The following is a 55,936-nucleotide window of genomic DNA, read 5'->3' on the forward strand; positions in this document are numbered from 1 at the left end:
GGACGGTGCGCGCCGCGTCATCTACAACGACCCGCGTCGTTTCGGCTTCATGGATATGGTCGGACGCGCCGATCTCGCCGCCCATCCCTTCTTCCGCGATCTCGGCCCGGAGCCGACGGGAAACGAACTCGGCGCCACTTATCTGGCCGAACGTCTTCGCGACAAGGCACAGCCGCTGAAGAGCGCGCTGCTCGACCAGAAGAACATTGCCGGTCTCGGCAATATATATGTATGCGAGGCGCTATGGCGCGCGCATTTGTCGCCGCTGCGTGCTGCCGGCACGCTGGTGACACCGGCCGGCCGGCCGAAGCAGCAGCTCGACCTGCTGGTCGCCTCGATCCGCGACGTCATCGCCGATGCGATCGCCGCCGGCGGATCGTCGCTGCGAGACCATATCCAGGCCGACGGATCGCTCGGCTATTTCCAGCATTCCTTCTCCGTCTATGATCGCGAAGGTGAGACTTGCGGCACGCCCGGCTGCGGCGGTACGGTCGCCCGTGTCGTGCAGGCGGGCCGCTCCACCTTCTATTGCGCCGCCTGTCAGAAGTAACAGTGAGAAACCGGGAGAACAGCATGGCTTACGAGACCTTGATCGTCGAACCCCGAGGCACTGTCGGCCTCGTCACGCTGAACCGCCCGCAGGCGCTGAACGCGCTGAATTCTACCGTGCTGAGGGAGCTGAAGCAGGCCTATGCCGCTTTCCATGAAGACGATGCCGTCGGCGCGATCGTGCTCACCGGTTCCGAACGCGCCTTTGCCGCCGGCGCCGACATCAAGGAGATGCAGTCGCTTCAGTTCGCCGATATCTATAAGAGTGATTTCATCAGCGGCTGGGATGATGTCGCCAAGGTGCGCAAGCCGGTGATCGCTGCCGTCAGCGGTTTTGCCCTCGGTGGTGGCTGCGAGCTCGCCATGATGTGCGATTTCATCATCGCTTCGGAGACCGCGAAGTTCGGCCAGCCGGAGATCACCCTTGGCGTCATTCCCGGCATGGGCGGCTCTCAGCGGCTGACACGCGCCGTCGGCAAGGCGAAGGCCATGGATCTGATCCTGACCGGCCGAATGATGGATGCAGCCGAGGCGGAACGGTCGGGACTCGTTTCGCGTGTGGTGGCGCCCGAGCGTCTCATCGATGAGGCTTTGGCCGCCGCCGAAAAGATCGCCTCGCTGTCGCAGCCCTCGGTCATGATGGCCAAGGAGGCGGTCAACCGCGCCTTCGAGACGACGCTGGAGGAAGGGTTGCGGTTCGAACGCCGCCTGTTTCATAGTCTCTTTGCCACGGACGATCAGAAGGAAGGCATGACCGCCTTCATCGAGAAGCGCAAACCTGCCTTCAAGCACCGTTGAATGCTTTTCGGCGCTTGCCACCGGAAAGCTTGAAAATCCGCGTTGACGTGGGCCGGCTTTAGGGTTATATGCCCGCCCACGGTTCGGAAAGCCGCTCTGGTTTTCCGCGATTGCTCCCGCATTGCTGGATTTGGTGGCCGCAGGGCCCGCGGTAATGGCGGAGTTTGTTCGAATTCTTGAGAGAGGCATCCATGGCCAATACAACTTCGGCGAAAAAAGCGACCCGCAAGATCGCCCGCCGTACCGACGTCAATAAGGCTCGTCGCTCGCGCGTTCGTACTTTCGTTCGCCAGGTCGAAGAGGCCATCGCATCCGGTGACGCCGACAAGGCGAAGGCAGCTTTCCTGGCCGCTCAGCCGGAACTCGCCCGCGCCGCCAGCAAGGGCGTGCTGCACTCCAACACAGCGTCGCGCAAGGTCTCTCGCCTGGCCGCTCGTGTGAAGGCTCTGTCGGTCTCCACGACCGCGTAATAATCCATTAACGACCTCCTCGTTATGATTAGCCCGGTAATTTTACCGGGCTTTTTCGATTCTGCCGAACGGCTTCTGCATGGTGAATCTCACGACTGTTTCGTGTCAGTGCCATGACAGGAAAAAGTGTTCAAAAACAATGACTTGCGCAAGGATGCTTTCTCACTGCGCGACTCTGGCCGAACCTTTGCGGATCAGGGGCGAGTCAAGCAGATTTTTATTTTTTTTCTTTCTTTGCGTGTCAAAATAGCCCGAACGGGGAATCTCGTTGATTCAACTGCGATTCTTTTTTGACGCTGGTGTGACGCCCGAAAAGGGTCGCTGGAGTCAATGGCCGCATCTTAATTTTGCGTAAAATTCATCGTTGATCTTGCCATTTGATCCTGCCTAAATGGCGTCCAACAGAGGGCGCGGACATCACCTGTAGAGTTCGGTCTTAACTGCCACGTCGGCAGGGCGATGAATTTGTGCCATCTGTTACGGAGCCTTGCGCTTCCGTTTTTTCAAGCACTTGACGGATTTGGGCCGTAACGTGGCTGTTACGGGGCAGGGACGTTTTGTGCCTATGGCAATCACACGTTTAGCGTGAGGCTGCCGGATAGGGGATAGTAATATTGCGTTCGGGCTGGTCGGCCGAAAACGAGGATTGACCGACAGCTTGGCATGGAAAGCCGATGAAGGCGCCGCATGAACGCGGTACCTGCAACGGGCTTCTGTGCCGTGTTTGAGTGAACCGGCAGGCGGGTGGCTTCATGAGGATGCCGCCAGCCCGTCAAAGCGGGGAATGATCGGGCGGCTGTTTTAGCGGAGGCCGCCCGGTGGAATTGAAAGGCGGCATTATGCAGATAAATACGATGATGGCGGGCGGGCTCGACAACGGGGATGCGGCACCGCAGGCGTTCGGCTCCATTCGCCAGGAAGTGGGGGAAGCAAAGGCGGAAATGAAGCAGAGCATTTTGTTTGAGCGTGTCAGCGCGCGCTTGAAGGCCCAGGTCGGTCCTGACGTCTATGCCAGCTGGTTCGCCAGGCTGAAGCTGCATTCGGTATCAAAGAGCGTTGTTCGCCTTTCGGTTCCCACGACCTTCCTGAAGTCGTGGATCAACAATCGTTATCTCGATCTCATTACCGGTCTGTTTCAGGCCGAAGACCCGGAAATCCTGAAGATCGAAATCCTGGTGCGCACGGCAACCCGCAGCGGCATGAAGGCCGTCGACGAGGTGGTCCAGCCCGAGCCGGCTGCTCCCGCGCAGATGCGCCGTCCGCCAAGCGCCCAGCCGGCCGGTCAGGCCGTCCAGCAGGCGGTTTCGGCCGTTGCCGCCGCAAGGCCCGCAAGCCTCGGTACGCCGCTGTTCGGTTCGCCGCTCGACAGCCGTTTCACCTTCGATACCTTCGTGGAAGGCAGCTCGAACCGCGTCGCGCTTGCGGCTGCCAAGACGATCGCGGAAGTTGGCTCCGGCGCCGTACGTTTCAATCCGCTCTTCGTCCATTCGACGGTCGGGCTCGGCAAGACCCATCTGCTGCAGGCGATCGCCAATGCGGCGGTGCAGAACCCGCGAGCCCTGCGCGTCGTCTATCTGACGGCCGAATATTTCATGTGGCGCTTCGCCACGGCGATCCGCGACAACGACGCGCTGACGCTGAAGGATTCATTGCGCAACATCGATCTCCTGATCATCGACGACATGCAGTTCCTGCAGGGCAAGATGATCCAGCATGAATTCTGCCACCTCCTGAATATGCTGCTCGACAGCGCCAAGCAGGTCGTCGTCGCCGCCGACCGCGCGCCATGGGAGCTGGAGTCTCTCGATCCGCGCGTCCGCTCACGCCTGCAGGGCGGCGTTGCCATCGAACTCGACGCGCCGGATTACGAAATGCGCCTCGAAATCCTCAAGCGGCGTCTGGCCGCGGCCCGTCTCGAGGATCCGTCGCTCGAAATTCCGGCAGATCTGCTTCAGCACGTCGCCCGCAACATCACGGCCAGCGGCCGCGAACTCGAAGGCGCCTTCAACCAACTGATCTTCCGCCGCTCCTTCGAACCGAACCTGTCGATCGAGCGCGTCGACGAATTGCTCGCCCATCTCGTCGGTTCGGGCGAACCGCGCCGCGTGCGGATCGAGGATATTCAGCGCATCGTCGCCAGGCACTACAACGTCTCGCGCCAGGAACTGGTCTCCAATCGCCGCACCCGCGTCATCGTCAAGCCGCGCCAGATTGCCATGTATCTGTCGAAGACGCTGACGCCGCGCTCCTTTCCGGAAATCGGCCGCCGCTTCGGCGGGCGCGATCACACGACCGTGCTGCACGCCGTGCGCAAGATCGAGGAGCTGATATCCGGTGACACCAAGCTTTCGCACGAAATCGAGCTGCTGAAGCGGCTGATCAACGAATAACCGGCGGACCTGTCGGGAAATTTGACGGCTGGAAGCGATTCCAGCCGTTTTCCTTTATAGGTTTTTTATTCTATACCTCCCGCATTCGAGAACGAGCGCCGAAAGGGCGCATGGGAGGGAATGAATGAGTTTCGAAAAGATCGCCGTTCTCGGCCTGGGCAAGGTCGGGCGGCTGGCGGCAACGCTTTTGCATGAAGGCGGCTTCGAGGTTATCGGTGTCGATGCGCAGCTGCCCCCGGGCGAGGTGCCCTTCAGATGCCGCGCAGGCGACGTATCCGATCCGCAGCTGATCGGCGAACTGCTCTCGAATGTCGAGGCGGTGCTGTCCTGCCTGCCCTATCATCTGAACATTGAGCTGGCCCGTGCCGCCCATTTTGCCGGCGTCCATTACTTCGATCTGACCGAAGACGTCCCGACCACCAATTTCATCATCGAGCTGTCGAAGACCGCCCGCGGACTGATGGCGCCGCAATGCGGCCTGGCGCCCGGTTTCGTCGGCGTCGTCGGGGCAAGCCTCGCCGATGGCTTCGATCGCTGCCGATCGATCCGCATGCGCGTCGGCGCCCTGCCGCAGCATCCGACGGGTCTCCTCGGCTATGCCTTCAACTGGTCGCCGGAAGGCGTCGTCAACGAATATCTGAACGACTGTGAGGTCATCGAAGGCGGCGTGCGCAAGCTCGTCTCGCCGATGGAGTGGCACGAGACCATCTATGTCGGCGGCGTCAAGCTCGAAGCCTTCACGACATCGGGCGGCCTCGGCACCATGTGCGACACCATGCTCGATAAGGTCGACAATCTCGACTACAAGACCATGCGTTATCCCGGGCACATGGAGCTGATGAACTTCTTCTTCCATGAGCTCTTGATGCGCGACAAGCGCAGGCTCGCCGGCGAAATCCTGACCAATGCCAAGCCGCCTGTTGAAGACGATGTCGTCTATGTCCATGTCGCCGCGGAAGGCACGGAGAACGGCAACCTGCGCCGCAAGGAATTCGTGCGCGCCTATTACCCGATCGAAATTGCCGGCGCCCGCCGCACGGCGATTGCCTGGACGACGTCGGCCTCTGTCGTCGCCGTCATAGAAATGGTCCGCGACGGCCTGCTGCCGGCGACCGGCTTCCTGCACCAGGAACACATTCCGCTCGAGATGTTCCTGAAGACGCCGACCGGCAGCCTGTTCAAGGCGGGCGCGACCACCCACGGCTGAGACTTGTTTTCCGGCGCGGACGGCGATGTCGCTGCCGCGCCCGGATCAACCTCGTTGGATGTCAGCAGGCGAGATCAGCGACGACGGAATCGAGGATCAGCATGCCCGATGGAGTGCAGCGCAGGCGCGAATTGCCGATCCGCTCGACGAATTTATGTTCGAGCAGGAATTCCTCTCGTTTCGGGTCGAGCTCGCGGCCCGAAAGCTGCTGCCAGCGGGCGAGATCGACGCCTTCCCGGAGCCGCAGTCCCATCAGCAGCAACTCGTCCGACTGTTCCTCGAAACCGAGCCGTTCCTGGTCGAGAATGCCGTGGCCGTCGCGCTCGACCATCTCGAGCCAGGCTTCCGGCTTGCGCTCGGTCGCCGTCGCAAGCTTCTCATGCCCACGCGTCAGCCGGCCGTGTGCGCCCGGACCGATGCCGGCATAGTCGCCGTAACGCCAGTAGGTCAGGTTATGGCGGCTTTCGGCGCCCGGCCGGGCATGATTGGAGACCTCGTAGGCGGGCATGCCTTCACGCGCCGTGATCTCCTGCGTCGCCTCGTAGAGCAGGGCCGATTGCTCGCCGTCCGGCACGATCAGCTTGCCCGATTTGTGCAGGCCAAAGAAGGGTGTGCCTTCCTCGATGGTCAGCTGATAGAGCGACAGATGGTCGACTGCATAGGAGATCGCTTCCTTCAGTTCCTTCTCCCATTCCTCGACCGTCTGCTCCGGCCGGGCATAGATGAGGTCGAAGGACATGCGCGGGAAGATCTCGCGCGCCAGCCGGATCGCCTTCAGCGCGTCGGCGACGTCATGCAGCCGGCCGAGGAATTTCAGATCCCGGTCGTTCAGCGCCTGCACGCCGAGCGAGACACGATTGACGCCGGCAGCCCGGTAGCCGCGAAACCGCTCGGCCTCGACGCTCGACGGATTGGCCTCCATGGTGATTTCGATGCCGGCGGGCACATGCCAGTGCCGTGCGATGCCGTCAAGAATGGCATTGACCGTCTCCGGCTTCATCAGCGACGGTGTGCCGCCGCCGAGAAAGATGCTCGTCACCGTCTTCGGACCGCTCATTGCCCGGACCGCCGCCATCTCCTTCAAAAAGGCTGATGCAAAGCGCTCCTGGTCCACCGGCTGATGGCGTACATGGCTGTTGAAGTCGCAATAGGGACACTTCGCCGCGCAGAAGGGCCAATGCACATAGACGCCGAAGCCGGGCTCGCCGGTATCGGGCAGCAGCGCGGCGTCGCGCGAGAGGCTTGGCGTATCGAAATTGCCCACGAACAGACCTTATGCCTCCAGGCAGGTTTCGACGAAAAGTTTGAAGGCACGGGCCCGGTGCGACAGCGCCTGTGGCTTGCCGACGTTCCAGCCGTGTTTCTCCTCGCCGCTCATTTCGCCGAAGGTAACGTCGTAACCCTCGGGTTGGAAAACCGGATCATAGCCGAAGCCCTGGGTGCCCCGCGGCGGCCAGACGACGTTGCCTTCGACCTCGCCGCGGAAAAGCTCCGTGTGCCCGTCCGGCCAAGCCAGGCAAAGTACGCTGACGAAACGCGCCCCGCGCTGTTCCGGCGTCGTGGCGCCCGCATCCTGCAGCGCCTTTTCCACCTTGGCCATCGCCATGTCGAAGTCGCGCGTGCCGTCTGCCGTCTCCGCCCAGTTGGCGGTGTAGACGCCGGGATCGCCGCCGAGCGCGTCGACCACCAGGCCGGAATCATCCGAAAGCGCCGGCATGCCCGCGGCATTGGCTGAAGCGACCGCCTTGATCGTCGCATTCTCCTCGAAGCTCGTGCCGGTCTCGTCAGGTTCGACGAAATTCAGTTCGGCCGCAGACTTGGCGGTGAAGCCGAGCGGTCCGATCAGTTCCTGGATCTCGCGGATCTTGCCGGCATTGTGGCTGGCGACGACGATGGTTTTGGTTTCGAGCTTGCGCATTCAGATATCCTGTTCGATGCCCCAGATTTTTGCCTCCGCGCATTCCAGGCTGTTGCCGGCAGGGTCGCGGAAATAGATCGAGCGGCCGCCGTTTGGCCAGTACACCTCGGATTCGATCGCGACGTCAGCCGCCATCAGCTGTTCGGCCATCGCATCGATATTGCGACCGGACACCCGGAAACAGGCATGGCCTTGCCCGGTCGTGCCGTGCGGCGGCACCTGCAGTGCGTCGGGTGCCGGTGGCTTTATCGTTTCCTCGGGGTTGAAGATCAGGAGAACGCCAGGCCCACAGCGGAAGAAGACATGCCGATTGCCGGCGCGGGTGATCTTTTCAAGCCCGAGAACGTCTTCGTAGAACGTCTCGGCCTGATCGAGATCGCGCGCATAGAGCGCCGTTTCCAACATGCCTTCCAGCATGGGGTTCATCCCGCAATCGCCTCTTTCTGCAGGGCGACGAGTTCGCCGATGCCGTTCTTGGCAAGCCGCATCAGCGAACTGAATTCCTCTTCGCTGAACGGCGTGCCTTCGGCCGTGCCCTGGATTTCGACGATGCCGCCGGCGCCGGTCATGACGAAATTTGCGTCGGTCTCGGCCGAGGAATCCTCGAGATAATCGAGGTCGATGACCGGTTGGCTGGCGAAAACGCCGCAGGAGATGGCGGCGACGTGGTCCTTCAGGACCCGGTCGACCTTGATCATGTTGCGGCTTTCCATCCATTTCAGGCAGTCGTAGAGCGCGATCCAGCCGCCGGTGATCGAGGCCGTCCGTGTGCCGCCGTCGGCCTGGATGACGTCGCAATCGAGCGTGATCTGCTTTTCGCCGAGCGCCTGCAGATCGACGACGGCGCGCAGCGACCGGCCGATCAGCCGTTGGATTTCCTGCGTGCGGCCGCCCTGCTTGCCGGCGGCGGCCTCGCGCTTCATGCGCTCGCCGGTTGCCCGCGGCAGCATGCCGTATTCGGCCGTGACCCAGCCCTTGCCGGTGTTGCGCAGCCATGGCGGCGTCTTTTCCTCGAGGCTCGCGGTGCAAAGCACGTGCGTATCGCCGAATTTCACCAGGCACGAGCCTTCCGCATGCTTGGAAAAATTGCGCTCGAACGAGACCTTGCGCATCTGGTCGGTTTTTCTGCCTGAAGGCCGCATTCTCATCTCCTGGAGTTGTTGACCGCTTCTACGATTGGCGGCGCCCATTTGCAAATTCCCTTTTGCCACGGGTGCGAGTTTGACTATATTTTCGGGAGCATCATCAGCGTGGGTTTGAAAAGGTTCATGGGCATCAGGTCGACGTCGGTTTCGGATGCCGTTGCTGCACTGGACGAACGCTCCAGGGAAATTTTCCGCCGCATCGTCGAAGGGTATCTTGAAAGCGGCGAGCCGCTCGGCTCGCGCAATCTGTCGCGCCTGCTGCCGATGTCGCTGTCGCCGGCCTCGGTGCGCAACGTCATGAGCGATCTCGAAGAGCTCGGTCTCATCTATTCCCCGCATGTCAGCGCCGGCCGGCTGCCGACCCAGATCGGGCTGCGCTTCTTCGTCGATGCCTTCATGCAGATCGGCGATCTCTCCGCCGAGGAGCGTGCCAGCATCGATCGCCAGGTGCGGGCCGAAAGCGGCGGCAATCCGGTAGAATCGATGATGAACGAGGCGAGTCGCATGCTTTCCGGCATCTCGCGCGGGGCCGGCCTCGTCATCACCTCGAAAAGCGATCCGGTGTTGAAACATGTCGAGTTCATCCGGCTTGAGCCGACAAAGGCGCTCGCCGTACTCGTCGGCGATCACGATCAGGTGGAAAACCGCATCATCGAACTGCCGGCAGGCATCACCTCGTCGCAATTGACGGAGGCGGCGAATTTCCTCAACGCCCACATGTCCGGCCAGACGCTGCCGGAGCTGCGCAAACAATTAAGCCGTCTGAAGGATGATGTCCGTCACGAACTCGATGCGCTCTCGCGCGATCTTGTCGAGCGCGGCATCGCCGTCTGGGCCGGCAGCCCGGACGAGGGAAAGCCCGCCCAGCTGATCATCCGTGGCCGCGCCAATCTGCTCGAAGGCCTCGCCGGCGCCGAAGATCTCGACCGGCTGCGCATGCTGTTCGATGATCTCGAAAAGAAGGATAGCCTGATCGAGCTTCTTAACCTGGCCGAAAGTGGTTCGGGCGTTCGGATCTTCATCGGTTCGGAAAACAAGCTCTTCTCGCTGTCCGGCTCGTCGCTCATCGTCGCGCCCTATCGCGACGAGGACGACCGGATTGTCGGCGCCGTCGGTGTCATCGGCCCGACGCGGCTCAATTATTCCCGTATCGTGCCGATGGTGGATTATACCGCCCAGCTCGTCTCCCGCCTGTCGCGCAATCCGCTTTGATGTCATCACTGGCGAAGCCGCGGAATTTTCGCTTCTTCGTCACGCAGACTTGATTTTTTCCGGTCAAACCTCGATATCGGGCGCATCTGAAAATACCAACCGGAGACCGTCATGACCGATGAAACGACGAAAAACGGACCTGACGCAACTGCGGCCAACGCCGCAGCCGACGCTGCCGTCAACGTCGAAACAGCCACTGCCGGGCAGGAGGAGGCAAACCAGCCGGATCCGCTCGACCTCCTGAAGGCCGAGAATGCCGAGCTGCGTGACCGCTATCTGCGCCTTGCCGCCGAGATGGATAATCTGCGCCGCCGCACCGAGCGCGAGGTCAAGGATGCAAAATCCTATTCCGTCGCCGGTTTCGCCCGGGACATGCTCGCCGTCTCGGACAATTTGCGCCGGGCGCTGGACGCCATCTCTCCGGAGACCAAGGCCACGGCCGATGCCGGCCTCACCACGCTGATCGAAGGTGTGGAGATGACCGAGCGCGCGATGCTCGCGGCGCTGGAGCGCCACGGCGTTCGCAAGCTGGAGCCGGTTGGCCAGAAATTCGATCCGAATTTCCATCAGGCGATGTTCGAAGTGCCGAACTCCGAAGTGCCGAACAATACCGTCGTCCAGGTCGTGCAGGCCGGCTTCACCATCGGCGAACGCGTCCTGCGCCCGGCCATGGTCGGCGTCGCCAAGGGTGGCCCGAAGCCGGTCGAGGCCGAGATCAATTCCGTCTTCGACGAGAAGGACGCCTGAGCTCGGTTTCCCTCTCCGGCTCGGAGAAGGAGATAAAAATCAGATGCGGGCGAAGCGTTCGATCAGCAGATCGAAGAAGCCGTCCGCATCGACATGGCGCATGACCTTGGCATTGCGCTTGCGGTCGGTCACATGCCACCAGTCGACGACGGTCATCCCGACGGTGAGTTCGGACTGGACCTCGATTTCGACATTGCAGTCCCGGCCCTGGAAAAGCTCTGGTTTCAGCAGATAGGCGACAACCGTCGGGTCGTGCAGCGGCCCGCCGTCGGAACCGTATTTCTCGATATCGAAGCGTTCGAAGAATTCCAGCATTTCGACCATGGCCTTTGCCGGCGCCGTGCCGATCTCGGCCATGCGCTTGACCCGGTCCTTGCGGGTCAGCAGCTGGTGCGTCACGTCGAGCGGCATCATCACGATCGGGACGCCGGAACGGAAAACGATGTCGGCGGCTTCGGGATCGACATAAATGTTGAATTCGGCGGCCGGTGTGATGTTGCCGCCCTCGAAAAAGCCACCGCCCATCATCACCAGCTCGCGAACGCGGGCAACGATGTCGGGCGCCCTCTGGAAGGCCATGCCGATATTGGTGAGCGGCCCGAGCGTGCAGAGCGTCACTGTGCCCTCCGGCTCGCGGCGCAGCGTCTCGATGATGAAATCGACGGAGTGGCCGGGCTGCAGCGCCATCGTCGGTTCGGGCAGATCAGGGCCGTCGAGCCCGGTCTTGCCATGCACATGCTCTGCCGTCACCAGCTTGCGGGCGATCGGCCTATCAGCTCCGGCGAAAACCTTTACATCCGTGCGGCTGCAGAGCTCGCAGACGATGCGCGCGTTGCGGCTGGTGAATGACAGCGGCACGTTGCCAGCGACCGTCGTGATCCCCAGCACCTCGAGCTCATCGCGGCTGCCGAAAGCCAGCATGATGGCGGCCGCGTCATCCTGGCCGGGATCCGTGTCGATGATGATCTTTCTCGCGCTTGCCATTCCACTCGTCCCGTTTCCGCCATGCCGGTTGTCCCGGCAGACACCATCTCTTCATTTCCCGTCGCAAATCGGCACATTACGCGCGGGCATGTTTTGATGCGAGGCAGCAGGTCCTTTGTCAAGCAAGGAGGCGGCCGCGGCCATTCGAAAATTGACAGATGTTTAAATTGGGGAGGGTCGTGCGCGCCTTGCAGCGCCGTAATCATGCCCCCATATTAGCGGCATCCGGATGCTGCGCTTGAGGTCCGGGATGGTCGCTTGCATCAAGGACTTGAAAAGAGATGAGCCGCATTACGCCTTTCGCCAGCCCTTTGCTTCTGGGCTTCGACGCCATGGAAAAGACGCTGGAGCGCATTTCCAAGGCGAGCGACGGATACCCGCCTTACAATATCGAACGCATCGCCGCCGACAGCGGCGCCCCCGAACGTCTGCGCATCACCCTTGCGGTTGCCGGTTTCAGCGAGGAGGAGCTTGATGTCTCCACCGAGGAGAACCAGCTTGTGATCCGCGGCCGCCAGCTGGAGCAGGGCGAGCGGGACTATCTCTATCGCGGCATCGCCGCCCGCCAGTTTCAGCGCACCTTCGTGCTGGCCGACGGCATGCAGGTGCTTGGCGCCGGCCTCAAGAACGGTCTGCTCTCCGTCGATCTAATTCGTCCCGAACCCGCCCGCATGGTCAAGAAAATTAACATTTCGGTTTCACAGTAGCACAACGGTTTGTCGAACCGTTGGTCCCTTCTCCCGGAGGAACAGGAATGTTGATGAAAGAAGCCACGTCTCGCTTGACCAAATCCGAGCTTGCCCACATCGGCAACGGCGAGGTCGCCTATATCAGAAAGATGCGCACTGAAGAGGTCGCCAAGTGCTTCCCAGAGGCGCCGGATATCGATCCGAACGTCGATCTCTGGGCACTCTTCGGCGCCGACGGCACGCCCATCCTTCTGACGGACAACCGCTCCAGCACCTTCTTCAAGGCGGCCGAAGACGAATTGAAGACGGTCAGTCTGCACTGACCGTCAAACGCCATCAGTGCCTATGAAAAACCAAATGCCATCATGCATTTGAAAGCCATACTGCTTCGGAACTAATCGTCGTTGGTGCCGCACGGCACTACATGGCCTTCAATTGCTTCCAGCGCAGTGTTCGCTGAAGTCAGATCTTCCTGAATGTCAGATAGGCCGAGGAACGGCCCTCGCGGCGCGCTTTCGTCTCGTAGCGCGTGCTCGGCCAGCCCTCATAGGGGGTCAGCCAATCCGCCGCGTTTTCCGCCATCCAGTCGAAGCCGCCATGGTCGCGGCATTTGATCAGCGTCCAGTTCACATAGGTGTCGATGTCGGAGGCGAAGCAGAAAAGGCCGCCGGGCTTCAGCACGCGATGAAAGCGGTCGAGATTGGTCTTCGAGACGAAGCGGCGCTTCCAGTGCTTCCGCTTCGGCCATGGGTCGGGATAGAGCAGATCAATCTTGTCGAGCGTGCCATCCGGCAGCCAGTCGAGCAGTTGCGTTGCATCGTCATTATAGACGCGGATATTGGAGGCACCGGTTTCGCCGATGCGCGACAAAAGCTTCTGCATCGAATTGACGAAGGGTTCGACGCCGATGAAACCGGTCGAAGGTCTTTCGAGCGCCCGATGAATCAGATGTTCGCCGCCGCCGAAACCGATTTCCAGCCGCAATGTCGTGACCGGGATCGGGAAGAGGGATGTCAGCGGCTCCGGGGGAGCCGCCGAGAGATCGATGAGGAATGCCGGGAGCAGGCTGTTCAGCGTTTCCGCCTGCTGTTCGCGCAGGGCCTTTCCCTTGCGGCGACCGAAAAAGGCTTCGGTCGCCCGTCCCCGGCGCTCCATATCCGTCATGCAGCAGCCTTGGTCTTGACGGCTTCCTTGAGCGCCTTGACGAGGTCGGTGCGCTCCCAGGAGAACGAGCCGTCACGGCCGGCCTTGCGGCCGAAATGGCCGTAGGCCGAGGTCTTGGCGTAGATTGGCTTGTTGAGGTCGAGGTGACGGCGGATGCCCGATGGCGAGAGGTCCATATTCTGACGGATCGCCGCTTCGACCTGGTCTTCCGACACACCCTTGCCGGTGCCGTGCAGGTCGACATAGATCGACAGCGGCTGCGCGACGCCGATGGCGTAGGAGAGTTGGATCGTGCAGCGGTCGGCAAGGCCGGCGGCGACGACGTTCTTGGCGAGGTAGCGGGCGGCATAGGCAGCCGAACGGTCGACCTTGGTCGTGTCCTTGCCGGAGAATGCGCCGCCGCCATGCGGAGCCGCACCGCCATAGGTGTCAACGATGATCTTGCGGCCGGTGAGGCCTGCATCGCCGTCCGGTCCGCCGATGACGAACTTGCCGGTCGGGTTGATGTACCACTTGCAATCCTCGGCGATCTTCAGTTCGCCGAGTGCTTCGCGGATATAGGGTTCGACGACCGCGCGAACCTTCTTGGAATCCCAGCTCTCGTCGAGATGCTGGGTCGAAAGCACGATCGAGGTCACTTCCGACGGCTTGCCGTCGACGTAACGCACGGTCACCTGGCTCTTGGCGTCGGGGCCGAGCTTGGCGACTTCGCCGTCACCCTTCTTGCGGGCGGCTGCAAGCAGCTGCAGAATCCTGTGGGAATAATAGATCGGGGCCGGCATCAGGTCCGGCGTTTCCTTGCAGGCGTAACCGAACATGATGCCCTGGTCGCCGGCGCCCTCGTCGCCCTGCTGGTCGGCGGCGCTGTCGACGCCCTGGGCGATGTCGGCCGACTGAGAGTGCAGCAGCACGTCGATCTTTGCCTTCTTCCAGTGGAAGCCGTCCTGCTCGTAGCCGATATCCTTGATGGCGCGGCGGGCGGCGGCCTTGAACTTCGAGGGATTGATGACGTCCTTGCCGTCCTTGTCCTTCTTCATCAGGCTCGGTGGCAGGCGGACCTCGCCGGCAATAACGACGCGATTGGTTGTTGCCAGCGTTTCGCAGGCAATGCGCACGCCCCACGGATTGACGCCGGTCTTGGCCGCTTCGCGGTAGACCAGGTCGACGATCTCGTCGGAGATGCGGTCACACACTTTGTCCGGATGACCTTCGGCAACAGATTCGCTGGTAAAGAGATAATTCGCGCGCATTCCGGGATTCCCCTCAAAGAATAAAAGCCAGCTAGTAGGTACTCAGTTCGAGCGCCGATGACAAGCGCACAAGGACATAAATATATCTTTATATCCGCGGCGAAGTGACAAATTTTGCCCCAAAAACATAAAAAAAGCGGCCTTTCGACCGCCTTTCCATTTTGCAATGAGAGCTGGATCAGTCAGCGTCAGCTTCGGCAGCGAGCGCCTTGACCAGTTCCACGACCTTCCGGCGAACCTTGGGATCGGAAATCTTGACGAAGGCGCGGTTGAGCTGCAGGCCCTCCGAGGAGGAGAGGAAGTCTACGACGTAATTCGAGCTGGAGGCTTCGGCCATGCCGCCAACGGCGCCGGCATGTTCGCCGGGCGCATCTTCGAAGAAGAAGGAGACCGGAACATTGAGGATGCTCGAGATGTTCTGCAGACGGCTTGCGCCGACACGGTTGGTGCCCTTTTCATATTTCTGGATCTGCTGGAAGGTGATGCCGAGGCTTTCGCCAAGCTTTTCCTGGCTCATGCCCAACATCGTTCGGCGAAGGCGAATGCGGCTGCCAACATGGATGTCGATCGGATTCGGCTTCTTCTTATTTTCAATCATGGTCGTGCCCTAGCTACGAATTTCTGTTTCCAACCGGCATGCCCCTGATCCATCCCAAAACGCCACGTTGTAAGCGGCGGGAACCCGCCGACAAACATACGTTAAGAACGCCGATTGACACCACTATGCAATTTTAGGGGTTTTTGGTCAATTCAACCCTAAAATAAAACTTCCGCGTGAAATTAGCGCAATCAACATCAACAGTGCTTCGGTCAACCAGAAGTATGTCTCACGGGGGTATGTGGTTCCGAACCCATTGCCGAGCCCATCAACAGTTGCATCAATGAAGCCAGTCTCACCAAGATCGAGGCCCGCGATGATTTCCCCATGCGCGTTCACGATTGCCGAAATGCCGTTGTTGGCGTCGCGAATCAGCGGCAGGCCTGACTCGATTGCTCGAACACGCGCCTGCTGGAAATGCTGGTAGGGCCCGGGCGTGATGCCGAACCAGGCATCGTTGGTGAGGTTGAGGAGCGCGTTGGCATCCACGATGTCGCCGGTCATTTCGCCCGGAAAGATGATCTCGTAGCAGATCAGCGGGTAGAGATTGAGACCGCCGGGCAACGCCAGCAGGTGCCGGCTTGCGGCGGCCGAAAAGCCGCCCGGTATCTCGACGACGTTCTGGATGCCGAGTTCGGTGAGGATGTCCTCGAAGGGCAGATATTCGCCGAAAGGCACGAGATGCACCTTGTCGGAGGCGGCGATGATCTGGCCGCGGCCGTCGATCACATAGATGGAATTGTAGTAGCGCACCGGTGTGCCAGGCCCCATCTCCTCGGCGCGCACCGCGCCGGCGATCAGAACCTGGTCGTCGTCGAGCGTATCGGCGATCCGCGTCAGCGCATCCTGGTTGTCGGTGAGGATGAAGGGGATCGAGGTTTCCGGCCAGACGATAATGTTGGGTTTGCGGCCGCCATTCCTGGGCGCTTCGGCGGAAAGCTTCAGATGGGTCTCGAAGATCGCATTGCGGTCGGCGTCGTTGTCCATCTTCGCCGCCTGGTCGATGGCCGGCTGCACCAGCCGCACCACCGGACGCTTGTCCTCGGGCAAGGGCTGCGGCCGCGGCGCCAGATGGACGGCATAGGCGCCGTAACCGAGGTGGGCGGCAAACAGCAGGGCGGCGAGCGCAATTCCCGACTTCGCGCCCTGTCGCGTTCCGATCAGCGCCGGGGCGGAAAAGACGAAGACGGCAAGTGCAGTCACCCCCATCGCACCGATCACATGCGCCGACTGCATCATCAGCGGAACGGGCATCAGGCCGTAGCCGATGGCATTCCAGGGAAAGCCGGTGAGGATCATGCTTCGAAGCCATTCCATCAGGCCGAAGCCGGCCGCCAGCGCGGCGATCCGTCCCATGCCGTCGGACCAGACGATCCGGGCAAGTGCAGTCGCCAGCCCGTAGAAGACCGCAAGGCCGGCCGGCAGTCCGAGGACTGCCAGGGGCAGTGCCCAGGCAAATTCCGCCGAATCGACCAGCAAGGCATGGCCGATCCACCAAAGGCCGGCGACGAAATAGCCGAAGCCGAACAGCCAGCCGACGGCAAAGGCCGGCCATAGCCTGCCGATCAGGCCGCTTTCAGGAGAAGCCGCCGCCCCGTCGAGCAGCCAGACGAGCAGCGTGAAGGAGAGAAACATCGCCGCGAAAAAACCGAAAGGCGGCAGCGCCAGAGCGGCGAATGCTCCAGCGGCGACGGCCAGCAACGACCGTTTTAACCCCCAGACGAGGATAACCCTGTCCGCAAGCCGCTCCATGCGCACTCCCATCAAACCGCGAATCAACCCATTCGCAGTCTTTCAAAAAAGCGGCTCTTTGTCCTGTTTCCGCGTCGGCCCGAAAGGCGATTCCGACTTTCGCACCGATGCCTAGTTGGTGGTCGATTCGGCCGGCCGGTCGTCGCCGGTCTCGGATCCCGGCGTGATGTCGCCAGCCTCCTTGGCGCGGCGGCGGATCGCGTGGCGCTTGCGGGTGATGCGCAGCCGCTTGATGCGGCGCGGATCGGCGTCGAGAATATGGAATTCGAAGTTCGGCAGAGCCTGGACCACTTCGCCGCGAACGGGGATGCGGCCGAGCGCGGAGAAGATCAGCCCGCCCAGCGTGTCGACTTCGTCGACCTGTTCGCTGATGTCGAAATCCGGTCCGATCGCTTCGGCGATCTCTTCCAGTTCGACACGGGCGTCGGCGACGAAAACGTCTTCGGCAACGCGCTTAAACATCACCTCTTCGTCGTCATGTTCGTCGTCGATGTCGCCGACCACCATTTCGACGATGTCCTCATGGGAGGCGAGCCCGTCGGTGCCGCCATACTCGTCGATGACGAGCGCCATTTGCGTACGGTTCACCTGCATCCGGCGCAGCAGGTCGGAGGCCAGCATCGACGGCGGCACGAACAGGATCTTGCGGATGATGCCGGCCTCGGCCAGCGTCTTCTGCAGGTCGACCCGGGCAAGATCGAAATTCGGCTTGGTCGAGCGCGGCGGCTTCTGGATGTTCTCCGGCGCGACGTCGATCGCCGGCGCTGCAGCGGCCGGCTTTGCCGGGCCGCGGCGCTTGTTGCGCGCCTGCTTGGCGACATAGGAGAGCAGGTCGCGGATATGCACCATGCCGCGCGGGTCGTCGAGCGTATCGGCATAAACAGGCATGCGCGAGCGGCCGGATTCCTCGAAAAGGATCATCAGTTCGCCGATGGTGATATTTTGGTCCACCGCCTCGATATCGGCGCGCGGCACCATCACGTCGGCGACGCGCACCTCGCGAAAGCGCAGGATATTGTGCAGCATCGCCCGTTCGTCGGGCGAAAAAGCGTCGTCGCCGGCCGCATCGGTCATCAGCGCGTCGGCAAGATCCTCGCGCAGTCGCGAGCCCTGCTGCGGGCGGAGAATGCGGGCGGCGCGCGACCAGAAGGATTGGGATCGGCCGGATGGCCGACTACTACTGCCTACCTCATCCGAAGAAGATGATGATTCGGAGTCCTTGGCGTCTGTCGCCGGCTTCGTCGTAAAGTCGCTCATGGTTCCATTTTAAGGTCTTGACCCTCGTAGGGATCAGATAGGCCGAGCTGCGCCAAAATGCGAGTCTCCAGCCCCTCCATAATTTCGGCTTCGGCATTATTCATATGGTCGTAGCCGAGAAGATGCAAGAAACCGTGCACCAGAAGATGGGTCAGGTGGTCGTCGAAGCTCTTGTCGAGTTCCTGGGCTTCCCGCTCCACCGTCTCCCGGGCGATGATGATGTCGCCGAGCATCGGCCCGGGCATATTGCCGCGCTCAACCGGAAAGGCCGGGAAGGAGAGGACATTGGTCGGCTTGTCCTTGCCGCGCCATTCGGCATTGATGTCCTGGATCGAGGCATCGTCGGTAAAGACCAGCGAAACTTCCGGCGGCATCTTCGGAAAGGGCTGCTTCTCATTGTCGCTGAGATAGACCGCGGCGGCCCCGAGCACGCGCTCGCAAAAAACCAGCAGCGTTTCCTCGCCGGGCCAGCCGATGTCCTCGATGCTGATCTGGATATCGAGTTCGGCCATCAGTCCTGCCGACCGACGTCTTCGGCTTCGACAAGATAGGTGGCGTCATAGGCTCTGACGATGCGGCCGACCAGCGGATGGCGCACGACGTCGGTGTCCTTGAAGCGCACGATCGAGATGCCCTCGACGCCGTTCAGCAGCTCCAGGGCCTCGACGAGGCCGGATTTGACGCCCCGCGGCAGGTCGATCTGGCTCGGGTCGCCGGTGACGATCATGCGGGCATTTTCGCCGAGACGCGTCAGGAACATCTTCATCTGCATCGATGTCGTATTCTGCGCTTCGTCGAGGATGATGGCGGCGTTGGCGAGCGTGCGGCCGCGCATGAAGGCGAGCGGGGCGATTTCAATGACGCCGGCGGTGATCGCCCGATCGACCTTGTCGGCCGGGATCATGTCGTAGAGCGCATCATAGAGCGGGCGAAGATAGGGATCGACCTTTTCCTTCATGTCGCCTGGCAGGAAGCCGAGGCGCTCCCCGGCCTCGACGGCCGGGCGCGACAGGATGATCTTTTCGACCGCGCCGCGCTCGAGCATCTGGGCGGCATGGGCAACGGCGAGATATGTCTTGCCGGTGCCGGCCGGGCCGACGCCGAAGACGAGTTCGGCGCGCTCCAGCGCCCTGATATAGGCGTCCTGCGTCGGCGTGCGGGCGATGATCGTCTTCTTGCGCGTCGAAATCTGCGCCATTGTCAGCTTGGCCTTGCGCTCCATGGTGGGAAGGCTGAGCTGATCGTCGGCGGCGACCGCCATGCGGATTGCGCCCTCGACGTCGGATCGTTCCACGCTGCCGCCTTTCTGAAGCTTTTCATAGAGATAATCGAGCGTGCGCCGTGCCTGATTGGTGGTCACGACATCGCCCGATATGACGACGGAATTGCCGCGCGCCCGCGCATCGATGTTCAGCCGCTCCTCGAGCAGCTTGAGGTTCTGGTCGAACTGGCCGAAGAGTTCGCTGGCGAACCGATTGTTCTCGAACGTCAGGACGAAGTGATTGGTGTCGCTCGGCGTGCGGGGGTGGCGCGGTGAAGAAGAAACCAATTCTTGTCCGTTCAAGCGGTCGGGCTCCTTGGGTTAGACCGCAGCCTCTGCGCGTTCGGCAAACAGGCTGTTCGTTCCGGTTCCGGTGATTCGCACTTTGATAATGTCACCGATTTGCGATGCTTTTGCATCAACATTCACGGATTGAAGCCAGGGAGAACGTCCGATCAGCTGGCCCGGCATGCGGCCGGGTTTTTCGAGCAGCAGATCGATCTCCTTGCCGATGCAGGATTCGGCAAACTCCTGCTGCTGCTTCAAAAGAAGCGCTTGCAGGCGTTCCAGCCGTTCTGCCTTGATCTCTTCCGGCACCTGGTCCTTCAGTTCCGCGCCGGGTGTGCCCGGCCGAGTCGAGTATTTGAACGAGAAGGCCTGCGCATAGCGCACCTCCTCCACAAGTCTGAGTGTATCCGCAAAATCCGTGTCTGTCTCCCCCGGAAAACCGGTGATGAAATCGCCCGACAGCGCGATGTCCGGGCGCACGGCGCGGATGCGCTCTATCAGACTGAGATATTCGGCCGCCGTATGACGCCGGTTCATCGCCTTCAGGACACGGTCGGAGCCCGATTGCACCGGCAGGTGCAGGTAGGGCATCAGCGCCCTGAGGTCGCGATGCGCCTCGATCAGCCGGTCGTCCATGTCGCGCGGATGGCTTGTGGTGTAACGCAGCCGCGCCAGGCCGGGGATCTCGGCAAGGCGGTAGAGGAGGTCGCCGAGGCTCCACGCCTCGCCGCGCGGTCCGGCGCCATGCCAGGCGTTGACGTTCTGGCCGAGCAGGGTGATTTCGCGCACTCCGGCTTCGACGAGCTTTTCAGCCTCCTCGACGATCTGCGAAACCGGCCGCGACACTTCCGAGCCGCGCGTATAGGGCACGACGCAGAAGGTGCAGAACTTGTCGCAGCCCTCCTGCACCGTCAGGAAGGCGGTGACGCCGCGGGCGCGGATCTTGCGGCTCTCGGCGAGCGGCAGGTGCTCGAACTTGTCCTCGATCGCATATTCCGTATCGACGACACGCTGGCCCTCTTTGGCCCGGCGCAGCGCCTCCGGCAGGCGGTGATAGGTCTGCGGCCCGATGACGACATCGACGGCGGGCGCGCGGCGCAGAATCTCTTCGCCTTCGGCCTGGGCGACGCAGCCGGCAACGCCGATCATCATCTCCCGGCCGTCGGCGGCCTTTTTCTTTTTCATCTCGCGCAGCCGCCCGAGCGCCGAATAGACCTTCTCCGCCGCCTTCTCTCTTATATGACAGGTGTTGAGCAGAACGAGATCCGCCTGTTCCATGTCTTCGGTCGGTTCGTAGCCGTCGCGGGCAAGCGCATCGCTCATGCGCGTGGAATCATAGACGTTCATCTGGCAGCCATAGGTCTTGATGAAGACCTTGCGGCTGTTGCTGCCGTCGCGGAGAGAAACCTCCGGGGCCTGAAGAAGGGCGTTATCCTGTGTCATGGCGCGCTATTTAGTGTTTTTTGCCGCCCGAGAAAAGAGACCTCTCGGCTTAGCCGATATCGCGACCGCGCAGGCTTGTGATGAGAAGGCTGCGGATGCGCGAGGCGATCGTCGCGCTTACCTCCTTGCGATTGCTGTCGGCGCGGTATTCCACCGCCTCGCCGAAGGAAATTTCCGCGTCGATGGCGCCGCATCTGAGAATGTCGATCAGATGCGGCAGGAGCTCGATATCCCCCGGCCAGGCGGCAAGCGGCCGGTGGTAGCGTCCCATCGGAAGGCCGTGCACTCTGGTATAAGCAACGGCCACCGGCTGCACCACGACGGTTCCCGTCGGCGAATAAGGCACCGCCATCGCGGCAGCGCCGAACAGCGACGACTTGACCTCCAGCAACCGGTTGCCGTCCGAGGTCGTGCCCTCGGGGAAGAGCACGACAATCTCGCCGTCGGCCATGCGCCCGGCGATTTCATTTGCCTGATGGCCGGTCTTGCGCCTCTCCTCGCGCACGACGAACACGCTCTTCTGCAGCTTGGCGAGGGTGCCGAAGATCGGCCAATCGGCGACTTCGATCTTGGCGATGAAGGCGACGTCGGCGACGGCCGACATCACCATGATGTCGAGCCAGGACGAATGGTTGGAGCAGAGCATCAGCGGTCGGCGGTCTTCCAGCCTGCCTGTCACCCGGACGCGGAGGCCGAGACAATAACAGATGATACGGTGCCAGACGCGCGGAAGACTACGGCGCAGCCGCCAATCGAAACGCAGGGCCAAGACCTGCAGCGGCATGAGCACGATGCTGACGGCAAGGATGACGACCGCAGCGAAGGCAATGCGCAGCCAGGCAATCAAATGCGGCACTCCCGGGCTGCCATCGCTTCAGAGATCTTCCTTCTTCAACGGAATGCCGTAGAGCTCCAGGCGGTGGTCGACCAGCTGGAAGCCGTGCTCGCGGGCGATGCGCTCCTGCAGCGCCTCGATCTCAGGCGAACGGAATTCGATGACCGTGCCGGTCTTCAGGTCGATCAGGTGGTCATGATGCTCTTCCGGCACCGTTTCGTAGCGCGAGCGCCCGTCGCGGAAGTCGTGGCGGGCGATGATGCCGGCATCCTCGAACAATTTGACGGTGCGATAGACCGTGGAGATCGAGATCTTCGCATCGACCTTCACGGAACGGCGGTAAAGCTCTTCGACGTCAGGATGGTCTTCCGACTCTTCGAGGATGCGCGCGATCACGCGGCGCTGCTCGGTCATGCGCATGCCACGTTCGGCGCAAAGCTCCTCGAGGGTCTTGGCTACGTCGGTCATGGCCCGCCTTCAAAAATAATCGCGTTTTCACAATGCCTGCACGGCGTTTGCGCCGGTCCGCATGTCATGCTCTGCAGGGAACTATCGAAGAACGCGCTTCATGACAAGCGCCGTGGAACGGGCGCCGTTTTCCTGCTTGTAGTAGCCCTGGCGCTCGCCGACCTTTTCAAAGCCGAGCTTGCGGTATAGGCCGAGCGCCGCCGTATTGCCGCTGTCGACCTCGAGAAACATGCTCTCGCCGCCACGCGCCCGCGCCTCGCGCATCGCCGCCTGCATCAGCCGCCAGCCCAGCCCGGCACGGGCGACCTTCGCCTGCACGGCAATCGTCAGGATCTCGGCCTCGCCGGCGACTTGGCGGGCAAGGATAAAGCCGGGAAGCGGCTTTTTCAGGATGGCATTGGTCTGGCGCGCGACGAAGCCGAAAACAGTCTCCTGCGACAGCAGGCTGTGGAATTCGCCGTCGCCCCAGGGCCGGGCGAAACGCTCGCCATGCAGGACGGCGACGTCGCGGCAATCCTCGCGCTCCATGGCGATGATTTCAAATTCCGGCTTCAGCGTCAGATAGGCTTCCAGCATGGTCACACTCGTCGCGCAATCGCATATCCGGCCTGCGGCTTGGCATCCGGTCCGCGCAGATAAAGGGGCTTGGGCTTTCCGGCATCGACAGGGGCGGCAGCCCCCAGACGCGCGACAATCGAAATCGGAAAGACGTTGGGGTGATCGCCACCGGCGCTGGCCTTCAGGAGCGGCGTTGCCGAACCGGTGATTTCACCGTCGAAGCCGGCCGCTAAAGCCTGGGCCTCGGCGACGCTTGCCGCCCGCGGCTGATCGAGCGGGGAACCATCGGCTGCGAAGGACTGGAGATAGATTTCGTCCCGCTTGGCGTCCATCGCCGCCAGCACGGCGCGGCCGGGCGTCTTCTCACGCTGGGCGGCGGCCATCACCTCGAGCGTGGTGACGCCGACGACGGGCACATTGAGGGAAAGCGCAAAACCGCGGGCTGCGGCAACGCCGACGCGGATACCGGTAAAGGAGCCGGGGCCGATCGTGACGGCAACGCGGTTGATCTGAGAAAGTGTCACTCCCGCCTGATCCAGCACGCGATCGACGATACCGATCAGATGTTCAGCATGCCCCTTGCCGATCATGTCCGATGCCTCCCCCAGCACCGTATTCCTGCCGCTGTCATAAATGGCGGCAGCGCAATCCACACCTGCCGTGTCGAGCGCCAGAACGATCATGCCATCAATTTCCGAATAAACTGTTTGTCGCCTAACCATAAACCGTCCGGCCGAACCTGAGATGAACGGCCGGAGCGAATTCGAAATTCTTAAGCGGCAATCACTTCCTGCACTTCGGGAACGAAATGGCGCAGCAGGTTCTGGACGCCGTGCTTCAGCGTCGCCGTCGAAGACGGGCAGCCGGAGCAGGAGCCTTTCATGTTCAGATAGACCTTGCCGTCCTTGAAGCCGCGGAAGGTGATGTCGCCGCCGTCCTGGGCGACGGCCGGGCGCACGCGGGTCTCCAGAAGCTCCTTGATGGTCAGCACGATCGATTCATCGGCTTCATCAAAGAACTCGTCGCCGGCATCGGCATCCTCGGAAAGGATGGAAGCATCCCCCATGACCGGCTTGCCGGACATGAAATGCTCCATGATCGAGCCAAGGATAGCCGGCTTAAGATGCTGCCATTCGGCGTTGTCCTTGGAGACGGAAATGAAATCATAGCCGAAATAGACACCGGTCACACCGGGAATATCGAACAGTCGGGCGGCGAGCGGCGAGGCTTCAGCCTCTTCGGCGCTGCGGAATTCGGCGGTGCCGTTTTCCATGACGACCTTGCCTGGCAGGAACTTCTGTGTGGCGGGGTTCGGCGTGGCTTCGGTCTGAATGAACATCTGGCTCTCCATGTGACAGGCTCGAGACCTCGGCCGTCTTTAGAATTCTTCAAAAGAAGATAAGCCCATTGCCTGATCTAATCAAGAGACTTGCACTCAAGAAATAGGCTCAGCAGAGGGCGTCGATTTCCTCGTTGGTCAGCGTATCCGGCAGGACGGTAACGGGGATCGGAAACGCCGCCGCGCGTCCGGCGACCGACGAAACAAGCGGTCCCGGACCTTCTTTTGCCGAGCCGGCGGCAAGAACGAGGATCGCCACATCGCGGTCTTCCTCGATCACGGCGTTGATCTGCTCGGCGGCACTGCCTTCACGGATGACGACCTCAGGCTCGATGCCGATCGTCTCGCGCACGATCTGCGCGATCTTGGCAACGGTTGCCTCGGCTTCCTCGCGCGCCTCGGCCCGCATGATCTCCTCGACGCCGAGCCATTGCTGGAAATCGCCGTTGGGGATCACATAGAGCAGCACCAGGCCGCCATTGGAATTCTTCGCGCGCCGGCCGGCATAATGAACGGCGCGCTGGCATTCGGGTGTCCCGTCGATCACCGCCATGAATTTGCGGCGGTGGCCTTCGAGCCGTGAGAGTCGCTTCGATACCATGGGGCGGACTCTGACACCCGAAGCGGAAAAATTGCAAGCGCAGTTTTCTGGCGCCTCTCGCTCTGACGGAGATCCTCTTCTCCCCCAAGAAGGCAGAAGAAGAGATCTGCCTCAGTAGAGGAAGCCGATGACGTCGCGTACTTGGCTCATCGTTACTTCGGCGCGGGCTCTCGCCCGTTCGCCGCCCTTGCGCAGGATCGCGTCGATATGGCTGGTATCGTCCATCAGCCGGCGCATCTCGCCGGTGATCGGCGCCAGCACATGGATGGCGAGATCGACCAGTGCCGGCTTGAAGACGGAGAACTGCTGGCCGCCAAAGTCGGCCAGTACCTCCGCCTTCGATTTGTCGGCGAGCGCGGCATAGATCGCCACCAGATTGTCGGCTTCCGGACGGCCCTGCAACCCGTCAACCTCGCTCGGCAAACCGTCCGGATCGGTCTTGGCCTTGCGGATCTTCTTCGAGATCGCGTCCTCGTCGTCCATCAGATTGATGCGCGAAAGGTCGGAGGGATCGGATTTCGACATTTTTTTGGTGCCGTCGCGCAGCGACATGACGCGCGGCGCCGGTCCGCCGATCAGCGGTTCGACCATCGGGAAATAGGCATGCACCGGCTCGTCGCCGACGGTGATGTCGATGCCGTAGCCGCTCTTGCGAATATGCTCGGCATAATCGAGGTTGAACTTCATCGCGATGTCGCGGGCAAGCTCCAGATGCTGCTTCTGGTCCTCGCCAACCGGCACATGAGTGGCGCGATAGACGAGAATGTCGGCGGCCATCAGGCTCGGATAGGCGTAAAGGCCGAGCGAGGCCTGCTCGCGGTCCTTGCCAGCCTTGTCCTTGAACTGCGTCATGCGGTTCATCCAGCCGATGCGGGCGACACAGTTGAAGATCCAGGCGAGTTCCGCGTGCTGCGGCACAGCCGACTGGTTGAAAACGATATGTTTTTCCGGATCGATGCCGGCGGCGATGAAGGCGGCGGCGATCGAGCGCGTCTGGCTCGGCATGTCCTCGTGCACCAGCTGGGCGGTGAGCGCATGCATGTCGACGACGCAGTAGATGCAGTCGTTGCCTTCCTGCAGCGCCACGAACCGGCGGATCGCACCGAGATAATTGCCGAGATGCAGATTGCCGGTCGGCTGTACGCCGGAGAATACGAGTTTCTTGAATTCGCTCATGTCGTCCTCAATAGGCTGGTGGAGGGCCCCAAGGCTTCTCGCCTATGTTGCTAACGCCGCGGCTTATGCACGGGCGGCCGATCGCAATCAAGAGGTTCGGGCTGCGGCATGCTGGATCAGGTCGAAGGTGTTGCCGTAAGGATCCGCAAAGACCGCGACCGTACCGTAAACCTCATGTCTGGGCTGCTCGAGAAAACGCACGCCGGCGCCGAGCATGGCGGCATGATCGCGAGCGAAATCGTCGGTCTTCAGGAAGAAGCCGACGCGGCCACCCGTCTGGTTGCCGATCGCCGCGCGCTGCGCCTCGTTGGCCGCCTGCGCCAGCAGAAAGGCGGCGCCATCCCCGCCTTTCGGCTTCACCACCACCCAGCGTTTGCCCCCCGGCTGGGGCTCGTCCTGAAGGCAATCGAAACCGAGGGTGCCGCAATAAAAGCCCTTGGCGCGGTCGTAATCGTCGACGACGAGCGTGACGAGAAAAAGAGACTGAAGCGTCATGTGATCTCCCATGTTTGGATGTTTATTCCACCTAGGACGCGAATGAAGCTCACTTTTAAGCCGAATTGATCAGCGCCATTAGTTAAAATTGAGTATAAAATTTCACAGAAAAGCTTTTATTGAACTGAGAATCCTCGGCCGCGCTGGCCAGTCCAACGATCGCCAGCTAACCGCCCGGAGGGACCATGCAGAACGTCAGTTTGCTCGCCATGGCAGGCCTTTTCGCCCTACAATCCGCAACCGGCGCCGTCGGTCAAGACAGCAAGAGACCGGCCATTCATCTTCCCACGCATGAGGCGCGTCTCGCCTATGCGGTCCAGACCGTCAGCGTGCGCGCCGGCTGTTTTCCAGAGCGTCTGCGAGCGATCCTCTCGCATATCGCCGCAAAGACCGGACGCCGCCCGATCGTCACCTCCGGCCTCCGGCCGCATCCCCGCCGTCATGGCTCCCTGCATGGAAAATGCCTGGCGGCCGATATCCGGGTGCCCGGCCTCTCGGAACGAACAATCATTGCTGCCGCCAGGACAGCTCCAGGCATCGGCGGCATCGGCAGCTATTGCAACGGCATCATTCATGTCGATGTCGGCCCGCAACGACGATGGGTCGATTGTTAAAGCAATTTGAGAAACGTGCGGCTCGGCCTTGTGCAAGAGCTGTCCGGTTCGGACCCGCCCAAAGCCGTCGGTGGCGGCAGCCGGGTGAGGGGCAGGTTTCGCCAATTTCCCTCGTTTCACACGTCCTTCGCCGGCACCGGCTTGCGGTTGAGGTTGCGCCTTATCATGCCAAGATCCGCCCCGCCGATCAGGAAGGCGGCGGCGAAATAGATGAGCATGGCGATTGCGATCAGCAGCCCCAGCGTACCGACCTTGCTCAGAAGCGGCGCGCCGGAGGCGAGCCATGGCGCCCAATAGTGCTTGAGGAAGACGATTGCCGCGCCCATGACGGCCGAGGCGACGATCAGCAGGGCGGCGCGTTTTGCCAACGCCCATTCCCATGTCAGATGGCCGCGGCGCAGAAGCGTGGTGAACAGCAGCAGCGTGCTGATCCAGCCGGCTGTGGCTTCGGCGACGGCGATGCCGGGCGCGCCCATAAAGGGAAAAAGGGTCAGCGCCGTCGCGCAGTTGGTTCCCACCGCGATGGCCGAGAAGCGCATCGGCGTCTTGGTGTCCTCGCGGGCATAAAAGCCCGGCTGCAGCGCCTTGATCAGCACGAAGGCGGGCAGGCCGATGCCGTAGATCGCCAGGATCGAGCCGACCACCGCGGTGTTCTCCTGATGGAAGGCGCCGCGCTCGTAGAGCACGCGGATGATCTCGTCGGAGAGGATCCAGAGCGCGAAAGCGGCGGGGATGGTCAGGAACAGCACGAATTCGATCGAGCGGTTCTGCAGGTTTGCCGCTTCGCGTAGCGCCCCGCCCTTCAGTGCCCGGGCGAGCTCCGGCAGCAGCACGACGCCGACAGCGACGCCGACGACGCCGAGCGGCAGCTGATAGATGCGGTCGGCATATTGCAAGGCGGCAATCGCGCCGTCGCGGGAGGAGGCGATCGCCTGGCCGATCAGCTGGTTGATCTGGGTAATGCCGCCGGTGACGGCGGCCGGCACGGCGAGGATCAGCAGCCGCTTGACATTCGCAGTCATTTTCGGGAAGCGCAGGCTGATGCTCATGCCGGCCGCCAGCACGCCGACATAGACGACGGCGAGCTGCAGCACCCCGGCGGCAAGAACGCCCCAGGAGAGATACCAGGCCGTCGCGAGCGGATCGGCGCCGGTATAGAGCGAATAAAACAGCGCCCCGATCATCACCACGTTGAGGAAGACGGGGGCGATGGCGGCGGCGAAGAAATGATGCAGCGAATTCAGCATGCCGCTCATCATCGCCGTCAGCGACATGCACATCAGATAGGGAAACATCACCGCCGCCATGCGGATCGTGATCGAGAATTTCTCGGCATCGTCGGCAAAACCCGGCGCGATGATGAAGCGCACCAAGAGCGGCATGGCAAGCTCCATCACAATGGTGATGAGGAGCAGCACCGAAAACAAGACGCCGAAGACTTCTTCCGAAAAGCGCTTGGCGCCGTCCGTGCCGTTCGCCTCGATTTCCTTGGCAAAGAGCGGCACGAAGGCGGCATTGAAGGCGCCTTCGGCAAACAACCGCCGGAAGAGGTTCGGAAAACGGAAAGCAGCGTAGAAGACGTCGGCCATCGGTCCGGTGCCGAGCGCCGCCGCCATCAGCGTTTCACGGGCGAACCCGAAGATCCGGCTGCCGAGAGTGGCGCCGCCGACGGTCGCGAATTTCTTGACGAGGCTCATGCTTTGGGGCTCATGCGGGGGAATCGGCTTTCTTTTCGGCGGCGGGCGATGTTCGGGTGGCGGCGGGCGCGATGATGCCGGAGGGCATGCGCTCGCGCAGCTCGTCCTGCTCCTCTGCCATCACGGCCTTCATGCGGGCGGTGATATTGGCGCGCTTGCTGTCGCCCGATATTTTCTGACCCACGAGATCGGTGACGTAGAAGGTGTCGATCACCTTCTCGCCGAAGGTGGTGATGCGCGCCGACTGGATGTCGAGCGACAGATCGGAGAGCACGGCGGTGATCTCCGACAGCAGGCCCGGCCGGTCGAGGCATTCGACCTCGATGACCGTGAACTTGTTCGACAGGCTGTTGGTGATGTTGACCGAGGGCGGAATGTCGAAAGCCTTGCTTTTCTTGCGGTTGCGCGTGCGCGTGGCGATGACCTCGGGCAGGCGCTTGCGGCCGGCCAGTACATCCTCGATCATCCGCCCGATCGTGCCGGCGCGGCGAAGCTCGTCGGCGTCGTCGGAAAATTCACGGCTGACATGGATCGTATCGAGCGCCCGTCCATCCGAGGTCGTGAAGATCTGTGCGTCGACGATGTTGGCGCCGGCCGCAGCACAGGCGCCGGCAATGACGGCGAGCAGTCTGGGATGGTCGGGCGACAGCACTGTGATTTCAGTGATGGCGTGGAAACTGTCGGTGCGCACCATGGTGGCGAGCGCCTGGCCCGCCTTGTCAGCCTGGCGGATGAAGTCGGCGTGGCGGAGCTGGTCTTCCAACGGCACGGACAGCAGGTAGGGCTGGTAATGCAGCTTCGTATAGGTGTTGCGGTCCTTCTGGCTCCAGGCGGAAAGGGCGCCGCGCAGCGCCTCGGCGGCGGCATTGGCCCGCTCCTTGCGGGAGACCTCCGAAAAGCCGCCGGCCAGCAGCAACTCGGTTTCGTAATAGAGCGTGCGCAGCAACTGGCCCTTCCAGCCGTTCCAGACGCCGGGCCCGACGGCGCGAATATCGCAGATCGTCAGGATCAGAAGCATCTTCAGCCGGTCGAGTGACTGTACGCGGTCGGCAAAGTCGATAATGGTCTTGCGATCGGTGAGGTCGCGGGTCTGCGCCACCATCGACATCGTCAGATGTTCCTCGATCAGCCAGACGACGAGTTCCGTCTGCTTCTGCGACAGTCCGAAGCGGGCGCAGAGCTTGCGGGCGACGCGGGCGCCGGCGATCGAGTGATCCTCCTGGCGGCCCTTGGCGATGTCGTGGAGCAGAACGGCGACGTAGAGCGCCTCGCGATCCTCGATGTTCGAGATCAGCTTGTTGGCAAGCGGATGCAGATCCTCGGCGCGTCCCTTGTCGATCTCGGAGAGAACGTCGACGGTGCGGATCAGATGCTCGTCGACGGTGTAGTGGTGATACATGTTGAACTGCATCATCGCGACGATCTTGCCGAAATCGGGGATGAAGCGGCCGAGCACGCCGGCCTCGTTCATCCGGCGCAAAATCAGCGCCGGGTCGCGCTTCGACGTCAGGATCGACATGAAGAGGCGGTTCGCTTCGTCGTTTTCCCGTAAGCTGTTGTCGATCAGCGCGAGCGAACGGGTGACGCGTTTCAGCGCATCCGGATGGAATTCCAGCCCGTTGATGTCGGCGACGTGAAAGAGCCGGAGGATGCTGACCGGATCGCGCTTGAAGACATCGGCGTCGGCGAGAGCGATGCGGCCGCGGTCTTCGACGAATTCGACGCTGCCGGCGATTTTGCGGGTGCGATGGGTAAAGCGGCTGATGACGCCGGTGAGGCCCGGGATCGACTTCGCCTGCTGGTCTTCGAGCGCGGCGCACAGGATGCGTGTGAGATCGCCGACGTCCTTGGCCACGAGGAAATAGTGCTTCATGAAACGCTCGACCGCCGAAAGGCCCGGGCGGGTGTGATACCCGAAGGCTTCGGCGATCTCGCGCTGGATGTCGAAGGACAGGCGCTCCTCGGCCTTGCCTGTCAGGAAGTGCATATGGCAGCGCACCGCCCAGAGAAAATCGTCGGCTTTCTCAAGCAGGCGATATTCGTGTTTTGACAAGACGCCGAGCTTGATCAGCTCCGCCTGGTCGCGCACGTGGTAGTAATATTTCGAGATCCAGAACAGCGTGTGCAGGTCTCGAAGCCCGCCCTTGCCTTCCTTGACGTTCGGCTCGACGAGGTAACGCGTGTCGCCCGCCTTGCGGTGGCGCTCGTCGCGCTCGGCCAGTTTGGCGGCGATGAATTCGGGGCCGGTTCCGGTGACGATCTCCTTGTCGAAACGGGCCTCGAGCTCGGTTTCCAGCCGCTGCAGGCCGCAGATATAGCGCATCTCGAGGATCGCGGTACGGATCGTCATGTCGGATTTGGAAAGCGCGATGCATTCTTCCACCGTGCGGGTGGCGTGGCCGACTTTGAAGCCCATGTCCCAGAGCACGTAGAGCATGAATTCGACCGCCTTGTGCGTCTCCTCCGAAGGCCGCGGCGGGAAGAGGAAGAGCAGGTCGATATCGGAGCCCGGTGCCAGCGTGTCGCGGCCGTAGCCGCCGACGGCGGTGACGGCGAACTTGTCCTTCTGCAGCGGAAAAATATGGGCAGTGGCGAAATTGTAGAGGACGGTGATGATCTGGTCCTGCAGCCAGGATATCCGAAAGGCGCAATTAAGACCGCTGCCGTCGGCGGCAAGGGCTGCGCGCGCCTTCTGCCGGCCGTCCGCGCTCGCCTTTTTCAGCGCCGCGAGAAGATCGGCGCGCATGATGTCGGGCCGGTTCCGATTGGCTTCGGCAACGGCGTCGCACTGCGTCTGCAAGAGCTCGGTGTCGAGGATCTCCGAGAAATCGAGGTTGCGCGTCGCGCTCACAGGGGTGGTTTCCTGTCCATGCCGGGCTGCCTGATCGGGGCTCGCCTCACGTTTCGTCTGCATGCGCTATAACCTCTTTGCCCGGCGATTGACACGGGCCTTCATATTGCAAGAACCTTTAAATTTGGCGAAATGGTGTTGCCATGCTGCGATGCGGGACGCTTTGCCGCAAGCGGCGGCCTTTCCCTAAAGCCTAGTCTGCGATCTGCGCATGCAGCGAATACAGCACCTGCCGGGTCTCGCGCTGGATCTCCTCGAGCGTCGCCCTGTCGCACTCGCGGTAGCCCGCCTTAGCGATCGACGTTCCAAGTTCAGAGATCATAGCGCAGGAGCGGGTGATTTTCAGCAGGCCGATCGGCGATGTCCAGCCGCGCGCGTTGCGGTCTTTGTCGGCGCGCCGCATCGTGTCGAGCATGGAGCAGATGAGCGAGAGGCGCTCGGTTTCGCGGACCAGCTTCGCCATGAACATCGGCTGCGCTCCTATTTCAGCTTTTTCTTGAGATCGTAAAGCGCATCAAGCGCCTCGCGCGGCGTCATGTCGTCGAGGCTCATCGCCTTCAGCGTCTCCTCGACCTTGGAGGGGCCGCGGGCAGTGTCCTCGCGGCGCACCGCCACCTGGAAGAGCGGCAGGTCGTCGATCAGCTGGCTCGCCGGGTTCTTGCGGTCGGCATCTTCGAGGCGGGTGAGCACGTCGCGGGCCCGCGACACGACCGAGGCCGGTAGCCCGGCAAGCCTAGCGACCTGGATGCCGTAGGAGCGGTCGGCGGCACCCGGCCCGACCTCGTGCAGGAAGATCACGTCGCCGTCCCATTCCTTGACACGCATCGTCGCGTTCGATAGCCGGCCAAGCTTTTCCGACAGCACGGTCAACTCATGGAAATGCGTGGCGAAGAGGCCGCGGCAGCGATTGGCCTCATGCAGGTGCTCGACGGCGGCCCAGGCGATCGACAGCCCGTCGAAAGTGGCGGTGCCACGGCCGATCTCGTCGAGGATCACGAGCGAGCGGTCGCTCGCCTGGTTGAGGATAGCAGCCGTTTCCACCATCTCGACCATGAAGGTCGAGCGCCCGCGCGCCAGATCGTCGGAGGCGCCGACGCGGGAGAACAGCCGGTCGACGATGCCGATATGGGCCGATGTCGCCGGCACGAAGGAACCCATCTGCGCCAGGATCGCAATCAACGCGTTCTGACGCAGGAACGTCGATTTACCGCCCATATTCGGGCCGGTGAGCAGCCAGATCGCCCCGTCCTTGTCGCCCGTTTTCGGCGACAGATCGCAATTGTTGGCGACGAAGGGGCCGCCCGCCTGGCGGCGCAGCGCCTGTTCGACGACCGGATGGCGCCCGCCCTCGATCGCAAACATCTTCGAGCCGTCGACCTGCGGCCGGCAATAGGCCTGCTCTTCGGTGAGCAGCGCCAGGCCTGCGGCGACGTCGATCACCGCAAGCGCCCGCGCGCCCGCCTTGATCGCTTCGGCCTGCGCCACGACGGCTGCCGTCATCCTGTCGAAGGCTTCGAGTTCGATCGCGAGCGCCCGGTCGGCTGCGTTGGCGATGCGGCTTTCGAGATCGGCAAGTTCGGTCGTGGTGAATCGCATGGCGCTTGCCATCGTCTGGCGATGGATGAAGCGGGCCTTCGCTTCGGCCGTGTCCGTCATCGGAGCGGCGTTGCCGGCGGTCACCTCGATGAAATAGCCGAGGATATTGTTGTGCTTGATCTTCAGCGACCGGATGCCGGTTTCTTCGGCATATTGCAATTGCAGCCCGGCGATGACGCGGCGCGACTGATCGCGCAGCGCCCGGACCTCGTCAAGCTCGGCGCTGGCGCCGTCGCGCAGGAAACCGCCATCGCGTTTCAACAGCGGCAATTCATCGGCGAGCGTCTCGGCAAGCAGGGTTTCGAGGCCCGCCGGAAGGGCTTGCAGCCCGGAGAGCGCTTGATCAAGCTCTTCCGGCAGCATCGCGCTTGCAAGCAGATCGGCAAGTCCGCCGGCCGCTTGCAGGCCCTGGCGAATTGCCCAGAGATCGCGCGGTCCGCCGCGGTCGAGCGCCAGGCGGGAGAGCGCGCGCGGCATGTCGGGCACATGTTTCAGCGTGTCGCGGAGCTTGCCGCAGAGCGCGGGCTCTTCGATCAGGAAGCCGATCGAATCGAGCCGCGCATTGATGCGGGCGGGGTCGGTGAGCGGCGACATCAGCCGTTCGGCGAGAAGTCGCGCGCCGCCGCCGGTGACGGTGCGGTCGATCGCCTTCAGCAGCGAACCATTGCGATCTCCGGAGAGCGTTCGGGCAAGCTCCAGGTTGGCGCGGGTGGCCGGGTCGATGAAGAGCGTCGACGCGGCACTTTCCCGCTCCGGCCTGCCAAGCGGCGGCCGTTCGGCGATCTGCGTCTTCTCGACATAGGCGACGGCGGCTGCGGCCGCCGCCAGCTCGGCGCGCGAGAAGCTGCCGAAGCCGTCGAGGGTCGAGACGCCGAAATAGCGCGCGATCCGGCCTTCGGCGCTGGCGCTGTCGAAGAGCACGGAAGGCTGTGGAACCGCCGTGCGGCCAAGCACGTCGAAGACCGGCTTGAGCTCGGCATCGTGGAAGATCGTGTCGGGCAGGATCAATTCGCGCGGATCGATGCGCAGGATGTCGGCCAGCAGCCGCGCGCTTTCCGTCTCGGCAAGCCGGAAGACGCCTGTGGAAATATCGATCCAGGCGAGCGCCAGCTGCGGTTCGCCGCCGCCGCGGATGCGGGCAAGCGCCATCAGATAGTTCGATTCCGAAGGCGAGAGCAGCTTCTCCTCGGTGAGCGTGCCGGGCGTGACGAGACGGATCACGTCGCGTTTGACGACCGATTTGGCGCCGCGTTTCTTGGCCTCGGCCGGATCCTCGATCTGTTCGCAGACGGCGACGCGGAAGCCGAGCGAAATCAGCTTCTGCAGATAGTCGTCGGCCGCATGCACCGGCACGCCGCACATCGGGATATCCTGACCCATGTGCTGGCCGCGCTTCGTCAGCGTGATGCCGAGCGCGCGGGAGGCTTCCAGCGCATCCTCGAAGAACAGTTCGTAGAAATCGCCCATGCGATAGAACAGCAGCGAACCCGGATTGTTCGCCTTGATCTCGATATATTGCTCCATCATCGGCGTCGCCGAGGCGCGGCTTTCCGCCGTGGCGAGCTCGGCAGCCGAAAAGGCTTCATTCCCAATGTCTATACGTGCGTTCACGGAGGTGCAGTTTTTCCCAAAAAAACAGGTGCCAACCCTATCCGCGCGCCGCTATAGATGACAACTGCATTTGAGGAAGAGCGAAGCGTCGCCCACAGGACGTTGGAGGATTTATGCCCGATATCGACAAGAAGGACCGACCGGTGACCTCGGTGACCGATCAGGAGGCGCTTGATTTTCACGCCATGGGCCGCCCCGGCAAGCTGGAGATCAACCCGACCAAGCCGATGGCAACGCAACGCGATCTCTCGCTCGCCTATTCCCCGGGCGTCGCCGTCCCGGTCAAGGCGATCGCCGCCGATCCGCAGACCGCCTATGACTATACCGCACGCGGCAATATGGTCGCCGTCATATCGAACGGGACGGCGATCCTCGGCCTCGGCAACCTCGGCGCGCTTGCCTCCAAGCCGGTCATGGAAGGCAAGTCGGTGCTGTTCAAACGCTTCGCCGATGTCGATTCCATCGACCTCGAGATCGATACGGAAAATGTCGACGAGTTCATCAACTGCGTGCGCTTCCTCGGCCCCTCCTTCGGCGGCATCAATCTCGAGGATATCAAGGCGCCGGATTGCTTCGTCATCGAGAGCCGGCTGCGCGAGCTGATGGACATTCCCGTCTTCCACGACGACCAGCATGGCACCGCGATCATCGCCGCCGCCGGCCTGATCAACGCGCTCGAACTGACCGGCCGCGACCTGAAGACGACTAAGCTCGTCTGCAACGGCGCCGGCGCTGCGGCGATCGCCTGCGTCGAACTCATCAAGGCGATGGGTTTTGCACCCGAAAACGTCATCCTTTGCGATACCAAGGGCGTCATCTATCAGGGCCGCACCGAGGGCATGAACCAGTGGAAATCGGCGCATGCGGCAACGACTGACGCGCGCACGCTGAAAGAGGCGATGAACGGCGCCGACGTCATTTTCGGTCTGTCGCAGAAAGGCGCCTTCTCGGCCGAGATGATCCGCTCGATGGCCGATCGGCCGATCATCTTCGCCATGGCCAATCCCGATCCCGAGATCACCCCGGAGGAGGTCGCCCGCCTCCGCGACGACGCCATCATGGCGACGGGGCGTTCCGATTATCCGAACCAGGTCAACAACGTCCTCGGTTTTCCCTATATCTTCCGCGGCGCCCTCGATGTGCGCGCCTCCACCATCAACGACGCGATGAAGATCGCCGCAGTCAAGGCGCTGGCAAACCTTGCCCGTGAGGACGTGCCCGATGATGTCGTCGCCGCCTACCAGGGCAACCGCCCACGTTTCGGGCCGCAATACATCATTCCCGTTCCCTTCGATCCGCGCCTGATCTCGGCAATCCCGGTGGCGGTCGCTGAGGCCGCGATCGAAAGCGGCGTCGCCCGCAAGGTGATCACCGACATGGCCGGCTACGCCCGCGAGCTCTCGGCGCGCCGCGATCCGATCGCCTCGACGCTTGCCAGCCTCTACGAACGTGTCCGCCGCCGCCCGAAGCGGATCGTCTTTGCCGAGGCCGAAGAAGAACAGGTCCTGCGCGCCGCCATGTCCTACGCCAACCAGCAGCTCGGCACCGCCATCCTGCTCGGCCGCGAGGACCTGATCCGGGCGACGGCGGAGCGCGCCGGCATCGATCTCAACCGGCCGGGCCTTGAGATCGTCAACGCCCGTATCTCGACCCGCGTCGAGGCCTATATCGATTATCTCTATGCCCGGCTGCAGCGGCGCGGTTATCTCCATCGCGATGCTCAGCGCCTGATCCACAATGACCGCAACCACTTCGCCGCCACCATGGTGGCGCTCGGCGACGCCGACGGCATGGTGACGGGCATCACCCGCAACTATTCCACCGCGCTCGAGGATATACGCCGCTGCATCGACGAGAAGCCCGGCCACCGTGTCATCGGCGTGTCGCTGGCGCTCTGCCGCGGCCGCACCGTCTTCGTCGCCGATACGGCCGTGCATGATATGCCGACGTCCGAAGAGCTTGCCGATATCGCCGAAGAGGCCGCCGGTCTCGCACGGCGCATGGGTTATCAGCCGCGCGTCGCCTTGCTTGCCTATTCCACCTTCGGCCATCCCTCCGGCGAACGGTCCGAGCGGGTGCGCGAAGCGGTGAAGATCCTTGACCGGCGGCGCGTCGATTTCGAATATGACGGCGAGATGGCGGCCGATGTGGCGCTGAACCGCAAGGTGATGGAGCAATATCCGTTCTGCCGGCTCTCCGGCCCCGCCAATGTCCTCGTCATGCCGGCCTTCCACTCGGCCTCGATCTCGACGAAGATGCTGCAGGAACTCGGTGGCTCCACCGTGATCGGCCCGATCCTCGTCGGCCTCGACAAGCCGGTGCAGATCACCTCGATGGGCGCCAAGGACAGCGACATCGTCAACATGGCGGCGATTGCCGCCTATGGCGGATCATAAGGCCATCTGCTCGCACAGCGAGCTATTCAGTGACCGGGGAGTTCGGCGAATCAGCCCCTCATCCGCCTGCCGGCACCGTGCCGCGACCTCTCAGTTCCTCGCAGGTCTATCATAGGGTACGTCCACTCTCCCCGTCATTACGGGGAGAGGGTTACAGTGGAGGCAGCCATTGAGCCTACCAGACGGCAGTGCCACGAAGCGATCAGCTTGCGAAGCGGCCGGCGTCGGCGCCGTAGTAGTTCAGGTAACGGTCGGAAATGCTGGAGATCGGCAGCACGATCAGTACGTCGGTCGTGTTGAAGGCATGATCGATGACCGCGCTGGAGCCGACCATCGCGCCGAGACGCAGATAGCCCTTGATCAGCGGCGGCAGGGCCATCAGCGCCCGTTTCGGGTTGACGGCCTCGGCCGGCATCAGGTCCATGGTGCGGGCGAGATGCGGCAGTGCGCCGATGGCCCACTCGTCCTTCGCCAGCACATTGTGGTAGAGGAAGGACAGCGCCAGCGCGTGGCTTTCGAGATAGACGCCGGGAAACGAGGCGCAGCCGAACATCGCGCTCATGCCGTGCTTCAGCGCATAAGCCCAGTTGCCCTGCCAGAGAAGCTCGACCGTGCGTTTGGTGCGGTATTCCGGCAGCACACAGGAGCGTCCGAGTTCCATGAAACGCTTGTCCGGATGCTTGACGAGGAGGCTCTCGATTTCGAATTCGGAAGCCGAATAAAAACCGCCATTGGCGATGGCGACGTCCTGGCGCAGCAGCCGATAGGTGCCGACGATCTGGTCTTCCGGATCACCCTCGAGCGAGCGGTCGAGAACGAGAAGATGGTCGCAGAAAGCGTCATAGGCATCGAAATCGCGTTCGCGACGCATGGCTTCCGGCGGCAGCTGCGCCTTCATCTCGTCGACGAAGACGCGGTAGCGCACGGCCTGGGCCGCATCGATCTCACGTGCCGTGCGGGCAAGGCGGGTTTCGAGATTGCCGATCCGGCCGAGGATGTCGCCGTCTTTCTGCGCAGCCGCCGACGGCCGTGCAGCCTCCGCGGTAACGTCGTGATTCAGGATGTCGATGGAGGACATGGCGATTCTCCCGTTGCCGGCTTATCGACGCCATAAAACACTTCTGTACGACAGGAAAGTGACATATTGAATTTCCCGGCGCAAGCAGCGCGCGCAGTCAATCCAGTGACCTATCGCGCCTCTGCCCGGCGGGCGGAAAGAGCGGCGACCGCCTGAACTTCCGTCAGCAGCCGCACCGGGTCGACCGGCTTTACCATGACGCGGTTGGCGCCATTGAGCAAGACCTGGCGGCGCGACTCGTCGCTCTTGTCGGCGGTGAGCACGATCACCGGCACCGGGTCGAGATCGAGTCGCCTTTCGTGGCCGCGCAGGCGTCCCAGCATGTCGATGCCGTTGCCGCCGGGCATCGATAGATCGCTGATGATGATGTCGGGCCGAGCGTTCGCCTCGCCGAGGGCGCAATCGAGAAGCGTCTCGAAATCCTCGACATGGTGCACCTTGTGTCCGCCCTTTTCGAGCATGACGCGCACCAGCATAGCATTGATCGGATCGTCCTCTCCGAGCAGGATGCGCAGCCCGTGTGCGGCAACCACGGTCTCGGCCATCGGCAGGCCGAAACCCGGCTGGTTGTCGTTCAGCGCGTCGCGCTTCTCCATGCCGCGCATGCGCCCGCGCAGCACATCGATCAGCGACTGTTCGCGCAGCGGCCGGATGAGCCAGGCGTCGAACAGGTCGAGCGGATGGGCGCTGCGCTCTTCCGGATTGACGAGCAGGACTTTGCGCAGGCCGAGGGCAGCGATCTCGGCGCGATCGGCGAGATGCGCTGAAAATTCCGCCGACATACGATGATCGACGATGATATCGGTCGGCCGGCGGCCGCCGCTCGCCATTCCGAGCAGCCTCGCGCGCGCAGCCTCGCCGGTGTCGACCAGATGGCAGATCCCGCCGAGCGCGGTGATCGTTTCGGCAATGGCGGAGCGGGCGGCCCCCGCCGGCGCCAGCAGCACGACGCTGTTGCCGGCAAGCAGCGTGTTTCGCCGCTCGGATCGCTCGCTGTCGAGTTCGATGGGGAAGCGGATGGTGAACGTGCTGCCTTTGCCCTTTTCGCTGGTGACCGTCAGGGCGCCGTCGAATTCGCGCATGATGCGGGCTGAGATGGCAAGGCCGAGCCCAGTGCCGCCGCTCTTGTCGGCAACGTTTCCACCCTGTTCGAACTCGCCGAAGACGCGCGCCTGCTCCTCCGCCGTCATGCCCGGACCGGTGTCGGTGACGGTGATCAGGAGGTTGCTGGCATCGAGCGATACGCGGATGAAAACGCCCCCAGCCTGGGTGAATTTGACGGCATTGCCGATGACGTTGAACAGAACCTGGCGCAGCCGCGCCGCATCGAAGTTCATTTTCTCCGGAACGTCTGATGACACGGTAGCGCCGATCTCGATCCCCTTTTCATGCGCCCGGTGAGCGAGCATTTCGACGACGCTTTCCAGAAGCTTCCGCAGCGATTCCGAGCGCGGGTGAAGCTCGAATCGGCCGACCTCGATGGTGGAAAAATCGAGCAGATCCTCGACGAGCTGCGTCAAGGCGTGGCCTGACTGGCGGATGTTGGCCAGATAATTCTGCTGTTCCTGCGTCAGCCGCGTTTCCGCGAGCAGATGCGTCATGCCGAGAATGCCGGAAAGCGGCGTGCGCACTTCGTGGCTGACGGTTGCAAGCAGCCGCGATTTCGCGGCGCTGTTATACTCGGCTTTCTGGCGGGCCGACTCGCGGCTCTGCGCGATGAGCCGCTCCTCCGTGACATCACGGGCGACGCTCTGCAGCAGTAGGCGCCCGCTGCCCGGATCGCGGGTGACAACGTCGCGCCAGAGGAAAATGCGCTGGCCTTCCGGCGTCGATATCTCGACGTCGTAGCAGTGCGGGATCGGGCCGGGGCGGAAGGCAAGCCCGATCTCTTCGCAGGTCCGCCCTTCCGGACGCAGCCGGCCGGTCAGACGGCGAAACGTGTCGTTGGCCGAGATGATGCGCCGGTCCATGGCGCGGGTGAGGGTGATGTCGCCGAGCACGTCATGCACCTCGGCGAAGAGCTTCGCGCCATCATCGCCGTTCGGAGTGGATCGACCGGCCGGCTGCCGGCTTCTCTGCCGGCGAACCATCAGCACGGCATAACAGGCGATGACGGCAAGGCCGAGAGCAACAAGACCGCCCGAAAGGAGCAGCGGCTCGCCGGCATGAGCAAGCAGCGTCAGGATCATGGCGGCCAGAAAGCCGACGCCGCTCAGCCAGTAGAACAGCATGCGCCGCGTCGCTGCAGGCCCTGATAGGGAAGCGGCACCCGGGTGCGCTGTCGATACGCCGGGACGCGGAGAGGGTTCCTCCGTCCGCTCCTGAGGCGGCTTGACGGCGGTTCCGCCGAAGGCGGCGGACAATCTTTCCTGCAACTGTCCCAAACTCTGCATGGTATCTGGATAACATGAGGCTTGTTCCGAATGCCTTCAGGAATTCGATACAATTTTAGCGGCCGGCCTTTTTCGGCAGCAGCAGTTCCTCGAGAATGACGCAGCCGGCGCCGATGGTGATGAAACTGTCGGCGAGATTGAACACCGCAAACGACCAGCTTTCGGTGTAGAAGAGGATATAGTCGATCACATGCCCGTAGGCGAAACGGTCGACAAGGTTGCCGATCGCCCCGGCAATGATCAGCGCATAGCCGAGATGGGCGAGCCAGCGGTCTTTTGCCGTGCGGTACCACAGCCAGATGACGAAGGCGACGATGACGAGCCGCATGCCGACGATGAACCAGCCGTCCATGCCCTCCAGCATCGAAAAGGCGACGCCGAGATTATAGGTGCGATAGAGCGCCAGCATCGGAATGACGGGCACGGCTTCCTGCAGCGGCAGGTAATGATCGACGGCGACCTTCACGACCTGGTCGATCAAAACGGCGAAGAGGATGAAGAAGAGGATCGGCGCCGGGCGTGAAAACAGGGCGGGGCGTGCATGCGTCGGTTCGGTCATTTGCCCTCGGCAAGTGAGAGGAGATGGCGGCGCGCCTCGAAAAGCATGATGGCGGTGGCAACGGCGAGGTTGAGGGAGTCGGCGCGGCCCTGCTGCGGGATGCGGGCGAGCGCATCGGCTTCCCCAGCGAGCTGGTCTGGCAGCCCGGATTGTTCGTTGCCCATCAACAGCACGACGGGCTTCTTCCGATAGTCGATCGTGCGATAGTCGACGGCGCCGGCCAGATGGGTGGCGATGATGGAAACGCCGGCCGACTTCCGCCAGGTGAGAAATTCTTCCGGCGTCGCCCGTGCGACCGGAACGGCGAAGACCGAGCCCATGGTTGCCCGCACGGTCTCCAGCGAGAAGGGATCGGTGGTCTCGCCGATCAGAATGATGCCGGACGCACCGGCCGCATCGGCCGCCCGGATGATGGTGCCGAGGTTGCCCGGATCGCGCACCCGGTCGAGCGCCACCCACGTCTCACCCTCCTGCGGCCGGATGCCCTTGAGCGGCGCCCAGCGCTGCTCGAAGATGCCGACGACCATTTGCGGGTTGTCGCGCCGGGTGATCGCGGCAATGACTTTTTCGCTGACTTCGAGCACCAGCCCGCCGGAGGCGACGGTCCTTGCCGCCATCTGCTCGACCAGCGGCTTGCCTTTGGCCGCCTTGGCATAGACCAGCGTGCGGATCGTCCAGCCGAGCTCTATCGCATCGATGACGAGCTTCAGCCCTTCGGCGAGGAAAGTCCCGCTTTCCTCCCGCGACTTCTTGTTGGTCAGCGCCTTGATGTCCTTGATGATCGGATTGGCGAGCGAGGTGACTTCCTTCACCTGCCCGACCCTGCGCGGCCCCTGATCGTGGAAGTCCTTGCTCATTGCGGCACCCAGCGGGAAAAGAGGGAGGTGGAAAGCGCGCGGCCCGGCGTTTTGCCGTCGAGGCCTGCCTCGCGAATCACCAGCTCGCCGGATTCGACCGCGCCGCCGGCGCCGCGCATCGTTTCACGCATCAGCTCGTGGATCGAATAGAAGCTGGCGCGGATCGAATAAGCCGTCAGCACCAGGCCGACCGCCTTCGGCGACAGGATCTCGCGGCAGATATCGAGCATCAGGGGCAGATGCTCGAAGAGATGCCAGACTTCGCCATTGGGGCCGCGGCCGAATTTCGGCGGATCGGTGAGGATGATGTCGTACTGGCTGCCGCGGCGTTCCTCGCGCAGGATGAATTTCATCGCATCCTCGCAGATCCAGCGGATCGGCAGCTTCTCCATGCGGCCGAGCGCCTGGTTCTCGCGCGCCCAGCCGATCGCCTTCTTCGACGCGTCGACATGGGTGACCTCGGCGCCGGCGGCGGCGGCGACCAGCGAGGCGACGCCGGTATAACCGAAGAGGTTCAGCACCTTCAGCGGCCGGCCGGCCTTTTCGACCGCCTCCTTCATCCAGCTCCAGTGGACGATCTGCTCGGGAAAGACGCCGACGTGACGGAAGGAGGTGAAGCGGCCGAGGAAATCGACGCCAAGCAGGTTGAGCGGCCAGGCCTCGCCGAGCGCCTCCTCGGGGAAACGCCAGCGGCCGGTGCCTTCCTCGTCAGTGTCGCCGGTGAACACGGCATCGACCTTCTCCCAGATCTGCGGTGCTAGCGAAGGCCGCCACAGCGCCTGGGCTTCCGGGCGGATGATGCGGTAGGGGCCATATTGCTCCAGCTTTTGGCCGTCGCCGCTGTCGATCAGGTGGAAATCGCCGGCGCCGAGCGATTCGAGAATGACAGGCACGCGCTCCGCCGGCCGATCGCCGCTGCGCGCCATGAGCGGGCGCGAAACCGCGGCCGGCGCAGTCTCGCGAACCGTGTCGCGTGTGGCCGCAGGCCGTGCCGCGGACTTCGGTGCTCGGCCGGCCCGATCGTCTCTGCGGCTTTCACCGGCGGGACCCGATGTCTTTTTCTGGCCCGGCCGGCGTTCTCTTTGTTTCAACGTGCTCTTCCGCGTCTCTGTCGGGGTGGCGTGATAGCGCTGCGTCCTCGGCAGCACCTTGTATTATGCAGTAGCCCAGAAAACCGTACCGGATCAACTGCGCATGGGTGCGGGCGTCATTCCACGCGCGGGATCGCAAGCCAGCCAGATAACATTCCCCTCCGCCGTAGCAAAGCGCTTTACCGCTGGGATAAGATGGGCGAATCGCAGATGGGGCTATCGAATGGATTTCACAGGCGAAGAACGCATCGCCGCGCCGCGGGACATGGTCTGGGAAGCGCTCAACGATCCGGAGATCATGCGTGGCTGCATTCCCGGCTGCCAGGGCATTGAGCGACTGTCGCCAAGCGCTTTCGAGGCGACGATCAAGGTCAAGTTCAGCCTGTTCTCCGCCAGCTTCCATGGGGTGCTGACGCTTTCCAATATCGATGCGCCGGAAAGCTATACGCTATCGGCCGAAGGCAAGGGCGGCCTTGCCGGCTTCGCCAGGGGCAGCGCCGATGTCGTACTCAAGGCGAGGGGCGAGGAGACGATCCTGCACTACCGGGCCAAGGCCGAGCTCGGCGGCAAGCTTGCCCAGCTCGGCGCCCGTCTGCTCGACTCGACTTCGCAGAAGCTCGCTGAAGGCTTCTTCTCGGATTTCAATGCTGCGGTCGTTGCAAAAATGGCTGCGGATTGAGCGCCAAAGGCTTTCGCTGCGGCTTGGCGCGGACCTGCGCCTGAGCTATTCCGGCAGGATGACATGGACCATCAGGCCGCCGCGGGCGGAAGACCAGGAAATGCTCGCGGACATCTATCTTGCCGTGCGTCGCCAGACATTCGTCTGGGTCGATCCCGGCAAGTTTCACCGCGAGGATTTTTCGGCTCATACCAACGGTGAAACCATCCTCGTCTGCGAACATACCGATGGTAGCCTTGCCGGTTTCCTGTCGCTCTGGCCGGAGGATGATTTCATTCATATGCTTTATGTAAGGCCGGAATTCCAGGGGCTCGGCGCCGGCACGGCGCTGCTCAGGGCGCTGCCGGAATGGCCGCGACATAAGTACCGGCTGAAATGCCTGGTGAACAACCGGCGGGCGAAGGCCTTCTATCTTTCCCACGGTTTTGCCGTGACCGGCAATGGCGCGTCGCCGGAAGGCGATTATGAGGAGCTGAGTTTTTCTCCGATTTGACGCGGGCGGTAAAGCCGATCTTACCGCGACGGCAGCTGGCCGGCGATATCTTCTGCGCGGCTCCTGTGACGATCGGCCTCGCCCTGCCAGCGAATGGCTTCCTTGGCCTCGGTGCGGGCACGCTTGCGGTGTTTGCCCTGGCTGAACCAGGTGGCGGCCGAACCGATCAGCATGCCTGCTATCAGCGCGATGAACAGGAAGACGAAGAAGGGCGCGGAAACTGCAAGCACCTGGTCTTCGGGCCTGAAGGGATTGAAGGCGAGCGTGACGCTCTGCCGGTTGGCGACGCAGAAGACGATGAGGATGACGCCGAGCGGCAGCAAAATCAACAGGTTGACGATCTTCTTGGCCATTTGAGCTCTCCATGCGCCTGATATGCACCGGCCCGAAAATCGATTCCGACTTTCAGGCCGATGCGCTAGCAGAATAGGAAAACGGTGTTCAAGTTCAAGTGCGGTTTCGCCGCAGGCGGCTCGCGCCGCTCAATCCTCTTCGTCGGCCTGGCCGGGATTGAGCCGCTCGCGCAGTTCCTTGCCTGTTTTGAAGAAGGGAACCCACTTCTCTTCGACGAAGACGGTATCGCCGGTGCGCGGGTTGCGGCCGGATCGGGACGGGCGGTTCTTGACCGAAAACGCGCCGAAGCCGCGCAATTCGACGCGGTTGCCCGCAGCCAGTGCATCGGTGATCTCGTCGAGAACCGCGTTGACGATATTTTCGACGTCGCGATGATAGAGATGCGGGTTGCGTGCCGCAACAATCTGCACCAATTCGGACTTGATCACAGTCGCCCCCTTAAATTATTGATTTCTTATCAATCGCGGCCAACCTGCCAAACTGAAAGCAGCCCGTCAAGAAGCAACTTTGGGGGCAGGATTCCGTTGATATCCTGGCCTTTGACCAGATCATCATAACCCAGGATAGTAATGAGCCGCGAAACAGCTCCAGCGAGCAGAAAAGGCGTGTTGCTCTTCTTGTCCCAATCGACAATCGGCAGATCGGTGTCGATGCCGCGCGACTTGAGATAGGCGCGGATTTCCGCCTCGCCGCCGATCGTATCGACGAGCTTTGCCTTCAGCGCCTGCCGGCCGGTATAGATTGTGCCGTCGGCGAGTTTCAGCACCTCCTCGCGCGGCAGCTTGCGCCGGTCGGCGACCAGGTCGACGAACCAGTTGTAGCTGTCGACCACCATGTTGCGGATCATTGCCTTGGCCTCCTCGCTCGCCTCGTGGAAGGGCGAGGGCTCGGCCTTCAGCGGCGAGGACTTGATCTCCTGCAGCGATACGCCGATCTTGTCGAGTAGCGGCTGGATCTGCGGGTACTGGAAGATAACGCCGATCGAGCCGGTGATCGAGCTGTCGCCGGCAATGATCGTGTCGCCGGCGGTGGCGACCATATAGCCGGCGGAGGCGGCCAGCGTGCGCACGTCGGAGACGACGGGCTTCTTGGCTGATATGGCCCGGATCGCCTTGAAGATTTTTTCCCCGCCATAGGTCGTGCCGCCGGGCGAGGAGATCGAAATCACCGCGGCCTTCACCTGATCGCTGGTCTCGACCTTCTTTAGCCGCTCCAGCAGCTCGTCGTCATCGACGATCAGCCCCGATATCGTCACATGGGCGATATGCGGACTTGCCGTGCCGGCCTCGCCGACGGCGAAACGGTAGAAAGCGAAACCGAGCGCCACGACGAGGGCGACCGCGACGATGCGCCAGAAGCCGAGCTTGCGGCGCAGCCGCCGGCGATCCGCGATGATCGAACTGTCCATAGAAACCTCCAGCGCTGGCCCAGGGTCGGCATGGCGCCGATAGGCCCGGTGAAATTGGTGGAAGCGGCGCGTATGAATGCCACTTTTGTATGTTTTTCCGTTTTGTTGCTTGTTGCAGAAAAAATTCCGTATTGGCAAGCCAATGTAATAATGCGAAACGAACTGTGATTGCCGGCCGGCTTTGTTACGCAGGCGAGGCAATCACCGCACATGGAACGAGACCTATGCTCGATACCCTGAAGAACAACGGACATGCCGCTTATGCGGGCTCCGGCAGGAGCCCCTATGGCGATGCGTTGTTCCATTCCGCCCGCGTGCGGCGGCTGAAGATTTTGCTGCCGTTGGCTGCCCTTGTCGTCGCCGGCGCCCTCACGACGGTGGCCTTGGTGAGCCTGTACCTGCCTGAAAACGTCAAGTTTGAAGGCGCCAAGATCGAGAACGGCAAGGTCGTGATGGAAAAGCCGGCAATTGCCGGACGCAACTCCGACGGCGTCAATTATTCCATGCTTGCCGAAAGGGCGCTGCAGGATATCCGCAATCCCGATCTCATCACCCTCGAGACCATCAAGGCCGCTGTTCCGATGAATGACGGGCTGGTTGCCCGCGTCATCGCTTCGACTGCCGATTATAACCGCGCCACCGACAATCTGCATATGACGGCTCCCTTCACCCTGGTGCTGAGCAGCGGCCTCAACGCACAATTCCAGTCCGCCCGGCTCGACATCAAGGGCGGCAACATGCGCAGCGACGATCCCGTCACCATCACCAAGGACAATGCTTCCATTGTTGCGAAGACGCTGGAGATAACCGATAAGGGGCGCGTGATCACATTCGAGGGGAATGTTCGCATGAATGTCGATCCATCCACCATTCATAAACAGGGCACTTAACCAGCCGGGTCACCCATGACAAAAGATTGTCGCATTTCAGCTTGCAAGACGGGCATCGCATTCGTTGCCGGCGCATTTGCCCTTATTCTGACGGTCTCGGGCGCGGGGGCGCAGTCGACGACCATGTCGGGCATGAAGCTTTCCAACGACCAGCCGATCCAGATCGAAAGCGACAAGCTGGAGATTCGCGACCAGGAGCACACGGCGCTCTTCACCGGCAACGTCAAGGTCGTCCAGGGCACGACGACGATGCAATCCGGCAAGATGACTGTCTATTACAAGGACAAGGCGGCAAAGTCGGGCGCCGGCGCGCCGGCCCAGCCCGAGGCGAAACCCGAGCAGTCGGCCTCCCTGGCGTCGGGAAGTGCGGATATCGACAAAATCTTGGTGACGGACAAGGTCTACCTGGTCTCGGGCACGCAGACGGCGACTGCCGACGATGGCAATTTCGACATGGCCTCGCAGACATTCATCCTGACCGCGGATCAGGGAAACAAGGTCATCCTGTCGGACGGTCCGAACGTCTTCACCGGTTGCAAGCTGACCGTTCACATGCAAACCGGCCAGGCGGAGCTTGAAAGCTGCGGCGGTCGTGTCCAGATTCAGCTCGATCCGAAATCGCAGCCGAACGCGCAGAAGCAGAACTGAACCGGCCTCCCACGTGAAATTATCATCGCTATCCACCATGTTCGGCAGGCCTGAGCCGCAAGCTGCGGGTGCCGCCGACAAGAGCCGCTATCAGGGGACGCTGATCGCCCGTGGTCTGACCAAGACCTATGCGACGCGCCGTGTCGTCAACGGCGTCTCCCTGGTCGTGCGTCGCGGCGAAGCCGTCGGCCTGCTCGGCCCGAACGGCGCCGGCAAGACGACCTGCTTCTACATGATCACCGGCCTAGTACCGGTGGATGAAGGCACGATCGAGATCGATGGAAACGATGTCACGACCATGCCGATGTACCGCCGCTCGCGGCTCGGCGTCGGTTACCTGCCGCAGGAAGCCTCGATCTTTCGCGGACTGACGGTTGAAGAAAATATCCGCGCCGTCCTCGAAGTGCATGTGAAGGACAAGGCCGAGCGCGAGCAGAAGCTGAACGAGCTGCTGGAGGAATTTCATATCCAGAAGCTGCGCAAGAGTGCCGCCGTCGCCCTTTCCGGCGGCGAACGCCGCCGTCTCGAAATCGCGCGAGCGCTTGCAACCGACCCGACCTTCATGCTGCTCGACGAGCCCTTCGCCGGTGTCGACCCGATTTCGGTCGCCGATATCCAGAACCTCGTCCACCACCTGACGGCGCGCGGCATCGGCGTTCTCATTACCGACCACAATGTGCGTGAGACGCTTGGCCTCATCGACCGCGCCTATATCATCCATGCCGGCGAGGTGTTGACCCACGGCCGGGCGAACGACATCGTCAACAATCCGGAAGTGCGCCGACTCTATCTCGGCGACAAGTTCAGCCTCTGACCCCGCGCTGATTCACCTTCCCGCGTAGTTCCGCTTGACCAAATGAGATAAAAAAGCAATTTTTGGGCCAACTCGGATTTCCGTGGCCTGAAGCGTGGATCGGGCGCGGTTTCCTGGAGTCGAGGGAGTTTCGCGTCCGTCATGGCACTGTCCGCCAATCTATTTCTGCGCCAGAGCCAGTCCCTGGTCATGACGCCGCAACTGATGCAATCCATCCAGTTGCTGCAGATGACCCATTTTGAGCTCAACCAGTTCATCGCTCAGGAAGTGGAGAAGAACCCGCTGCTCGAATTTCCGTCGAATGACGGCGAGGCGGGCGACGAACGGGCGGCAGGCGAGGACGAGCAATTCGGTCATACGCCGGAGGATGCCGGCTCGGACGACAGCGCCGACAATCGCGCCGAGGCGCTGTCGAGCGACTGGTACGATAATGGCGGCAGCGAAAGCAGCAGCCGGCTGAACGACGAGCTCGACGCCAATTACACCAATGTTTTTCCCGATGACGGTGGTCCGCAGCGCCTCGATGCACCGGAACTCGTCGGTCAGTGGAAGTCCATGCCGGGCAGCGCCGACGGCGCCGATTACGATCTCGATGATTTTGTCGCCGGTCAGGTGTCGCTGCGCGATCATCTCGCCCAGCAGATCCCCTTCGTCCTGCCCGATATGGGCGATCGGCTGATCGCCCAGAATTTTATCGATCAGCTTGACGATGCCGGTTACATCCAGCTCGATCTCGTCGAGACCGGCGAGCGGCTCGGCACGGGTCTCACGCAGGTCGAACACGTGCTCGCCGCACTCCAGACACTCGATCCGCCGGGTGTTTTCGCCCGCAGCCTCGCCGAATGCCTGGCGATCCAGCTCCGGCAGAAGGACCGTTACGACCCTGCCATGCAGGCGCTGGTCGAAAACCTCGAACTCCTGGCGCGGCGTGACTTCGTCACGCTGAAGCGGCTCTGTGGCGTTGACGAGGAAGATCTTCTCGACATGCTCGGCGAGATCCGCCAGCTCAATCCGAAGCCCGGCAGCGGATTCGAGACGGGTGTTTCCGAAGCGATCATGCCGGATGTCGTTGTCAGGCCCTCCGCGGAGGGTGGCTGGCTGGTCGAGCTCAATCCGGATACGCTGCCGCGCGTGCTTGTTAATCAGTCCTATTTTTCCCGCGTGACCCGGAACGGTGAGGATCATGCCTTCCTTTCCGAGTGCCTGCAGAGCGCCAACTGGCTGACCCGCAGCCTCGACCAGCGGGCAAAGACCATCATGAAGGTGGCAAGCGAGATCGTCCGCCAGCAGGACGCCTTCCTGCTGCACGGTGTCGACCACTTGCGGCCGCTGAACCTGAAGACGGTGGCCGAGGCGATCAAGATGCATGAATCCACCGTCAGCCGCGTCACCTCGAACAAATATATGCTGACGCCGCGCGGCCTCTTCGAGCTCAAATATTTCTTCACCGTGTCGATCGGCGCCGTCGAGGGCGGCGACAGCCATTCGGCCGAGGCAGTGCGTCACAAGATCCGCGCGCTGATCATGCAGGAGAGTCCGGACGCGGTGCTCTCCGATGATGACATCGTCGACATGCTGAAGAAGGGCGGCGTCGATCTCGCCCGCCGCACGGTCGCGAAATACCGGGAAGCGATGAACATCGCTTCCTCGGTCCAGCGCCGCCGCGAGAAACGGGCGCTCGCCAAGGTCGCGGGCTTCTGACGCAGCAGAACGCTTCGATCTTGATCGAAGCATCCACTTCGCAATTGGCCTATTTCTCCCGTGTCTTGAACGAATATCGACGTGTCTATGACGCCGCAAAAGCCGAAGCTTGCCAGAGAACTTGTCCTGCTTTTGGTGCTGGCGACCCTCTGGGGTTCTTCCTACACCTTCATCAAGATCGGGGTCGAAACGATCCCGCCGGTGACCTTGATCGCCGTGCGCACACTGATTGCCGGCGCCATTCTGCTGGCCGTGCTTTGCCATCGGCATGTCCGCCTGCCGCGCGATGGCGCGACATGGCGCCTGTTCGTCGTCCAGGCCTGCCTGAACAGCGTCATTCCTTTCACGCTGATCGCCTGGGCGGAGCAGTCCGTCGATGCCGGACTGGCGGTGATCTTGAATTCGGCGACGCCGATCTTCACCTTCCTGCTGACCGTGTCGATAACCCGCCATGAGCAGGCGACGGCGCGAAAGCTCTTCGGCGTCGTCTCCGGGCTTGCCGGCATCTGCCTTGTCATCGGCGTCGAAGCGCTCGGCGGTCTTGGCGAAAGCCTGATGGCGCAAATCGCGATCATCCTGGCGACCATCTGTTATGCCGGGGCCGCGATTTTCAGCAAGAACTTCAGAGGCCTTGATCCTGCCGTGCCGGCGGCCGGCTCGCTGATCTCGGGCGCGGTCATTCTGATGCCTGTGAGCCTGCTCGTCGACCGGCCGTGGGGGCTCGATCCCTCGGCCGCATCGGTGCTGGCGCTGCTTGCCCTTTCCGCCTTCTCGACGGCGCTTGCCTTTACGATCTATTTCCGTCTCGTTCAGACGCTGGGTTCGGTCGGAACCACATCGCAAGCCTATCTCCGCGTGCCGATCGGTGTCGCGATCGGCACCATCTTCCTCGGCGAAAGTCTAAGCCCGACGGCCTTGATCGGGCTCACCTGCGTCATTCTCGGTGTCATCGCCATGACGATGCCGCGCACAACGCAGGCGCGAAGCGCGTGAGATCATGAAAGGAAAGTCGCTGGAAGGCTCCTTCCGCAAGAGATTTGCCACACCTTCTGCGAGCGCGCCCGGGCCTGATTCGACGTCCTATTGACTTTCCGGTAACCTGTGGCTAGAAGCCCGCCGCAATCGGCGCCGTGAACGGCGTTTTGAAGTTATCCCCATCATCCCAAGGGAACCGAGGGCCCACAGGCCTACGCCGATCTTGCTTGAGATTGCGCGAAGTGCTTGGATGAACCCGAGGCTTGGCGTAAACTGATACCCGCAAACGACCATAAGAAGGGAAACTCCATGAGTGTGCGTGTATCCGGGAAACATATGGAAATTGGTGAATCCTTCCGTCAAAAGATCGAGGACCAAATTGCTACGGCCATCACGAAATACTTCGATGGGGGGTATTCCGGTCAGGTGACCGTCGAAAAGGCGAGTTCTCGTTTCTCGGCAGACTGCAAGCTTCATCTCGACAGCGGGGTGGTGCTTCATGCCGCCGGCGAAGCCACGGATCCGCAGCTTGCTTTCGACGCCGCTTCCGAGCGCATCGAGAAACGCCTGCGTCGCTACAAGCGCAAGCTGAAGGACCACCATGCCGGAAACCACCTGAATGGCTTTGCAGAAGTCTCCTACACGGTCATGGACTCCGTTCCTGATCACGAGGATGAAATCCCCGACGATTTCGCCCCGGCGATCGTCGCTGAAAGCACGAAGCAGTTGAAGACCATGTCCGTCGCCACCGCCGTGATGGCGCTCGACATGACCGATGAGCCGCTTCTCCTGTTCCGCAGTCCCGGCAAGGAACATCTGAACATCGTTTATCGTCGGCACGACGGAAATATTGGCTGGATCGATTCGGCCAATATCAAAGCCTGAGATCAGGGCGGTGAGCGGCGGTATCGCCGCCGCTCCTCGCATCAACTGATCCCGGCGACAGAAGGAAAAAGAAATGGCATTGGCAGATTTGCTCCATCAGGATGCGATCATTCCCGCCCTCAGAGTAAATTCCAAGAAACAGTTGCTTCAGGAATTGGCGGCAAGAGCCGCGAGGATCACCGGGCTCTCCGAACGGGAGATCTTCGACGTCATCCTGCAGCGCGAACGCCTGGGTTCGACCGGCGTCGGCAACGGTATCGCCATTCCCCACGGCAAGCTGGTGAACATTCATTCCATCGTTGGCATCTTCGCCCGGCTGGAGCAGCCTGTTGATTTCGAAGCGCTGGACGACCAGCCCGTCGACCTCGTCTTCCTGCTGCTTGCGCCGGAGGGCGCCGGCGCCGATCATCTCAAAGCCCTGTCGCGCATCGCCCGCGTCCTGCGCGATCAAGACCTGGTTGCAAAGCTGCGCGCCACCGATTCCGCCTCGGCGATCTATGCCTTCCTCAACGAGGAGCAGACGTCGAACGCTGCCTGAGCTGCATGGATACCCAAACGAAAAAGGCGCCTGATTTCGCAGGCGCCTTTTTGTTTATCGAGGGCTGAACGGTCAGAACTCTTCCCAGTTATCCCCAGCCAGGGCAGCCGAGCCATGCGATTGAGGTGTGGTGCGGCGGGTCGCCGGGGCGTGGCGAACGGCGGGAGCGGCCGCGAAATGCGAGGGGGCTGCAGCCGGCGCACGCATCTGCCTTGCCACGGAGGCGAGTGCAGTCGCATTGGCGGAGCCGGAGACGCTGAAGCGCGTAGCGAGCGCCTTCAGTGTCTGCGCTTCGTCGTTGAGCGCCACGCTGGCGGCAGTCGCTTCCTCCACCATCGCCGCATTCTGCTGCGTTACCTGATCCATCTGGTTCATGGCCTGGTTGATTTCCTTCAGCCCGACCGCCTGTTCGCTGGCCGACGCCGAAATCTCCCGGATCAGGCTGTTGATCCCCATCACTTGCTCGGCGATTTTGTGCAGCGCACCGCCGGCGCGCCCGACGAGATCGACGCCTTCCTTGACCTGGACGGCCGAGGTGTTGATCAGCGTCTTGATCTCCTTGGCGGCATTGGCCGAACGCTGCGCGAGTTCACGCACTTCCTGGGCGACGACAGCAAAACCCTTGCCGGCTTCGCCGGCGCGCGCCGCTTCGACGCCGGCGTTCAGTGCCAGCAGGTTGGTCTGGAAGGCGATTTCGTCGATGACGCCGATGATCCGCGAAACCTCCGTCGAAGACTGCTCGATCCCTTGCATGGAGGCGATGGCTTTCTGCACCACTTCGCCGGATTTTTCGGCATCCTGGCAGGCGAGGTTGACGTTGTCGGCAGCCGTGCGTGCATTCTCGGCACTCGAATCGACCTGGGCGGTGAGCTCATTCAGCGCTGCCGCCGTCTCTTCCAGGCTTGCCGCCTGTTGCTCGGTGCGTTTGGCGAGGTCGGAAGCGCTGTTGCTGATCTCCCCGGTGCCGGCGCCGATATTGACGACACTGAGGTTCATTGTAACGATGGTCTCTTCGAGGCTTGCTAGCGCGGCATTGAAATCCTGTTTCAGCTTGCCGTATTCGCCGGGAAATTCGTCGGTGATGCGGTGAGCGAGATTGCCCCGCGACAGCTCCGAAAGACCGGCGCCGACGATCGAGACGATCTGGCGCTGCAGCGATAGCGATTCCTGGCGTTCCGATTCAGAACGGCCGCGCTCGGCCTCCGCGGCCCCCCGCTCTCTGGCGGCTTCGTCTTCGAGTCGCCTGGAGTCGGCGAGCTTGAAGCGGAAGCCTTCGAGCGCCTTGGCGACCGAACCGACTTCGTCGGTACGATCCTGCCCCGTGACCGGCACGGCATATTCGCCGTCGCTGAGGGTTTTGACGCTGGCGACAAGGCTGCCGAGCGGCCGCTGCACGAGTGAGCGGACGGCGAAATAGAGCGCGAGCATCACCGCGCCGAGCACGATCAGGCCGGTGGCGATCATCATGTAAGTCTGGTCTTGTACCGGCGCGTTGATCGCGGCGTGCGGGACGTCGACAAGCACGAGCCAGGTGGCATTGACGCCGGGGACCTCGAACGGATAGACGACGCGGTCGAAGGGATCGAAGCCGTCATAGGTGAGGTTGCGGACGAGGCCGGGCTGCTTGTTCGACAGCGCCGCCTTGACGACGTCGGCGCCTTCGCCGTCATATTGCTTCGTCATCAGGTCGGGGATCGGTGCGACGATCCAGTTGCCGGCCTGGGACAGCAGCGTCACCCGGCCCGAGCCGAAGGGATGCAGCGCCTGCAGCTTGTCGGTCAGCGACTTCAGCGAGATGTCGACACCGCCGACACCGATCATCTTGCCGCCCGATATGACGGGATAGGCAATGGACGTCAGCAGCGTCGGCACATCTGTTCCCTGGGCGAGGTAGGGGGTCGTGATCGCGCCCTTGCCACTGTCGGCAGCAAGCTTCCACCATTCGGCGGTATAATCATTGTCGAAGGTGGAGTACTGGATTCCACCGTCCTTGGTCTTCGACCAATAGGGCGTGAAGGCGCCGTTCTTGTTCGTGCCTTCGTCATTATTGTTGGCGATCTCGGTGGTCTTGCCGTCGAGCGCGCCGAGCTGCTCGCAGAACCAGCTGCCGAAGGCAAAGGCGTTCTGTTCGAGATTAGCTTTCAGCACGTTGATCATGCCCCTGCGGTCGAGCGACTTGCCTTCGTGGGCTCGACCGATCACGCCTGTCATGCTGCGTGCGGCACTGGCGAGTTCGCCGACATTGGCGGCGATTTCGTTGGCGATCGCTTTCGCCTCGAGATTGGCTTGGTCCATCGTCAGCGTCTGGACGCGGTCCCGGGTCTGGCCGATGAGGAAGAGATTCGAAACGATGAGAACATGCGCGATAGCGACGCCGGTGATGACGATGAGCTTCGCCGCAAGCGATTTCATGCGAAAAATGAACATGGGGTCCTCGGGCAAGGATACGCCGAACGTGCATTCTCCGGCGCAGGAGCGAAGGCATGGCTCCGTCATGGAGCAGCCGCATCAGCCGCGGATCCGCAAGCGCGAAGACCCGGCGATCACTGGGAAGATCGCCGGAGACCTCTTAAATTTGAGTGAAACTTTAGCGGTTTGTATGATGAAAGCCGCAGAAATCTCCCTTAAAATTGAAGGAGATCTGGCGAGTTTCGCAGGCAGGCTAGCCTATATTCTGTCTGCGACTTCCTCACTCACAGGAATCGACGGTTGCGCTCCTGATTTGAGACATGCGAGTGAACCGGCGACTGCCGCCCGGTGCAGCGCCGTCCGAAAGTCGAGGCCCTCGTCGAGACTGGCGGCGAGATAGCCGCAGAAGGTGTCGCCTGCCCCGACCGTATCGACAGGATCGATCGCCAGCCCTTGCGCCCGTGAAATGACCCCATCCCGGATGGCGATGACGCCATCGCCGCCGAGCGTCACGATCAGGGTCTGGCCGGTTTCCTGATGCAGGCGGACAAGCGCTGCCTCGCGCGCTTGTGCGTCCATGCCGTCCTGTCCGGCAAGCCGCTCGAACTCGGTCTCATTGGCAATGACGATATCGGCCAGGCGACCGAGGCGCGGTGCATCGGGGATCAAGGGGGCGAGGTTGAGGATGCTGGTGATGCCCTTGGCGCGCGCGGCCGAGAGCGCGCGTTCGACGGCCGCGACAGGCACCTCGAGCTGCAACATCAGCATGTCGCCTTCGTTCATGCGGCCGACCGCGATTTCCGCA

The 55,936-nt window shown here is 62.2% G+C and carries 55 protein-coding genes (2 of these 55 cut by a window edge); 20 read left to right on the forward strand and 35 right to left on the reverse strand.

All coding sequences use genetic code 11. The features are described from left to right. The 5 genes from mutM to HJB91_RS05465 all read left to right on the forward strand — a co-directional run. Nucleotides 1–550: the 3' portion of a bifunctional DNA-formamidopyrimidine glycosylase/DNA-(apurinic or apyrimidinic site) lyase gene (gene mutM / locus HJB91_RS05445; protein ID WP_221153631.1), read on the forward strand. The gene continues 341 nt to the left of window position 1, outside the view; the window shows 550 of its 891 coding nt (coding positions 342–891); its start codon lies off the left edge, out of view; it ends in the stop codon at nucleotides 548–550. Nucleotides 551–573: 23 nt separating this feature from the next. Next, complete coding sequence (locus tag HJB91_RS05450; RefSeq protein ID WP_221153648.1) at nucleotides 574–1,347, forward strand: enoyl-CoA hydratase; 774 nt, start codon at nucleotides 574–576, stop codon at nucleotides 1,345–1,347. A 191-nt stretch (nucleotides 1,348–1,538) separates the two neighbouring features. After that, on the forward strand, nucleotides 1,539–1,817 hold the full coding sequence (gene rpsT / locus HJB91_RS05455; protein WP_064800423.1) for a 30S ribosomal protein S20: 279 nt from the start codon (nucleotides 1,539–1,541) through the stop codon (nucleotides 1,815–1,817). An 839-nt stretch (nucleotides 1,818–2,656) separates the two neighbouring features. Next, a complete protein-coding gene (dnaA, locus tag HJB91_RS05460) occupies nucleotides 2,657–4,207 on the forward strand; it encodes a chromosomal replication initiator protein DnaA (protein WP_210629463.1) in 1,551 nt (516 codons plus the stop codon). A 124-nt stretch (nucleotides 4,208–4,331) separates the two neighbouring features. Further along, nucleotides 4,332–5,414 (forward strand): saccharopine dehydrogenase family protein, encoded by a 1,083-nt coding sequence (locus HJB91_RS05465; protein WP_221153658.1) that lies wholly within the window; start codon nucleotides 4,332–4,334, stop codon nucleotides 5,412–5,414. 61 nt (nucleotides 5,415–5,475) lie between these two features. On the opposite strand, the gene hemW is transcribed toward HJB91_RS05465, so the two are convergent. The 4 genes from hemW to rph are packed head-to-tail and all read right to left on the reverse strand — an operon-like array spanning nucleotide 5,476 to nucleotide 8,474. Further along, nucleotides 5,476–6,678, reverse strand: coding sequence for a radical SAM family heme chaperone HemW (gene hemW / locus HJB91_RS05470; protein ID WP_210629461.1), 1,203 nt, complete (start codon nucleotides 6,676–6,678; stop codon nucleotides 5,476–5,478). Between the two features lie 9 nt (nucleotides 6,679–6,687). Next, nucleotides 6,688–7,332, reverse strand: coding sequence for an RdgB/HAM1 family non-canonical purine NTP pyrophosphatase (gene rdgB / locus HJB91_RS05475; RefSeq protein WP_210629460.1), 645 nt, complete (start codon nucleotides 7,330–7,332; stop codon nucleotides 6,688–6,690). Next, nucleotides 7,333–7,758, reverse strand: coding sequence for a VOC family protein (locus HJB91_RS05480; protein ID WP_210629459.1), 426 nt, complete (start codon nucleotides 7,756–7,758; stop codon nucleotides 7,333–7,335). Further along, nucleotides 7,755–8,474: a ribonuclease PH gene (rph, locus tag HJB91_RS05485; RefSeq protein ID WP_064809389.1), complete on the reverse strand. Its 720-nt coding sequence runs from the start codon at nucleotides 8,472–8,474 to the stop codon at nucleotides 7,755–7,757. The genes HJB91_RS05480 and rph overlap by 4 nt, the downstream gene beginning before the upstream one ends. Before the next feature lie 126 nt (nucleotides 8,475–8,600). On the opposite strand from rph, the gene hrcA reads away from it, so the two are divergent. Both hrcA and grpE read left to right on the forward strand, forming a co-directional pair. Then, on the forward strand, nucleotides 8,601–9,689 hold the full coding sequence (gene hrcA / locus HJB91_RS05490) for a heat-inducible transcriptional repressor HrcA (protein ID WP_210629458.1): 1,089 nt from the start codon (nucleotides 8,601–8,603) through the stop codon (nucleotides 9,687–9,689). A gap of 111 nt (nucleotides 9,690–9,800) precedes the next feature. Further along, on the forward strand, nucleotides 9,801–10,436 hold the full coding sequence (gene grpE, locus HJB91_RS05495; RefSeq protein ID WP_210629457.1) for a nucleotide exchange factor GrpE: 636 nt from the start codon (nucleotides 9,801–9,803) through the stop codon (nucleotides 10,434–10,436). A 39-nt stretch (nucleotides 10,437–10,475) separates the two neighbouring features. Here the strand turns inward: grpE and HJB91_RS05500 are convergent, their stop codons facing one another. Then, nucleotides 10,476–11,420: a nucleoside hydrolase gene (locus HJB91_RS05500; protein WP_210629456.1), complete on the reverse strand. Its 945-nt coding sequence runs from the start codon at nucleotides 11,418–11,420 to the stop codon at nucleotides 10,476–10,478. Nucleotides 11,421–11,701: 281 nt separating this feature from the next. Between HJB91_RS05500 and HJB91_RS05505 the strand changes: the two genes are divergently transcribed. Further along, a complete protein-coding gene (locus HJB91_RS05505; protein WP_210629455.1) occupies nucleotides 11,702–12,127 on the forward strand; it encodes an Hsp20 family protein in 426 nt (141 codons plus the stop codon). A 47-nt stretch (nucleotides 12,128–12,174) separates the two neighbouring features. Next, nucleotides 12,175–12,432, forward strand: a complete 258-nt coding sequence (locus HJB91_RS05510) for a DUF1150 family protein (RefSeq protein ID WP_088684489.1) — start codon at nucleotides 12,175–12,177, stop codon at nucleotides 12,430–12,432. Nucleotides 12,433–12,571: 139 nt separating this feature from the next. Here the strand turns inward: HJB91_RS05510 and HJB91_RS05515 are convergent, their stop codons facing one another. From HJB91_RS05515 to HJB91_RS05590, 16 genes are all read right to left on the reverse strand, one after another. Further along, a complete protein-coding gene (locus HJB91_RS05515; RefSeq protein ID WP_210629454.1) occupies nucleotides 12,572–13,273 on the reverse strand; it encodes a tRNA (guanosine(46)-N(7))-methyltransferase TrmB in 702 nt (233 codons plus the stop codon). Beyond that, nucleotides 13,270–14,523, reverse strand: a complete 1,254-nt coding sequence (metK, locus tag HJB91_RS05520) for a methionine adenosyltransferase (RefSeq protein ID WP_210629453.1) — start codon at nucleotides 14,521–14,523, stop codon at nucleotides 13,270–13,272. Before metK ends, HJB91_RS05515 begins: the two co-directional genes overlap by 4 nt. Nucleotides 14,524–14,701: 178 nt before the next feature. Further along, nucleotides 14,702–15,121 carry a helix-turn-helix domain-containing protein gene (locus HJB91_RS05525; protein WP_064707753.1) on the reverse strand — a complete coding sequence of 140 codons (420 nt, stop codon included), beginning with the start codon at nucleotides 15,119–15,121 and terminating at the stop codon, nucleotides 14,702–14,704. Nucleotides 15,122–15,268: 147 nt separating this feature from the next. Continuing rightward, nucleotides 15,269–16,873 carry an apolipoprotein N-acyltransferase gene (gene lnt / locus HJB91_RS05530; RefSeq protein WP_221122715.1) on the reverse strand — a complete coding sequence of 535 codons (1,605 nt, stop codon included), beginning with the start codon at nucleotides 16,871–16,873 and terminating at the stop codon, nucleotides 15,269–15,271. 111 nt (nucleotides 16,874–16,984) lie between these two features. Next, the gene (locus HJB91_RS05535) at nucleotides 16,985–18,130 is read right to left on the reverse strand and encodes a hemolysin family protein (protein WP_210629451.1); all 1,146 of its coding nucleotides are present in this window, start codon (nucleotides 18,128–18,130) and stop codon (nucleotides 16,985–16,987) included. Next, a complete protein-coding gene (gene ybeY, locus HJB91_RS05540) occupies nucleotides 18,127–18,642 on the reverse strand; it encodes an rRNA maturation RNase YbeY (RefSeq protein ID WP_221153668.1) in 516 nt (171 codons plus the stop codon). Before ybeY ends, HJB91_RS05535 begins: the two co-directional genes overlap by 4 nt. Beyond that, nucleotides 18,642–19,694 carry a PhoH family protein gene (locus HJB91_RS05545; protein ID WP_064707756.1) on the reverse strand — a complete coding sequence of 351 codons (1,053 nt, stop codon included), beginning with the start codon at nucleotides 19,692–19,694 and terminating at the stop codon, nucleotides 18,642–18,644. Before HJB91_RS05545 ends, ybeY begins: the two co-directional genes overlap by 1 nt. A gap of 18 nt (nucleotides 19,695–19,712) precedes the next feature. Then, the gene (miaB, locus tag HJB91_RS05550) at nucleotides 19,713–21,122 is read right to left on the reverse strand and encodes a tRNA (N6-isopentenyl adenosine(37)-C2)-methylthiotransferase MiaB (protein ID WP_221153681.1); all 1,410 of its coding nucleotides are present in this window, start codon (nucleotides 21,120–21,122) and stop codon (nucleotides 19,713–19,715) included. A 49-nt stretch (nucleotides 21,123–21,171) separates the two neighbouring features. Further along, a complete protein-coding gene (locus tag HJB91_RS05555; protein WP_210629448.1) occupies nucleotides 21,172–21,969 on the reverse strand; it encodes a 1-acyl-sn-glycerol-3-phosphate acyltransferase in 798 nt (265 codons plus the stop codon). Between the two features lie 27 nt (nucleotides 21,970–21,996). Further along, the gene (locus HJB91_RS05560; RefSeq protein ID WP_085776722.1) at nucleotides 21,997–22,425 is read right to left on the reverse strand and encodes a Fur family transcriptional regulator; all 429 of its coding nucleotides are present in this window, start codon (nucleotides 22,423–22,425) and stop codon (nucleotides 21,997–21,999) included. A gap of 81 nt (nucleotides 22,426–22,506) precedes the next feature. Beyond that, nucleotides 22,507–23,001: a GNAT family N-acetyltransferase gene (locus tag HJB91_RS05565; RefSeq protein WP_210629447.1), complete on the reverse strand. Its 495-nt coding sequence runs from the start codon at nucleotides 22,999–23,001 to the stop codon at nucleotides 22,507–22,509. A gap of 2 nt (nucleotides 23,002–23,003) precedes the next feature. After that, complete coding sequence (gene tsaB, locus HJB91_RS05570; protein ID WP_221124369.1) at nucleotides 23,004–23,666, reverse strand: tRNA (adenosine(37)-N6)-threonylcarbamoyltransferase complex dimerization subunit type 1 TsaB; 663 nt, start codon at nucleotides 23,664–23,666, stop codon at nucleotides 23,004–23,006. 89 nt (nucleotides 23,667–23,755) lie between these two features. Further along, nucleotides 23,756–24,322, reverse strand: coding sequence for a NifU family protein (locus HJB91_RS05575; RefSeq protein ID WP_210629445.1), 567 nt, complete (start codon nucleotides 24,320–24,322; stop codon nucleotides 23,756–23,758). Between the two features lie 109 nt (nucleotides 24,323–24,431). After that, a complete protein-coding gene (locus HJB91_RS05580) occupies nucleotides 24,432–24,923 on the reverse strand; it encodes a universal stress protein (RefSeq protein WP_011423764.1) in 492 nt (163 codons plus the stop codon). A 111-nt stretch (nucleotides 24,924–25,034) separates the two neighbouring features. Beyond that, complete coding sequence (trpS, locus tag HJB91_RS05585; RefSeq protein WP_210629444.1) at nucleotides 25,035–26,099, reverse strand: tryptophan--tRNA ligase; 1,065 nt, start codon at nucleotides 26,097–26,099, stop codon at nucleotides 25,035–25,037. Between the two features lie 87 nt (nucleotides 26,100–26,186). Then, nucleotides 26,187–26,594, reverse strand: coding sequence for a VOC family protein (locus HJB91_RS05590; protein ID WP_221153683.1), 408 nt, complete (start codon nucleotides 26,592–26,594; stop codon nucleotides 26,187–26,189). A 185-nt stretch (nucleotides 26,595–26,779) separates the two neighbouring features. Between HJB91_RS05590 and HJB91_RS05595 the strand changes: the two genes are divergently transcribed. After that, nucleotides 26,780–27,208: a D-Ala-D-Ala carboxypeptidase family metallohydrolase gene (locus HJB91_RS05595; protein WP_210629442.1), complete on the forward strand. Its 429-nt coding sequence runs from the start codon at nucleotides 26,780–26,782 to the stop codon at nucleotides 27,206–27,208. Nucleotides 27,209–27,324: 116 nt separating this feature from the next. Here HJB91_RS05595 and murJ read toward each other — a convergent pair whose 3' ends face one another. The 4 genes from murJ to mutS form a co-directional block, all read right to left on the reverse strand. Beyond that, nucleotides 27,325–28,905, reverse strand: a complete 1,581-nt coding sequence (murJ, locus tag HJB91_RS05600; protein WP_221153694.1) for a murein biosynthesis integral membrane protein MurJ — start codon at nucleotides 28,903–28,905, stop codon at nucleotides 27,325–27,327. 10 nt (nucleotides 28,906–28,915) lie between these two features. Beyond that, a complete protein-coding gene (locus tag HJB91_RS05605) occupies nucleotides 28,916–31,819 on the reverse strand; it encodes a [protein-PII] uridylyltransferase (protein WP_221122720.1) in 2,904 nt (967 codons plus the stop codon). A 130-nt stretch (nucleotides 31,820–31,949) separates the two neighbouring features. After that, complete coding sequence (locus HJB91_RS05610; RefSeq protein WP_210629439.1) at nucleotides 31,950–32,225, reverse strand: hypothetical protein; 276 nt, start codon at nucleotides 32,223–32,225, stop codon at nucleotides 31,950–31,952. Between the two features lie 11 nt (nucleotides 32,226–32,236). Beyond that, nucleotides 32,237–34,963 (reverse strand): DNA mismatch repair protein MutS, encoded by a 2,727-nt coding sequence (gene mutS, locus HJB91_RS05615; protein WP_221153696.1) that lies wholly within the window; start codon nucleotides 34,961–34,963, stop codon nucleotides 32,237–32,239. A 113-nt stretch (nucleotides 34,964–35,076) separates the two neighbouring features. Here mutS and HJB91_RS05620 point away from each other — a divergent pair, with 113 nt between their 5' ends. Then, nucleotides 35,077–37,359, forward strand: coding sequence for an NADP-dependent malic enzyme (locus tag HJB91_RS05620; protein WP_221153698.1), 2,283 nt, complete (start codon nucleotides 35,077–35,079; stop codon nucleotides 37,357–37,359). A 202-nt stretch (nucleotides 37,360–37,561) separates the two neighbouring features. Here the strand turns inward: HJB91_RS05620 and HJB91_RS05625 are convergent, their stop codons facing one another. From HJB91_RS05625 to HJB91_RS05645, 5 genes are all read right to left on the reverse strand, one after another. Further along, the gene (locus HJB91_RS05625) at nucleotides 37,562–38,437 is read right to left on the reverse strand and encodes a GNAT family N-acetyltransferase (RefSeq protein ID WP_210629436.1); all 876 of its coding nucleotides are present in this window, start codon (nucleotides 38,435–38,437) and stop codon (nucleotides 37,562–37,564) included. Between the two features lie 110 nt (nucleotides 38,438–38,547). After that, the gene (locus HJB91_RS05630) at nucleotides 38,548–40,830 is read right to left on the reverse strand and encodes a hybrid sensor histidine kinase/response regulator (RefSeq protein ID WP_221153709.1); all 2,283 of its coding nucleotides are present in this window, start codon (nucleotides 40,828–40,830) and stop codon (nucleotides 38,548–38,550) included. 55 nt (nucleotides 40,831–40,885) lie between these two features. Continuing rightward, the gene (lspA, locus tag HJB91_RS05635; RefSeq protein ID WP_064800454.1) at nucleotides 40,886–41,389 is read right to left on the reverse strand and encodes a signal peptidase II; all 504 of its coding nucleotides are present in this window, start codon (nucleotides 41,387–41,389) and stop codon (nucleotides 40,886–40,888) included. Next, nucleotides 41,386–42,246, reverse strand: a complete 861-nt coding sequence (locus tag HJB91_RS05640; RefSeq protein WP_221153712.1) for an RNA methyltransferase — start codon at nucleotides 42,244–42,246, stop codon at nucleotides 41,386–41,388. The genes lspA and HJB91_RS05640 overlap by 4 nt, the downstream gene beginning before the upstream one ends. Further along, nucleotides 42,243–43,337: a class I SAM-dependent methyltransferase gene (locus tag HJB91_RS05645; protein WP_210629433.1), complete on the reverse strand. Its 1,095-nt coding sequence runs from the start codon at nucleotides 43,335–43,337 to the stop codon at nucleotides 42,243–42,245. The genes HJB91_RS05640 and HJB91_RS05645 overlap by 4 nt, the downstream gene beginning before the upstream one ends. A 223-nt stretch (nucleotides 43,338–43,560) precedes the next feature. On the opposite strand from HJB91_RS05645, the gene HJB91_RS05650 reads away from it, so the two are divergent. Both HJB91_RS05650 and HJB91_RS05655 read left to right on the forward strand, forming a co-directional pair. Then, on the forward strand, nucleotides 43,561–44,016 hold the full coding sequence (locus tag HJB91_RS05650) for a carbon monoxide dehydrogenase subunit G (RefSeq protein WP_210629432.1): 456 nt from the start codon (nucleotides 43,561–43,563) through the stop codon (nucleotides 44,014–44,016). Between the two features lie 58 nt (nucleotides 44,017–44,074). Continuing rightward, nucleotides 44,075–44,509 (forward strand): GNAT family N-acetyltransferase, encoded by a 435-nt coding sequence (locus HJB91_RS05655; RefSeq protein ID WP_221102695.1) that lies wholly within the window; start codon nucleotides 44,075–44,077, stop codon nucleotides 44,507–44,509. A gap of 20 nt (nucleotides 44,510–44,529) precedes the next feature. On the opposite strand, the gene HJB91_RS05660 is transcribed toward HJB91_RS05655, so the two are convergent. The 3 genes from HJB91_RS05660 to sppA form a co-directional block, all read right to left on the reverse strand. Then, nucleotides 44,530–44,862 carry a LapA family protein gene (locus tag HJB91_RS05660; RefSeq protein WP_210629430.1) on the reverse strand — a complete coding sequence of 111 codons (333 nt, stop codon included), beginning with the start codon at nucleotides 44,860–44,862 and terminating at the stop codon, nucleotides 44,530–44,532. 129 nt (nucleotides 44,863–44,991) lie between these two features. Further along, a complete protein-coding gene (locus HJB91_RS05665) occupies nucleotides 44,992–45,291 on the reverse strand; it encodes an integration host factor subunit beta (protein WP_003544934.1) in 300 nt (99 codons plus the stop codon). A gap of 29 nt (nucleotides 45,292–45,320) precedes the next feature. Next, nucleotides 45,321–46,271, reverse strand: coding sequence for a signal peptide peptidase SppA (gene sppA / locus HJB91_RS05670; protein WP_221153722.1), 951 nt, complete (start codon nucleotides 46,269–46,271; stop codon nucleotides 45,321–45,323). A gap of 224 nt (nucleotides 46,272–46,495) precedes the next feature. Here sppA and lptC point away from each other — a divergent pair, with 224 nt between their 5' ends. The 7 genes from lptC to ptsN all read left to right on the forward strand — a co-directional run bounded on the left by lptC (nucleotide 46,496) and on the right by ptsN (nucleotide 52,722). Next, complete coding sequence (gene lptC / locus HJB91_RS05675) at nucleotides 46,496–47,161, forward strand: LPS export ABC transporter periplasmic protein LptC (RefSeq protein ID WP_210629428.1); 666 nt, start codon at nucleotides 46,496–46,498, stop codon at nucleotides 47,159–47,161. 15 nt (nucleotides 47,162–47,176) lie between these two features. Further along, on the forward strand, nucleotides 47,177–47,809 hold the full coding sequence (locus tag HJB91_RS05680; RefSeq protein ID WP_210629427.1) for an LptA/OstA family protein: 633 nt from the start codon (nucleotides 47,177–47,179) through the stop codon (nucleotides 47,807–47,809). A 37-nt stretch (nucleotides 47,810–47,846) separates the two neighbouring features. Next, nucleotides 47,847–48,623, forward strand: a complete 777-nt coding sequence (gene lptB, locus HJB91_RS05685; RefSeq protein ID WP_210629426.1) for an LPS export ABC transporter ATP-binding protein — start codon at nucleotides 47,847–47,849, stop codon at nucleotides 48,621–48,623. Between the two features lie 141 nt (nucleotides 48,624–48,764). Further along, entirely contained in the window at nucleotides 48,765–50,324 is a 1,560-nt protein-coding gene (gene rpoN, locus HJB91_RS05690) for an RNA polymerase factor sigma-54 (protein WP_221153731.1), read from the forward strand. Between the two features lie 87 nt (nucleotides 50,325–50,411). Next, nucleotides 50,412–51,317 carry a DMT family transporter gene (locus HJB91_RS05695; protein ID WP_210631704.1) on the forward strand — a complete coding sequence of 302 codons (906 nt, stop codon included), beginning with the start codon at nucleotides 50,412–50,414 and terminating at the stop codon, nucleotides 51,315–51,317. 291 nt (nucleotides 51,318–51,608) lie between these two features. After that, nucleotides 51,609–52,184 (forward strand): ribosome hibernation-promoting factor, HPF/YfiA family, encoded by a 576-nt coding sequence (hpf, locus tag HJB91_RS05700; protein WP_210631703.1) that lies wholly within the window; start codon nucleotides 51,609–51,611, stop codon nucleotides 52,182–52,184. A 73-nt stretch (nucleotides 52,185–52,257) separates the two neighbouring features. Beyond that, on the forward strand, nucleotides 52,258–52,722 hold the full coding sequence (ptsN, locus tag HJB91_RS05705; RefSeq protein WP_011423788.1) for a PTS IIA-like nitrogen regulatory protein PtsN: 465 nt from the start codon (nucleotides 52,258–52,260) through the stop codon (nucleotides 52,720–52,722). A 72-nt stretch (nucleotides 52,723–52,794) separates the two neighbouring features. Here the strand turns inward: ptsN and HJB91_RS05710 are convergent, their stop codons facing one another. Next, nucleotides 52,795–55,149 (reverse strand): methyl-accepting chemotaxis protein, encoded by a 2,355-nt coding sequence (locus HJB91_RS05710; protein WP_221153741.1) that lies wholly within the window; start codon nucleotides 55,147–55,149, stop codon nucleotides 52,795–52,797. 240 nt (nucleotides 55,150–55,389) lie between these two features. Further along, nucleotides 55,390–55,936: the 3' portion of a ribokinase gene (locus HJB91_RS05715; protein ID WP_210629423.1), read on the reverse strand. 353 nt of this gene lie beyond the right edge of the window; only the last 547 of its 900 coding nucleotides appear in the window; its start codon lies off the right edge, out of view; the stop codon is at nucleotides 55,390–55,392.

Source organism: Rhizobium sp. NLR10b (assembly GCF_019685435.1).
Classification (GTDB): domain Bacteria; phylum Pseudomonadota; class Alphaproteobacteria; order Rhizobiales; family Rhizobiaceae; genus Rhizobium.

Excerpts from the sequence above, each read along its gene's own strand:
- lptB (WP_210629426.1), top strand. The coding sequence starts at position 47,847 with ATGTTCGGCAGGCCTGAGCCGCAAGCTGCGGGTGCCGCCGACAAGAGC.
- HJB91_RS05515 (WP_210629454.1), bottom strand. The coding sequence starts at position 13,273 with ATGACGGATATGGAGCGCCGGGGACGGGCGACCGAAGCCTTTTTCGGT.
- tsaB (WP_221124369.1), bottom strand. The coding sequence starts at position 23,666 with ATGATCGTTCTGGCGCTCGACACGGCAGGTGTGGATTGCGCTGCCGCC.
- HJB91_RS05630 (WP_221153709.1), bottom strand. The coding sequence starts at position 40,830 with ATGCAGAGTTTGGGACAGTTGCAGGAAAGATTGTCCGCCGCCTTCGGC.
- sppA (WP_221153722.1), bottom strand. The coding sequence starts at position 46,271 with ATGGACAGTTCGATCATCGCGGATCGCCGGCGGCTGCGCCGCAAGCTC.
- HJB91_RS05640 (WP_221153712.1), bottom strand. The coding sequence starts at position 42,246 with ATGAGCAAGGACTTCCACGATCAGGGGCCGCGCAGGGTCGGGCAGGTG.
- HJB91_RS05695 (WP_210631704.1), top strand. The coding sequence starts at position 50,412 with ATGACGCCGCAAAAGCCGAAGCTTGCCAGAGAACTTGTCCTGCTTTTG.
- HJB91_RS05610 (WP_210629439.1), bottom strand. The coding sequence starts at position 32,225 with ATGTTCATGGCGAAGCTGGTCCGCGAAACCGAGCGCCTCTCGCTCATC.
- rpsT (WP_064800423.1), top strand. The coding sequence starts at position 1,539 with ATGGCCAATACAACTTCGGCGAAAAAAGCGACCCGCAAGATCGCCCGC.
- grpE (WP_210629457.1), top strand. The coding sequence starts at position 9,801 with ATGACCGATGAAACGACGAAAAACGGACCTGACGCAACTGCGGCCAAC.
- rpoN (WP_221153731.1), top strand. The coding sequence starts at position 48,765 with ATGGCACTGTCCGCCAATCTATTTCTGCGCCAGAGCCAGTCCCTGGTC.
- HJB91_RS05650 (WP_210629432.1), top strand. The coding sequence starts at position 43,561 with ATGGATTTCACAGGCGAAGAACGCATCGCCGCGCCGCGGGACATGGTC.
- ptsN (WP_011423788.1), top strand. The coding sequence starts at position 52,258 with ATGGCATTGGCAGATTTGCTCCATCAGGATGCGATCATTCCCGCCCTC.
- hpf (WP_210631703.1), top strand. The coding sequence starts at position 51,609 with ATGAGTGTGCGTGTATCCGGGAAACATATGGAAATTGGTGAATCCTTC.
- HJB91_RS05505 (WP_210629455.1), top strand. The coding sequence starts at position 11,702 with ATGAGCCGCATTACGCCTTTCGCCAGCCCTTTGCTTCTGGGCTTCGAC.
- HJB91_RS05525 (WP_064707753.1), bottom strand. The coding sequence starts at position 15,121 with ATGATTGAAAATAAGAAGAAGCCGAATCCGATCGACATCCATGTTGGC.
- HJB91_RS05465 (WP_221153658.1), top strand. The coding sequence starts at position 4,332 with ATGAGTTTCGAAAAGATCGCCGTTCTCGGCCTGGGCAAGGTCGGGCGG.
- hrcA (WP_210629458.1), top strand. The coding sequence starts at position 8,601 with ATGGGCATCAGGTCGACGTCGGTTTCGGATGCCGTTGCTGCACTGGAC.
- HJB91_RS05680 (WP_210629427.1), top strand. The coding sequence starts at position 47,177 with ATGACAAAAGATTGTCGCATTTCAGCTTGCAAGACGGGCATCGCATTC.
- HJB91_RS05535 (WP_210629451.1), bottom strand. The coding sequence starts at position 18,130 with ATGAGCGACTTTACGACGAAGCCGGCGACAGACGCCAAGGACTCCGAA.
- HJB91_RS05450 (WP_221153648.1), top strand. The coding sequence starts at position 574 with ATGGCTTACGAGACCTTGATCGTCGAACCCCGAGGCACTGTCGGCCTC.
- HJB91_RS05565 (WP_210629447.1), bottom strand. The coding sequence starts at position 23,001 with ATGCTGGAAGCCTATCTGACGCTGAAGCCGGAATTTGAAATCATCGCC.
- HJB91_RS05595 (WP_210629442.1), top strand. The coding sequence starts at position 26,780 with ATGCAGAACGTCAGTTTGCTCGCCATGGCAGGCCTTTTCGCCCTACAA.
- HJB91_RS05605 (WP_221122720.1), bottom strand. The coding sequence starts at position 31,819 with ATGCAGACGAAACGTGAGGCGAGCCCCGATCAGGCAGCCCGGCATGGA.
- HJB91_RS05575 (WP_210629445.1), bottom strand. The coding sequence starts at position 24,322 with ATGTTCATTCAGACCGAAGCCACGCCGAACCCCGCCACACAGAAGTTC.
- HJB91_RS05655 (WP_221102695.1), top strand. The coding sequence starts at position 44,075 with ATGACATGGACCATCAGGCCGCCGCGGGCGGAAGACCAGGAAATGCTC.
- HJB91_RS05620 (WP_221153698.1), top strand. The coding sequence starts at position 35,077 with ATGCCCGATATCGACAAGAAGGACCGACCGGTGACCTCGGTGACCGAT.
- ybeY (WP_221153668.1), bottom strand. The coding sequence starts at position 18,642 with ATGGCCGAACTCGATATCCAGATCAGCATCGAGGACATCGGCTGGCCC.
- dnaA (WP_210629463.1), top strand. The coding sequence starts at position 2,657 with ATGCAGATAAATACGATGATGGCGGGCGGGCTCGACAACGGGGATGCG.
- HJB91_RS05710 (WP_221153741.1), bottom strand. The coding sequence starts at position 55,149 with ATGTTCATTTTTCGCATGAAATCGCTTGCGGCGAAGCTCATCGTCATC.
- miaB (WP_221153681.1), bottom strand. The coding sequence starts at position 21,122 with ATGACACAGGATAACGCCCTTCTTCAGGCCCCGGAGGTTTCTCTCCGC.
- HJB91_RS05480 (WP_210629459.1), bottom strand. The coding sequence starts at position 7,758 with ATGAACCCCATGCTGGAAGGCATGTTGGAAACGGCGCTCTATGCGCGC.
- HJB91_RS05560 (WP_085776722.1), bottom strand. The coding sequence starts at position 22,425 with ATGACCGACGTAGCCAAGACCCTCGAGGAGCTTTGCGCCGAACGTGGC.
- HJB91_RS05625 (WP_210629436.1), bottom strand. The coding sequence starts at position 38,437 with ATGTCCTCCATCGACATCCTGAATCACGACGTTACCGCGGAGGCTGCA.
- rph (WP_064809389.1), bottom strand. The coding sequence starts at position 8,474 with ATGCGGCCTTCAGGCAGAAAAACCGACCAGATGCGCAAGGTCTCGTTC.
- metK (WP_210629453.1), bottom strand. The coding sequence starts at position 14,523 with ATGCGCGCGAATTATCTCTTTACCAGCGAATCTGTTGCCGAAGGTCAT.
- HJB91_RS05580 (WP_011423764.1), bottom strand. The coding sequence starts at position 24,923 with ATGGTATCGAAGCGACTCTCACGGCTCGAAGGCCACCGCCGCAAATTC.
- murJ (WP_221153694.1), bottom strand. The coding sequence starts at position 28,905 with ATGAGCCTCGTCAAGAAATTCGCGACCGTCGGCGGCGCCACTCTCGGC.
- HJB91_RS05590 (WP_221153683.1), bottom strand. The coding sequence starts at position 26,594 with ATGACGCTTCAGTCTCTTTTTCTCGTCACGCTCGTCGTCGACGATTAC.
- HJB91_RS05660 (WP_210629430.1), bottom strand. The coding sequence starts at position 44,862 with ATGGCCAAGAAGATCGTCAACCTGTTGATTTTGCTGCCGCTCGGCGTC.
- lnt (WP_221122715.1), bottom strand. The coding sequence starts at position 16,873 with ATGGAGCGGCTTGCGGACAGGGTTATCCTCGTCTGGGGGTTAAAACGG.
- trpS (WP_210629444.1), bottom strand. The coding sequence starts at position 26,099 with ATGAGCGAATTCAAGAAACTCGTATTCTCCGGCGTACAGCCGACCGGC.
- lptC (WP_210629428.1), top strand. The coding sequence starts at position 46,496 with ATGCTCGATACCCTGAAGAACAACGGACATGCCGCTTATGCGGGCTCC.
- lspA (WP_064800454.1), bottom strand. The coding sequence starts at position 41,389 with ATGACCGAACCGACGCATGCACGCCCCGCCCTGTTTTCACGCCCGGCG.
- HJB91_RS05510 (WP_088684489.1), top strand. The coding sequence starts at position 12,175 with ATGTTGATGAAAGAAGCCACGTCTCGCTTGACCAAATCCGAGCTTGCC.
- rdgB (WP_210629460.1), bottom strand. The coding sequence starts at position 7,332 with ATGCGCAAGCTCGAAACCAAAACCATCGTCGTCGCCAGCCACAATGCC.
- HJB91_RS05500 (WP_210629456.1), bottom strand. The coding sequence starts at position 11,420 with ATGGCAAGCGCGAGAAAGATCATCATCGACACGGATCCCGGCCAGGAT.